Source organism: Streptomyces virginiae (assembly GCF_000720455.1).
In the GTDB taxonomy this organism is placed as follows: Bacteria; Actinomycetota; Actinomycetes; order Streptomycetales; family Streptomycetaceae; genus Streptomyces; species Streptomyces virginiae.
In genome coordinates this window covers 1-55,188 of sequence record NZ_JOAK01000027.1, presented here as the reverse complement: position 1 = coordinate 55,188, position 55,188 = coordinate 1, and the positions used below count along the sequence as shown (strand labels likewise).

The following is a 55,188-nucleotide window of genomic DNA, read 5'->3' as shown; positions in this document are numbered from 1 at the left end:
TGCGCCCACGGCGCCGTCACCGGCTCCTTCGCCACGCGCATCCCCTGGATCCAGGACAACGCCCAGCTCAGCGCGGGCACCCTGGGGCTCGCGCTCGCCTTCCCCGCCCTGGGTGCCGCGCTGGCGATGCCGCTGGCCGGGCGGATCAACCACCGCTTCGGCGCGCGGGCCGCGCTGCGGGGGCTGCTGGCGATGTGGACCCTCTCGCTGATCCTGCCGAGCCTCGCGCCGAACCTGCCCGTCCTGTGCCTCGCGCTCCTCGTGTACGGGGCCACCGCGGGCATGTCGGACGTGGCGATGAACGCACTGGGAGTGGAGACCGAGAACCGGCTGGGCCGCTCGATCATGTCCTCCCTGCACGGCATGTGGAGCGTGGGCGCGCTGCTGGGGTCCGCCGCCGGTACGGTCGCCGCGCACACCGGCACCGACGCCCGGCTGCACCACCTGGTCGCCGCGCTCGTCCTGACCGCGGGCGGGCTGGTCGCCGTACAGGGCGTGCTGGACCTGCGCAGCGACGAAGGGGCTCAGGCGCCGCCGCACTTCGCGCTGCCGCCCAGGTCCGCGCTGCTGATCGGCGCGATCGGGTTCTGCGCGGTGTTCGCCGAGGGCGCGAGCCTGGACTGGTCGGCGGTCTACCTGCGGGACGTCCTGCACACGGACGCGGGCCTGGCGGCCGCCTCCACCACCGCCTTCGCGCTGACCATGGCCGTGGCCCGGCTCGTCGGCGACCGGGTGGTGGACCGCTTCGGGCCGGTGCGCACGGTCCGCGCGGGCGGCGTCCTGGCGACCGCGGGCGGTCTGCTCGTGGTCGGCGTCCAGCACCCGGCGGGTGCGCTGGCCGGCTTCGGGATGATCGGTCTCGGCATCGCGGTGGTGGTCCCGCTGGCCTTCGCCGCGGCGGGGCGCAGCGGGCCGGCTCCGGCGCAGGCGATCGCCGGTGTCGCGACGATCACGTACACCTCGGGGCTGATCGCGCCGTCGGCGATCGGCGCGGTGGCCGACGCGACCTCGCTGGTGGTGTCGTTCGGGCTGGTGACCGTGCTGGCGTTCGCGCTGGTGGTGGGTGCCGCGGTACTGCGCCCGAAGCCCCCGGTGGGGCAGTCTGGGGGCGGGTTCGCCGGGAAGGCCGGTCCGGCCGAGCGGGACGAACCTGCCGATATCCGGCCGTAATATGTCGACTGGCCGCAGCGGCACCCCGTGCGCTGCGGCCTCGATGTGTGCGCGGCCGCGGCCGTGCTCGTCCGGAGGACCGGGAGAACCGGGAAAGAGGAGTGGAACATGGGCCTCGGCGTGGGCTGGACCCTGCACGGTGACGGGCGGACCCCCGCCCCCGGCGCGGTGGTCCGGCCGGAGGAGCGGCTGTCGTGGCCGCGGACCGCCGGGCTGGGTGCCCAGCACGTCGTGGCGATGTTCGGCGCGAGTTTCGTCGCGCCGGTCCTGATGGGCCTGGATCCGAACCTGGCCATCATGATGTCCGGCGTCGCGACGGTGATCTTCCTGCTCGCGACGCGCGGGCGGGTGCCCTCGTACCTGGGCTGCTCGCTGTCCTTCGTCGGTGTCGCGGCGGCGATCCGGGCGTCGGGCGGGGACAGCGCGGTCGTCACGGGTGCCGTGTTCGTCGTCGGTGTGGCGCTGTTCCTGGCCGGTCTCGCCGTACGGCGCTTCGGCGCCCGCATCATCCACACGGCGATGCCGCCGATCGTGACGGGCGCGGTGGTGATGCTGATCGGCTTCAACCTGGCGCCGGTGACGGCGTCGACGTACTGGCCGCAGGACCAGTGGACGGCGCTGCTGACCATGCTGTTCACCGGATTCGCCGTGGTCTGCCTGCGCGGTTTCTGGTCGCGCATCGCGATCTTCCTGGGGCTGGTCTTCGGGTACGCGCTCTCCTGGATCTCCGACCTGCTGTTCGGGCAGATCCACTCGACGGTGGGCGGGGAAGCGGCCGTCGACCACTGGCGCCTGGACCTCTCCGCGGTCGCGAAGGCCGACTGGATCGGGCTGCCGTCCTTCCACGGCCCGTCCTTCGAGTGGTCGGCGATCCTCATCGCCCTTCCCGTGGTGATCGCGCTGATCGCGGAGAACGCGGGCCACATCAAGGCCGTCGGCGAGATGACCGGCGACCCCCTCGACGACGAACTGGGCACGGCCATCGCGGCGGACGGCGCCGCGTCGATGCTGTCCACGGCGGTCGGCGGCCCGCCCAACACCACGTACTCCGAGAACATCGGCGTCATGGCGGCCACCCGGGTCTACTCCACGGCGGCCTACTGGGCGGCGGCGGGCTTCGCGCTGCTCTTCGGCCTGTGCCCCAAGTTCGGCGCGGTCGTCGCCGCGATCCCGGGCGGCGTCCTCGGCGGCATCACCGTCATCCTCTACGGCATGATCGGCCTGCTCGGCGCCCAGATCTGGATCAACGGCCGGGTGGACCTGCGCAATCCGCTGAACCTGGTGCCGGCCGCGGCGGGCATCATCATCGGCGTCGGCGGTGTGAAGCTGCAGATCACCGACAGCTTCGAGCTGGGCGGCATCGCGCTGGGCACGATCGTGGTGATCGGCGGCTACCACGCGCTGCGGCGCTTCGCCCCCGCACACCTGAAGCCGCAGGGGCCGCTGCTCGACGCGGGCACGTCCGCCTACGACGACGGCGGGGAGGCTGAGGACAAGCCCCGTTGACGGGGTTTCGCCCGAACCGGGGAAGCGTACGGCCAAGTTCCCCGGATCCGCGCCGGCGCCTGCGACTCTGCCTCCCATGGAAGCGGTGCTGGCGCGGATGCGCGCCCTGGAGGAGCGGCTCCCGCCGCAGGACGGTGTCGCCGTCTTCAACCGGGTCTACCTGACGGTGACGGAGACCCTGCACCATCGGATCGCCCACGGGGCGTTCCCGGCACCCCGGCGGGCGGCGACCCTCAGCGTGCGGTTCGCGGAGCGGTACCTGACGGCGGTGGAGGCCGACCGGGCCCCGGCCTGCTGGCGCCCGCTGCTGCAGTACCGCCGCCACCCCGGGATCCGGCCGCTGCAGCACGCGCTGGCCGGGATCAACGCGCACATCGGCCATGACCTGGCGCTCGCGGTGGTCGCCACCTGCGGTGAGCTGGACTGCGAACCACGGGCCCTGGAGGCTGACTTCGACCGGGTCGGCGACACGCTGGTCTCGCTGGAGGAGCACATCCGGGAGGACCTGATGCCGGGCCCGGACCTGCTGGAGATCGCCGATCCGCTGACCCACCTGGTCGGCTCCTGGAGCCTGGAGCGCGCCCGCGCCGGAGCCTGGTCGGCGGCCCGGCTGCTGTGGACGCTGCGCCGGGCGCCGGAGCTGGCCGAGGAGTTCACCGACTCCCTCGACGCGGGCGTGGGGCTGGTCGGCCGCTGCCTGCTGACCCCGCGGGGCTGAGGCGCCGTACGGGCCGGCCGGGACCGCTGCCGGGGCGGCTGCCCGGGCCGCTGCCGGGGCCGCTGTCAGGGCCGGCGGATAGGTTCCGGCCATGACGACACTTCTCCTCGACGGCGGACCGGTGGCCCCGGACGCCCCGGTCAGCCGGACCGGTGGCGTGCCGCTGGGCCCCGCCGGAACGCTCTGGCCCGTCTGCCGCGCGTGCGCGGGCCCGCTGCAGTTCCTCGCCCAGATCGTGCTCGACGCTGGTGTGCTGGCCCTGTTCATGTGTGCGCACCGGCCGGGACGGTGCGAGCAGTGGAGCCCCTCCGCGGGCGGGAACCTGGCCCTGCTGCTGCCCGCCGGGGGCCTGGTGCCCGTACCGGTGCCGCGCGGTGCGGATCCGCAGGTGCTGGGGCTGGGCGCCGTACGGGCGGCCGTGTCCGCGGCGGACGTGTCCTCGGCGGCCGCGCCCGAGGGGCGGGCGGTGCTGGGCTCGCTCGGCGGCGAGCCCGACTGGCTGCAGTACGACGAGACCCCCGACTGCCCTGCCTGCGCCCGGCCGATGGGGTTCGCGGTGGGCCTGCGGGAAGGGCCGGACCCGGTCACGGCCATGAACTTCGGCTCGGGGCGGGCGTACGCCCACGTGTGCGGCGGGTGCGGGGCGGCGACGCTGCTGTGGCAGTGCTGAGCGGGCCGGCCGCCCGCGGTTCGCGGATGCGGGCATGAGAACGGGCCGCCGGCCCGCGTGCTGACGGCGCGGGGCGGCGGCCCGTGATCATGGGGCCCTGTCGGAGGGCCGGGAGGGTCAGTCCTCCGGGAGTTCGACCGGGGCGATCTCGTCGTAGACGTCGCCCGGGCCGGGGTTGGTGGAGTCGGTGGAGCCACCGAGGTGGTGCATGACGCCCCAGACGGCGTTGAGGGCGGTCTGGACCGCGCCCTCGGCCCAGCCGGCCGTCCAGGAGATGTCGTCGCCCGCGAGGAAGATGCCGCGCTTGTCCTCGGGGAGGCGGTCCTGCATGAAGTGGGTGAACAGGCGGCGCTGGTAGCGGTAGTGGCCGGGGAGGTTGGCCTTGAACGCGCCCATGAAGTAGGGCTCGTCCTCCCAGGAGACGGTGACCGGGTTGCCGATGATGTGGCGGCGGATGTCGACCTTGGGGTAGATCTCGCCGAGGGACTTCAGCATGACCTCCATCCGCTCGTTCGCGGACAGCGGCAGCCACTTGAGGCTGTCGTCGCACCAGGTGTACGAGAGGCAGATGACGGCGGGCTTGTCCGGGCCGTTGTCCAGCAGGTAGGTGCCGCGGGTCATGCGGTCGGTCAGCGTCATCGACATGACGTCGCGGCCGGTCTCCTCGTCCTTGTCCAGCCAGAACGGCCGGTCGACGGGGACGAAAAGCTTGGACGACTCCATGTAGTGGGTGCGCTCGATCGCCGTCCAGTGGTCGATCGGGAACAGCGTGTCGTCGCACTCGATCTTCGACAGGAGCATCCAGGACTGCGCCGTGAAGATCGCGGCGCGGTACGTGCGGATGTCGCCGGAGGAGTCGGTGACGGTGATGCGGTTGCCGGCGGTGCGGTGCAGGCGGGTCACGGCGGGGCGCGGGGCGCCGTCGTGGAGGGAGGACAGGGAGGTGCCCTGGGCCCAGTGGACGATCTTCTCGGGCTCGCGCTCCCACAGGCGCAGCGGCAGCTGCTGGGAGCCGCCGACGATGCCGCGGTGGTGGTCGTCGGCCTCGGTGTAGACGACGCGCAGGATCTCCAGGATGGAGTTCGGGAAGTCGGTGTCCCAGCCGCCGGTGCCGAAGCCGACCTGGCCGAAGATCTCGCGCTTGCGGAAGGACTTGAAGGCCTCCGACTTGCAGAGGAAGCCGTAGAAGGTCTCGTCGTCGAGCTTCTCGACGAGCTTGGCCCAGATCTCCCGGATGCGCGGGACGTCCCGCTCGCGCATCGCGGTGTTCATGTCGGAGAAGTCGGCGCCCTCGTCGAGGCAGGCGTTCCAGGCCTCGGCGACGTCGCGGTAGATCTGCGGGAGGTCGGCGATCGTCTCGGCGTAGTGCGTCTCGCCCTTGAGGTCGACGACCGTGGAGGGGGTGGACTCGGCGAGCGGGTTCGGGAAGGGCTCGGTGACCAGGCCGACGAGGTCGATGTAGTGCTGCAGGGCCGTGGAGGAGGGCGGGAAGCGCATGGCGCCCATCTCGGCGGTGAGGCCCTCGGTCTCGGCGCCCTCGAAGCCGACGGTGCGCAGGCGGCCGCCGATCTGGTCGGCCTCGTAGACGACGGGCTTGAGGCCCATCTTCATGAGCTCGTAGGCCGAGATGATGCCGGAGAGTCCGCCGCCGATGACGGCGACCTCGGTGCCGAGCTCGGTCGCGGGTATCTGGCCGAGGCCCGCCGGGTGGGCGAGGAAGTCGTCGTAGGCGTACGGGAAGTCCGGACCGAACATGGTGATCGGCGGCTGTCCGTCGCTGTGCGGGACGGCGGTGGTGGGCACCGTGGACGTCATGGGGTACGACTCCTTGCGGGCAGGGCTCGGGGGGTGGAGCGGTGGGGGCGGGGGGCTGGTGCGGGTCAGACGAGCGAGGCGTAGAGCCCGGGCCGGCGGTCGCGCAGGTAGGGGTTGTTCTCGCGCGAGGCGCTGAGCAGCTCGGGGTCGACCTCGCCGAGCACCATTTCCTCGCCGCGGCCGGCGCGGGTGCGGGTGGTGCCGTCGGGGCTCGCCAGGCAGCTGAGGCCGACGAAATCGAACTCGCCCTCGGGTCCGGTGCGGTTGACGTACGCGACGTACATCTGGTTCTCGAAGGCCCGGACGGGGACGAGGTGCTCGGCGACGAACTGGAAGGGGTGCATCTGGGCGGTCGGCACCAGGAGGAGGTCGGTGCCGGCGAGCGCGTGGGCGCGGACGTTCTCGGGGAACTCCACGTCGTAGCAGATCATGATGCCGATGCGGAGGCCGCCGAGTTCGGCCTGGACGACGGGGGTGTCGCCGGGGGTGAAGGCGTCCTGCTCGAAGCAGCCGAAGAGGTGGGTCTTGCGGTAGTTCGCGAGACGGGCGCCGTCGGGGCCGATGAGCTGGGCGGAGTTGTAGACCGTCTCGCCGTCGCGCTCGGGGTAGCCGTAGAGGACCGCGAGTCCGTGGCGCCGGGCGATCTCGCCGATGGCCCGGGCGGAGTCGCCGTCGTGGGTCTCGGCGAGTCCGGGGACGGCGTCGAGGTCGAGCGCGTAGCCGGTCAGGAACATCTCGGAGGTGACCAGCAGCCCGGCCCCCGCCCGTGCGGCGCGCTCGGCGGCCTCGTCGAGAGCCTTGAGGTTCTCGGCGACGTCGCCGAGGACTCCGGAGCTCTGGAGGAGGGCGGTGCGCAGCGGGGGCATGGGCGTACCTCTGTGGCAGGAGGGGTGGGTGCGGTCCTATAGACGGTACGTTTCGCCCTCCCGGCGCAACAAGGCGCCGATGTTGCGCGCTGGTGTGCGATTCGTTGCGCGTTACGGGGCTCTGGCGGCGATTCGTTGCGCGACGCGCCGGGGAGGGCGGTCCGTCGGCGGTCCGGCGCGGCCGGGGGGCGGCGAAGCCGCAGGTGGGGCGGTGTCGGCGGGGCCGTCGGGCCCGGTGGCCGAATGCTGCGCGGAGGGTTTCGGCGCGGTGCCGGCGGCCGGGGTCCCAGGTGACCGTACACCGGGGTCCGGCCCGGGTTTCGCCGCGACCCCGGGAAGAGGATCGTGGAGGGTGCACCGTCCGGCGTCAGCACCGGCGGACACCGTTCCGGGAGGTTCGTCATGCGCAAGGTCATGGACTGCAGGGACTACCCGAGCGAGATGAACTGCACGCTCGCGATCTCGGGCGAGGAGGAAGAGGTCATTGCTGCGGCCGCCCAGCACGCCGTGGCCGTGCACGGCCACGAGGACACTCCGGAGTTCCGGACGTCCCTGCGCGGCCTGCTGAAGGACGAGGCGCCGCAGCACGCCTGAAGCCGTCGTGGCGCGGGCTCACCGGGGTGCGGGGCCGGCAGTGCGCCCGGGTGCGGGGCGGGCGCGGCCTTACGCCGGGGCGCCCGAGGTGAAGCGGCGCAGGAGCGGGGACAGGACGAGGACGGACTTCGTGCGTTCGACGAAGGGCTCGCCCGCGATGCGCTCCAGGACCCGCTCGAAGTGGCGCATGTCGGAGGCGAAGATCTGGACGAGGGCGTCCGCGTCGCCGGTGACGGTCGACGCGGACACCACCTCGGGGTATCGCTCCAGTCCTCGCCGGATGTCGTCCGGCGAGGTGTTGTGGCGACAGTAGATCTCGATGAAGCCCTCGGTCTCCCAGCCCATGGCGGCGGGGTCGACGCGGACGGTGAAGCCGGTGATGGCGCCTTCGGCGCGCAGCCGGTCCACGCGCCGCTTGACGGCGGGCGCGGAGAGCCCGACCTCGGAGCCGATGTCCGCGTAGGAGCGGCGGGCGTCCTCGGCGAGGGCGTGCACGATGCGTTCGTCGAGATCGTTCAGTCGCACGGGGGGTGAATCACTTCTGTTCAGCGACCTCCGCGGCCGGAGCGGCCACGTCGGCCACAGTGGCCAGGCTGGAGCGGCGCATGCCGTAGAAGAAGTAGATCACGAGCCCGACCGCCATCCAGCCACCGAAGCACAGCCACGTGGCCATCGGCAGCTCGATCATGAGGTACGCGCAGAAGAGGAAGCCCAGGATCGGGGTGACCGGGAAGAGGGCGACCCTGAAGGTGCGGTTCATCTCGGGGCGGGTGTAGCGCAGGATGACGACGGCCACGTTGACCAGGCCGAAGGCGAAGAGCGTGCCGATGCTGGTGGCGTTGGCCAGCTCACCCAGCGGGATGAACGCGGCGAGCAGTCCGCAGAAGAGGCAGACGATGATCGTGTTGATCTTCGGGGTGCCGGTCTTCTCGTCGACCTTGGCGAAGGCCTTGGGCATCAGGCCGTCGCGGGACATGGCGAAGAGGATGCGGGTCTGGCCGTAGAGCACGGCGAAGACGACGCTGGCGATGGCGACGACCGCGCCGGCGGCCAGGATGACGCTCCAGAAGGAGTGGCCGGTGACGTTCTCCATGATCTGGGCCAGGGCGGCCTCGCTGCCCTCGAACTCCTGCCACGGCATGGCGCCGACGGCGACCAGGGCGACGAGGCAGTAGATCGCGGTGACGATCACCAGCGAGAGCATGATCGCGCGGGGCAGGTCCTTCTTCGGGTTCTTGGCTTCCTCACCGGCGGTGGAGGCCGCGTCGAAGCCGATGTACGAGAAGAAGAGCATGGAGGCGGCGGTGCTGATGGCGGTGATGCCGAGCGGGGCCAGCGGGGTGTAGTTGCCGGCCTTGATGCCCATGAAGCCGATGACGATGAAGAGCGCCAGCGTGACCATCTTGACGGCGACCATGATCGTGTTGATCCGGGCGCTCTCGCGGGCCCCGCGGAGCAGGAAGACCATGCACAGGAGCACCACGACGAGGGCGGGGAGGTTGATGTAGCCGCCCTCGCCCAGCGGGGCGGAGAAGCCCTCGGGGATGGTGAAGCCGAGCGTGCCGTCGAGCAGCTCGTTGAGGTACTGGCCCCAGCCGACGGCGACGGCCGCGACCGAGACGCCGTACTCCAGGACCAGGCACCAGCCGCAGACCCAGGCTATGAGCTCGCCCATGGTGGCGTAGGCGTAGGAGTACGAGGAGCCCGAGACCGGGATGGAGCCCGCCAGCTCGGCGTAGGAGAGCGCCGAGAACAGCGCGGTCAGGCCCGCGACGATGAAGGCGATGAAGACGGCCGGGCCGGCGACCGGGGTGGCTTCGCCGAGGACGACGAAGATGCCGGTGCCCAGGGTCGCACCGATGCTGATCATGGTCAGCTGCCACATGGTGAGCGAACGCTTGAGCGCGCCGCCCTCACCCTGGCCGCCTTCGGCGACCAGCTGCTCGACCGGCTTGCGGCGGAGCAGCGGGTTGGCGGGCCTGCGGGGCTCGGAAGCGAGCGGTGGCGCCTGGCCGTGGTCGAGCACGAGGGGACTCCTTGTCACTGCGGATCGACAGAGGTCGGGGATGAGGCGTCGACCGCGACGGTCCGGAGCAGGACAGGGCCCCACGGGGGGAAGGGCCTGGCATGGGGGACCGCCGAGCAGGCGATCCGCGCCACTCCACGTACAGCGAGTGAGCCTACGAGCTGAGTGATACCGCCCGTAATGGACCATCCTTGCACATTGGCGCACGATCGTTGCGCGGATCGGTCACTGACAGTCGTTTGTTGCGTGTGGATGATCGATCGCTGCGCAGGCCGCCGGAGACCCCCTTCCTTGACACCTCGTCAGATCTGCCGCAGTGTGCCGCCCTGGCTCCGGGGGCGCGCCACCGGAGCGGTGCGCCCCCGGCGGTGGAAACCGGGTCCGCGCGGGGTACGGGTGAACGCGGTGGCATCGGGGTGACGGGGCAGGCGCCCGGGTGGACGGCGGGGTCGGCGTGGAGTTCCCGTGTCCGACGATCGGAGGCGAAGGATGAGCGCACCGGTGCACGACGAGGGCAGACCCGGACCCTGGCAGGAGGTGGGCCGGGGCGGGGTTCCGGGCACCCGGCGGGGAGCGGGGCAGGACACCTGGCAGGATCCGCAGCCCTTCCTGCGCGGGGTCGCCTGGCTGGACAAGGGCCGGCCGGTGCGCGCCGACCCGGCGGACACCATGCGGCTGCCCTGGGACACCGGCGAGCGGGCCACCCTGCCCATCGGGGTCCGGTTGGAATTCACCACCGAGACCGCGCGGGCCGTCGAGATCCGCTACCGGGCCACCGTGCCCGGCCCCACGGACGCCCTGCGCGACCTCGCGCACGGCTTCGCCCTGTGGGACCGCCACGGGGTGGTCAGCGAGGTGTTCACCGAACCGGCCGCGGAGGCCGTCGTACGCATCGAACTCGGGGCCGGCGACGGCCCCTTCCACGGCCCCTTCACCATCCACCCGCCCGAGAACCAGTCCCCGCTCGTACTCGGCCTGCGCGGGATCGGCGGCGCCCTCTCCCCCGCGCCGCCCGCGCCGCGCTGGGTGGTGCACGGCGACTCCATCACCGAGGGCTGGTGGTCCACCCGCCCCGCCCACGGCTGGCCCGCCGTCGCCGGCCGGGCCCTCGGCTGGGACGCCGTCAACCTCGGCTACGCGGGCGCCGCGCGCGGCGAACTGGCCACCGCCGAACAGCTCGCGGGCCTGCCCGCGGACGTCCTCACCCTCGCCTTCGGCACCAACTGCTGGTCCCGGGTTCCCTTCTCGGCACCGCTGCTGTACGAGACCACGCGCGCCTTCCTCGAACTGGTCCGCCAGGGGCACCCGCGGACCCCCCTGCTGCTGGTCTCCCCCGTCCTGCGGCCCGACGCCGAACGCACCCCGAACAAGCTCGGCGCCACCCTGGGTGCCCTGCGCGACGCCATGGAGCGCGCCACCCGGGACCGGATCGCCGCCGGAGACGACCGGCTGGCCGTCCTCCCGGGCCGTGACCTGCTCGGACCCGAGCACCTCGCGGACGGGCTGCACCCCAACGACTCCGGACACCAGGTGCTCGGCCTCGCTGTGGCCACGGCCCTGCGGCGCGCCGGGTTCGGCGGGGGGTGAGTGAAACAGCCCACACCGGACGCGGTGAACAGATCCCGCCCACCGGGGCGTGTCCTGTGCACAGTTGCCGCCGCTGGGGGCGGCGGTACGACAGACACGATGTGGGAGAGATCAACATGGGCATGAAGCGCGCAACCACCCTCGCCGCGGCCGCCGTCGCCGTCGTCCTGGCGGCCAGCGCCTGCGGCCCGTCGGACTACAGCGCCTCGGACACGGCCCAGCCCGCCGGCGCCGCCGCCCCGGCGGCGGGCGGCCCGGGCAACCAGCCCGGCGGACAGCTCGCGGCGTCCACCACCGAGCAGCTCGGCCCCGTCCTCACCGACAGCGCGGGCCTGACGCTCTACCGCTTCGACAAGGACACCGCGAAGCCCCCGAAGTCGAACTGCGAGGGGGACTGCGCGAAGACCTGGCCGGTGGTCGCGGCCGGTGACGTCACCGCCGCCGCGGGCATGGACCCCTCCCTCCTCGGTGAGGTGGTGCGCAGCGACGGCACGAAGCAGCTGACGGTGGCGGGCTGGCCCGCGTACCGCTTCAACAAGGACGCCAAGCCCGGCGACCTGAAGGGGCAGGGCGTCGGCGGGGTGTGGTTCGCGTTCGGCCCGGACGGCAAGAAGGCGGCCAAGGGGGCCCCGGCCGAGGCCGCCCCCGCCGCTTCTGCCGCCCCGGCGGAGGCGCCCCCGGCGGGGGCCGCCCCGGCCCAGGCGGCGGACGGCCTGTCCGTCGCGAAGGACCCGAAGCTGGGCGACCACATCGTCGACGGCAAGGGGATGACCGTCTACCGCTTCAAGAAGGACTCCGCGTGGCCGATGGTCTCCAACTGCGTGGGCGACTGCGTGGCCAAGTGGCCGGTCGTGCCCCCGGTGGACAAGGCCAACGCCAAGGGCATCACGGAGAAGAACTACCTCGTCCTGGACCGCCCGGACGGCAAGAAGCAGCAGACCATCGACTGCTGGCCCGTCTACACCTTCTCGGGCGACAAGAAGCCCGGTGACATCAACGGGCAGGGCGTGGGCGGCACCTGGTACGCCGTCTCCCCCGACGGCAAGCTGATCACCGTCCAGTAGCCGGTCCGGTCCCCCGGCCCCCCACCACGGTCCGCGCGGCCCCTGCCCCACCTCCCCCCGGGCAGGGGCCGCGCTCCGTCCCGGCCTTGATCCGCCCGACTAGACTCGGCGGCATGCTGCGAGTGCTCGCTGTCGACGACGAGAAGCCGCTCCTGGAGGAACTCCTCTACCTGCTGCGCTCGGACCCCCGGGTGCGCAGCGCCGAGGGCGCCTCGGACGCCACCGAGGCGCTGCGCCGGGTCACGCGGGCCCTGGAGTCCGGTCCGGACGGGCCCGACGGCATCGACGTGGTGTTCCTCGACATCCACATGGCCGGTCTGACCGGGCTGGACATCGCCAGGCTGCTGGCCGGGTTCGCGCGGCCGCCGCTGATCGTGTTCGTCACCGCCCACGAGGGTTTCGCCGTACAGGCCTTCGACCTGAAGGCCGTGGACTACGTGCTCAAGCCGGTGCGCCCGGAGCGGCTGGCGGAGGCCGTCCGGCGGACCTGCGCGCAGCTGGGCCGGGCCGAGGAGGTGCCGGTGGCCGCCGCGGCGCCGGCGGGCCCGCCGGCCGTGGTCGCACCGCGCCGCCCGGCCCCGGAGGCCGCCGTCGCCGACCGGGGCCCGGAACAGATCGCGGTCGAACTGGGCGGTGTCACCCGCTTCGTGGCGATCGCCGACATCGCCTACGTCGAGGCGCAGGGCGACTACGCCCGCCTGCACACCGACGAGGGCAGCCATCTGGTGCGGATCCCGCTGTCCACGCTGGAGGAGCGGTGGGGGGCGCGCGGGTTCGTGCGGATCCACCGCCGTCATCTGGTGGCGCTGGCCCGGATCGACGAGCTCCGGCTGGACTCGGGCACCACCACCGTCCGGGTGGGGGCGGCCGAACTCCAGGTGAGCCGCAGGCATTCACGGGAGTTGCGCGACCTGTTGATGCGGCACGCGACCGGCTGAAACCGGTCGCCCGACGGGCCCGTTCGGCCACGTCGGACGACCGCCGGGCGCGCGCGGATGCCGTTCACCGCACCGGGAGGGGCGTACGGCGATCCACGGGAGCCGCCTGCCGCACCGGTGGCGGGAACGGGCCGCCGATGCCGTCACCGCTGCGTATCGTGGATCTTCCCGGCGCGGGAGGAGCGAGATGTCCGAGGTCCAGGCGCTGGTCGACGCCCTGAGCGGACTGCCGCGGAGGCGGCCGGCGGGGCCCGCCGAGGCCGAGGTGCTCCTCGCCCTGCTGCGCAGCGCGGCCGCCCGCTGGGCGGACATCCTGTACGAGGCCGGCGAGGGCGTCCGCGATCAGGTCCCGCCGCGCGCGGAGGCGGCGCTGACGCTGGCCTTCCGGCGGGCGGAGGAGTCGTACGTGGAGCTGGAGATCGCGCTGCGCGACTGCGCCGACCACCGCGACCCGGCCATCTGAACGCGGCGGACCCGCACGGTCCGAATCGAGCCTGTCGCCCTGGTCGCAGGCGTGCGTAGACTCCGGTCACCCGCCCCCCGGCCGAAGGACCGCCCCGGTGAACCAGACGTACGCGCTGACCGCGGTCGCCGTCGTCGTCCTGGTCACGCTGCTGCTCGGCGCCCTGGGCCTGCGGATATCCCGGACCACCTCCGACTTCTACGTGGCCTCGCGCACGGTGGGGCCGCGGCTGAACGCGGCGGCCATCAGCGGGGAGTACCTCTCCGCGGCGTCCTTCCTCGGGGTGGCGGGGCTGGTGCTGCTCCAGGGGCCGGGGATGCTCTGGTACCCGGTGGGCTACACCGCCGGGTACGTGGTGCTGCTGGTGCTGGTGGCGGCCCCGCTGCGGCGCTCCGGGGCGTACACCCTGCCCGACTTCGCGGAGGCGCGGCTGGAGTCCCGGGCGGTGCGCCGGATCGCGGTGCTGTTCGTGGTCGGGGTCGGCTGGCTGTACCTGCTGCCGCAGTTGCAGGGGGCCGGGCTGACCCTGGAGATCCTCACCGGGGCCCCGCACTGGGTCGGCGGGCTGGTCGTCGCCTGTGTCGTGAGCGTCGCGGTGGCCGCCGGGGGGATGCGCAGCATCACCTTCGTACAGGCCTTCCAGTACTGGCTCAAGCTCACCGCCCTTCTGGTTCCGGCGTTCTTCCTGATCGCCGCGTGGGCCGGGGACGGTGCGCCGCGGGCCACCTTCGACGCCCCGGCGGTCTTCCGGGAGCGCACGTCGGTGACGCTCGCGCAGGACGTGCGGCTGTCGGTGAAGGAGCCGCTCGCGGTGACGGTGACCGGGCAGGTGGACGGGCGCAGCCTCGTGTCGGAGCCGCTGGTGCTGGCCGCCGGTGAGCACTCCGTACGGGCCCACGCGCGGCTGGAGTTCGCCCCGGACACGCCGGTGCCGGATGCCCGGGAGGAGCCGGGTGCGGGGGTGGGTACCTGGTCGGAGCCGCCGTCCGGGGAGCTGCGGGAGTACCGGCTGTACGCCACGTACGGGCTGATCCTGGCCACGTTCCTCGGGACGATGGGGCTGCCGCACGTCGCGGTGCGGTTCTACACCAGCCCCAACGGGCGGGCGGCGCGGCGCACGACGCTGGTGGTGCTGGGGCTGGTCGGTGTCTTCTACCTGCTGCCGCCGGTGTACGGGGCGCTGGGCCGGATCTACGCCCCCGAGTTGGCGCTGACGGGTGACGCGGACGCGGCGGTGCTGGTGCTGCCCGAGCGGATGCTGGGCGGGCTGCTGGGCGAGTTGCTGGGGGCGCTGCTGGCCGGGGGTGCCTTCGCGGCGTTCCTGTCGACGGCGTCGGGGCTGACCATGGCGGTGGCCGGGGTGCTGCACCAGGACGTGCTGCCGAAGTGCGGGGCGCGCAGTTTCCGCTTCGCGGCGCTGGTGGCGATCCTGGTGCCGCTGGGCGGGAGCGTGGCGGTCGCGGAGGTGCCCGTGGCGGATGCGGTGGGGCTGGCGTTCGCCGTGTCGGCGTCGTCGTTCTGCCCGCTGCTGGTGCTCGGGATCTGGTGGCGCGGGCTGACCCCGCCGGGTGCGGTGGCCGGGCTGGTCACGGGCGGCGGGGCGGCGCTGGGCGCGGTGCTGGCGACGCGGGCCGGGCTGGCTCCGTCGGGCTGGACGCACACGATGCTGGCCTGGCCGGCGGCGTGGTCGGTGCCGCTCGGGTTCCTGACGATGGTGGCGGTGTCGCTGGCCACCCGGTCCCGGATACCGGCCGGGACGGCGGCCACGCTGGCCCGGCTGCACCTGCCGGAGGTCGTGGCCGGGGACCGTGCGGGGGGCCGGCGGTGACCGGGGCGGGGCAGGCCCTGCTCGCGGTGCTGGCGGTGGTGGGTGCGGTCCTGATGCTGGGCGCCGGCTGGGCGGCGGGACGCTGGCACGCGCGCCGCGGGGAACGCCTGGCGGGCCTGGACCTGGGGACTCCGGTGGAGCGGGCCACCTTCCACACGCTGCACACGGCTTCGCTGGCCGCTCCCCCGCTGCGCGCCGGGCTGACCGAGGACGCGGCCCGCAAGGCCGCCCGGCGGCTGCGGTCGCTGCTGGGGACGGAGGCGTTGTGCCTGACGGACCGGGAGGCCGTGCTGGCGTGGGACGGCCCGGGCGCCGACCACCATCAGCGGCGGGCGATGGCCCGGGTGGCGGTGATGCTGGAGTCGGGGCGCAGCCAGAGCGTGCGGACCGAGTGCCAGCGGCCCGACTGTCCGCTGAAGTGGGCCGTGTTCGCGCCGCTGACCGGCGAGGACGGGGTGCTGGGCGCGCTGGTGGCGTACGGGTCGCGGGAGTCGGCGGTGCTGGTGCGGGCGGCGACGGAGGTGGCGCGGTGGGTGTCGGTGCAGCTGGAGCTGTCCGAGCTGGACCGCTCACGGACCCGGCTGATGGAAGCGGAGATCAAGGCGCTGCGGGCGCAGATCTCCCCGCACTTCATCTTCAACTCGCTGGCCGCGATCGCCTCGTTCGTGCGGACGGATCCGGAGCGGGCGCGGGAACTGCTGCTGGAGTTCGCGGACTTCACGCGGTATTCCTTCCGGCGGCACGGGGACTTCACCACGCTGGCCGAGGAGTTGCGTTCCATCCAGCAGTATCTGGCGCTGGCCGGGGCCCGGTTCGGTGACCGGTTGAAAGTGACGTTGCAGGTGGCACCGGAGGTGCTGCCGGTCGCGCTGCCGTTCCTGTGCCTGCAGCCGCTGGTGGAGAACGCCGTCAAGCACGGGCTGGAGGACTCCACCCAGGAGTGCCGGATCACGATCACGGCGCAGGACGCGGGCCCCGACGCGGTGATCACCGTCGAGGACAACGGGGTCGGGATGGATCCGGCCCTGCTGCGCCGGATCCTGGCCGGGGAGCGCGGGGCGTCCTCGTCCGGGGTCGGGCTGCCCAATGTCGACGAGCGGATCCGGCAGGTGTACGGGGACGCGTACGGCCCGGTGATGGAGACGGGGGTCGGCGCCGGCATGAAGGTGACCGTCCGGATCCCCAAGTACCGGGCGGGCGTCCACAGTTCGCCGTCGGAGCCGGTCCCGCCGCACCGGGCCTGAACGCCCGTGGCCCCCGGGCCCGTCCGTGGACGGGCCCGGGGGCCACGGGGAGGTGCGGGAGGCGCGGGGTCTAGCTCCAGCTGGCGTGCAGCGGCTTGCCCTCGGCGTAGCCGGCGGCGGACTGGATGCCGACCACGGCCTTCTCCTCGAACTCCGCGAGGGAGCCGGCACCGGCGTAGGTGCAGGAGGAGCGGACGCCCGCGATGATCGAGTCGATCAGGTCCTCGACGCCCGGGCGGGCCGGGTCGAGGAACATGCGCGAGGTGGAGATGCCCTCCTCGAACAGGCCCTTGCGGGCGCGGTCGTACGCCGACTCCTCGCTCGTGCGGTTCTGCACGGCGCGGGCGGAGGCCATGCCGAAGGACTCCTTGTAGAGGCGGCCCTCGGCGGACTGCTGGAGGTCGCCCGGGGACTCGTACGTACCGGCGAACCAGGAGCCGATCATGACGTTGGAGGCGCCGGCGGCCAGCGCCATCGCCACGTCGCGCGGGTGACGGACGCCGCCGTCGGCCCAGACGTGCTTGCCGTACTTCTTGGCCTCGGCGGCGCACTCCAGGACCGCGGAGAACTGCGGGCGGCCGACGCCGGTCATCATGCGGGTGGTGCACATGGCGCCGGGGCCCACGCCGACCTTGATGATGTCGGCGCCGGCGTCGATGAGGTCCTTGACGCCCTCGGCGGCGACGATGTTGCCGGCCACGATCGGGACCTGCGGGTCCAGGGCGCGGACGGCCTTGATCGCGTTGATCATCGACTCCTGGTGGCCGTGCGCCGTGTCGATGACGAGCGTGTCCACGCCCGCGTCGAGCAGCTGCTTGGCCTTGGCCACGAAGTCGCCGTTGATGCCGACGGCGGCCGCGATGCGCAGCTTGCCGTTCGCGTCGGTGGCCGGGGTGTAGAGGGTCGCGCGCAGGGCGCCCTTGCGGGTGAGGATGCCGACGAGCCTGCCGTCCTCGTCGACGGCCGGGGCCAGCTTGCGGTGGCCGGCGTCGAGCTTGTTGAAGGCCTCGCGGGGGTCGATGTCGGCGTCGATGAGCAGCAGCTCCTTCGACATGACCTCGGAGAGCTGGGTGAAGCGGTCGACGCCGGACAGGTCGTGCTCGGTGACGACGCCGACCGGGCGGCCCTCGCCGTCGACGACGACGCCGGCGCCGTGGGCGCGCTTGGGCAGCAGGGACAGTGCGTCGGCGACGGTCTGGGTGGGCGCCAGCGTGATCGGGGTGTCGAGTACGAGGTGGCGGGTCTTCACCCAGGAGATGACGTCGGTGACGACCTCGATGGGGATGTCCTGCGGGATGACCACGATGCCGCCGCGGCGGGCGACGGTCTCGGCCATCCGGCGGCCGGCGATCGCGGTCATGTTCGCCACGACCAGGGGAATGGTGGTGCCGGTCCCGTCGGGCGAGGAGAGGTCGACGCCCTGGCGGGAGCCGACCGCGGAGCGGCTCGGCACCATGAACACATCGTCGTACGTCAGGTCGTACGGCGGCTTCAGGTCATTGAGGAAACGCACGTGCTGAACATCCCAGTCAATCGGAGGTGCCTCGACAGGGTGCAGCCGAGGAAACGCACGTACTTCATTCTCCCACGACCTGGCGTTCATGCCGCCCGGGCCGAACGTCCAAGGCGGTCGGGGCCGGGTGGTGGTTTCCTACGGGACCTTGGTCCCGCGGGGTGTGCGCCGGGCGGTTCCCGCAGGGGCAGGATGCACCGGTCCGGGTCACAGTGGAAGGGTCCGTACGGGTCCCGGAGTGTCCGGGCCGAGCAGCGGTGGAGGATCGATGGTGGCGACGACGCGGGACGAGGCACCCATCGCGGTGGAGGGCGGCGGCCTGGAGGTGCGGGTGCAGGAGATCGGCGGCGACCTCAGCGTCGGCTTCTTCCGGCTCCCGAAGGGCACCGATTTCACCGAGGCGCTCAAGGGGCTTCCCGGCGACATGTGCCCGTGCCCGCACTGGGGCTACCTCCTCAAGGGCAGGCTTCTGATGCGGACCGGGGACGGGGAGCAGGTGTACGAGGAGGGGCAGGCCTTCTACTGGGGTCCGGGGCACGTCCCCGTGGCGCTCGCCGACACGGAGTACGTCGATTTCTCCCCGACGGCCGAGTTCCACCGCGTCGTGGAGCACGTCAGGGGCGGGGCGGGCTGAGGGCGGCCGTGTGACGGGGCACGGGGGCCGCCGCCGGTCTTCGGTGGATGGGAGCGGCGCCGCCGGTGAGCGGGAGCGCCGAGCCGCCGTGCCGGAAGGCCGTGAACTCGGCGGCGATGGCCAGGGCGGTCTCCTCTGGGGTGGCGCCGCCGAGGTCGAGGCCGATGGGTGAGCGCAGCCGGACCAGGGCGGCGTCCGTCACCCCTTCCTCGCGCAGCCGTCTGTCGCGTTCGGCGTGGGTGCGGCGTGATCCCATGGCGCCCACGTAGCCCAGCGGCAGCCGCAGGGCCAGCTCCAGCAGCGGTACGTCGAACTTCGCGTCGTGGGTGAGGACGCAGACGGCGGTACGGGAGTCCAGCCTGCCCGCCTCCCACTGCGCGGCCAGGTGCCGGTGCGGCCAGTCGACGACGACCTCGTCGGCGTCGGGGAAGCGCTCCGGGGTCGCGAAGACGGGCCGGGCGTCGCACACGGTGACCCGGTGGCCGAGGAAGGCGCCGATCCGGGCGAGGGCTGCGGCGAAGTCGATGGCCCCGTAGACGATCAGCCGGGGCGGTTCGGCGGCGGACTCGACGAGCAGTGTCAGGGGCTCCCCGCACAGGCCGCCCGCGGTGCCGAGTTCGGTGGTGCCGGTGCGCCCGGCGAGCAGCAGGGCGCGGGCCCGGCCGGCGGCGGCCCGGTCGAGGGCGGGGCCGCCGGCGAGGCCGCCCTCGTAGGAGCCGTCGGCGTGGACGGCGAGGGCCCGGCCGAGCTGGCGCGGCGGGCCGGAGACCACGCGGGCGAGCGCGGCCCGGGTCCCGTCGGCGGCGGCGGCGAGGACCGAGCCGAGGACGGGCCGGACCGGGTCGCGGCCGCGCACCGGGGTGACCAGGACGTCGAGGACTCCGCCGCAGGTCAGGCCGACGGCGAAGGCGTCGTCGTCGCTGTAGCCGAAGCGGTGCAGGCCGCCCCGGCCTGAGGCGATCGCGTCGAGGCACAGCTCGTGGACGGCGGACTCCACGCAGCCTCCGGAGATGGAGCCGAGCGCGGTGCCGCGGTCGTCGACGGCGAGCGAGGCGCCGGGGCCGCGTGGTGCGCTGCCGCTGACGGCGACCACGGTGGCCAGGGCGAATTCCCGGCGCGCGGCGCACCACGCGCGTAGCTCTTCGGCGATGTCGAGCATCAGCGGATGTATTCGCGGCGGGGGGTCTGGCCGGGCACGTGCGGGTGCGGCGGCAGCACTGCCGGGGTGGCCGGGCGGGCTGCGGCGGAGCGGGGTGCGACGGTGGCCGGCCGGGTGAGGGCGGCGGGGCGCGCGGGGCCGGGGTAGCGGTCGTGGGCGTGCGGGCGCGCTCCGAGGAGTTTCGCGGCGTGGGCGACGCTCGCCAGGGTGGCGTGGTGGTGCCAGCCGCGGAAGGAGCGGCCTTCGAAGTCGCGGATGCCGACCGGTTCGCAGGTCTCGGTGAAGTCCAGGGAGACCCGGTCGGTGAGTTTGGCGAGCAGGAAGAGCTGGGCGAGCGGCCGGTCCCCGATGTTGGTGATCCAGAACTCTGAGGGCAGCAGGGCCGCTTCGGTCCAGGCTCCGACGAGCAGCAGCGGGGTGGGCGAGACGGGCGCGGGGCGGTCCTCGCAGGGGGTGGCGAAGATGGGGGCCGAGGTCAGCAGGGTCACCGCTCCTTCGGCCCGGCCGTGCCGGGTCCATTCGACGACGCGGCGCTGGGAGCGCAGGGAGTCGATGAGTTCGCGTGCGGGGGCGGTGTGCGGGCCGGGTTTGTGGCGGCCCGCACCGCCGAAGGAGACGGGCAGTGATCCGTCGACCTTGAAGACGAAGGGGATGTCCTGGAGGGCGAACGAGTCGATGCTCTGCGGCAGATCGCAGTTGGCGACCTCCATCACCACGGGCCGGCGCTGGAGTTGCCAGGTGGCGGCCATCCGCTGGACGGCGTGTACGGCGTCCTGGGCGGGGGTGAGGGAGCGGGCGGTGTCCGGGATGCCGGCCCGCCGGCGGCGCATGAGTTCGCTGGTCCAGGGTCCGGGAAGGGTGAGGGTCCACTCGACCGGGAAGCTGGCTTCGCTGGAGGCGAGCCAGATCCCGCTGGCCTGCTGGCAGTTGGCGGTGCGGCCGAGCTGGGGGACGAACTGCCGGCCGACGCCGACCGAGCGGTCGCCGGCCTTCTCTATGACCATGGGCTGGAGCACCCAGGCCAGGGGGCGCTGTGCGGTGCGTTCGAGGTGCTGGGCGAGTGAGCGCCGTACGGGCGTCCAGTCCCAGGGGGACTTGCTGATGAACTGCTGCAGGCTCTGCTCGACGGAACTCGCTCCGGTTCCGGCGATGTTACGGATTGTTTTCTTCCCGTTGGTCCGCACGAGGCCGTTCAGATAAACGCGGGCCCAGTTTCGCTGGTCCCGCCGGGGTAAGGACTCAAAGAGAAGAGAGATCATGACATCGATCAATTCGGAGACTTCCTTGACGGAATCCTCCGGCAGGACTGCGCGAGCCATCTGGGCCTCCCCCGCGACCAGCTAGATCCAATACCCTACTTGACCGCGGAGAACGGCCGTAGGCCCCTGCGGCTACTTCCTGAGGTCGCTGGCAGATTCGAGCCGCTCTTCCTCTACCACGAGGGGGATGGGGATCTGGTTCGCCGCATAGTAGATCGCGATCAGGAAGTGTGCGACAAGCGTGAGCGGTGCGGAGAAGAAGGCCAGGAGGACCGTGCAGGGGTAGGCGATGGCCCCGAGGCCGAAACGCACCCTGGTGGCCCGTGCGCCGTCCTTGTCCACCTGTTCGTGGAAGAGGTGCCCGACCCGGGTGACGTACCACCAGAACAGCAGGAACGCCAAGGCGTAGGCCACGGTCACGAGGCTGTAGAGGACGGCCGCCGGGTTGGCGGAGCCGCCTTCGGTGAGGTGCTCGGCGAGCACGTTGGTCGTGTACGGGATCACCGAGACCACCATCAGCACCATCAGGTTCAGGAACAACAGCGGACGGTCGACCCGCTTGAGGTGACTGAAGATGGTGTGGTGGTTCACCCACATCACGCCGATGATGAGGAAGCTCACCACATAGGCGGCGTAATGCGGCCATTGTTCACGGACTCCGTGCCAGAAGGCCGAGCCGGTTTCTTCCGGAACCTTTAGTTCCAGGACGAGGATCGTAATGATGATGGCGAATACGCCGTCACTGAATGCCTCGACCCGCCCGGTTTCATTTTCCATGACCTCCCCTTTACCGTTTTCCTGCACGCGCGCCGTGGACCGCACATACGGGGAGGGCGCGTTCACCCGCCCTCCCCGCACACGCTACCCAGATTTCCGGTCTCAGCCGCCGAAGCCGGCCGTCTGGCGCCAGATTCGGCCATCGCGGACCACAAGTGTCCCGAACGCGTGCTCCGGTTCACCGTTCAGGTTCATGATCGCCCGGTAGAAGATGGTGTCCTCGGTCTCGATGTACTCCTGCAGTTCCACCAGCGTGGGCTTCACCGTGAGATAGCCGGTGAACGTCTCGCGAACCGCTTCGATGCCCACCGAGACGCCCTCGAAGCGCAGCAGCACGGCGTCGTCGGTGTAGTTCTTCATCACCGCCTCGATGTCCAGGGCGGCCAGGGCCTCCATCTGGCGGACGAACACGGGGTGCAGCTTGGAGATGTCGTACGTGGCCATGTCGACTCCGTTTCAGCGGGGAGAGGGGCCCGGGGCGGGTGTGGCTCCAGGGCCGGTATCGGGTGTTTGCGCAGGTGAGGCGCAGGACTGGGTGCTTCCGGCGAAGGGCAGTCGGACGACCATCCGGGTCTCGCCGGGCCGCGAACGGGCGGTGAGCGACCCGTGGTGGCGCTGGGTCACGATGCGGTAGCTGAGGTGCAGCCCCAGGCCCGTGCCCTTGCCCACGTCCTTGGTCGTGTAGAAGGGTTCGAAGATCCGCGGCAGGACGTCCGCGGGGATGCCGCGGCCGGTGTCGGTGACCTCCACGACCATGCAGACGCCCTCGGACCGGACACTCAGCGTCAGCACGCCGGCGCCCTCCATGGCCTCGACGGCGTTGTCGACCAGGTTGGTCCACACCTGGTTCAACTCGCCCGGATAGCCCGTCAGTTCGGGCAGGTCCGGTTCGTACGCACGCACGATGCTGATGCCGTCGAGCTTGGCACGCAGCACGACCAGCGTGTTCTCCAGTCCCTCGGTCACCGGGAAGCGCTGCTCGGGCGCCCGGTCGAGATTGGCGTAATCCCGGGTGGCGGAGACGAGTTGGGAGATCCTGGGACCCGCGGCCCGCAGCTCGGCGGCGAGCGAGCGGATCTCCAGCAGCGCCGCCAGGTGGTCGAGCGCGCAGGCGAGGGACTCCTTGCCGACGCCCTCCGTCCGCCGCAGCAGCCAGTCCAGTTCCAGTCCGAGGTCGGAGACGCCCGAGCCGAGCAGACCGGACCGTTCGGCGCCGGCGTCTTCGGCCCAGTCGGCGATCTCCTCCTCGGCGTCGGCCTGGGCCAGCGGGTCGGTGGTGACGGGTGGCGGCAGCGTGTCCAGTTCCGCGGTGAGCCGGTCGAGGACCGAGCGCTCGGCGGGGGTGGCGGCCGCGCCCCAGTCCTGCGCGGTCCGGGTGAGCCGGTCCAGGGCGGGGGCCAGTTCCTGCGCGGCCCGGGCGACGGCGGCCGCCGGGTTGTTCAGCTCGTGCGCGAGCCCGGCGGCGAGGGTTCCGAGCGCCTCCACGGTGGCCCGTTTGCGGGCCTGCACCTCGGAGGACTTGATGCGCCAGGCCAGGACGGGGATCAGTACGGCGGCCACCCCGTGGCAGCGCGTGAGCATCTCGAAGAAGACCGCCTTGGGGTACGCCACGACCGTGGTCGACGGTCCGCTCGCGGCGGCCGTGGCCACGTAGGCGCCGTCCGTCAGGAGCGGCAGCTCGCCGGTGAACCGGTGGGCGGCCGGGGGCTTGCCGTCGTGGTCCTCGGCGGCGGCGCTGTCCTCCTCGGTGGAGTGCCGGGTGAGGACCTCCTCCCGGCCGTCGACGACCTTGGTGACGACGAGCCCGCCCGAGAGCAGCACGTGGAATCCGGTGGCCTCCTCGCCGTCCCGGAAGAGGACCTCCCCGTCGGAGAGGACCTGCGGCCGGGAGACCGAGACCAGCCAGTCCAGCTGTTCCTCGGTGATCCCGGCGAAGACCTCCAGCCCGCGCAGGGCGGCGCGCAGCTCCGGCGCGGTCATGCCCGGTGTGTTCATGCGGTGCTCCCCTCGGCCTTGGTACGGGCGGACAGGCGCAGGGTGGCCAGCAGGGCCACCGCGCACACCGCGGCGACGGCGGCCATGAAGCCGACCGAGGTGCGGTGCAGGCCGTGGACGTTGGTCAGCATCCCCGCGAGTACGGCCGGCACGCTCATCGCGAGGTACGCGAAGACGTACACGGCGGCGGTCAGTTCACCCCGGTGGGCCGGTTCGGCGAGCCCGCTCAGCGCCCGGAAGGCACCGAGGAAGGCGGCTCCCCAGCCGCTGCCGAGGACGGCCGTGGCCACCAGGAACACGGTGGCCGAGCCGAGGCCCAGCGCGAGCAGCACCAGCGCGAGTCCGGCGAGCAGGCCGATCAGTCCGAGCACGGCGGTGCGCAGCGCCCCGGTGCGGCCCAGCATGAGCTGGGCGGCGGTGGCGGCGCCGGCGAGCAGTGCGACCGTGGCCCCGCCGACGAGGTAGTTGGTGGACTGCAGCAGGGACAGGGCCAGGTGCGGGCCGAGCGAGAGGTAGAAGCCGCCCACGGACCAGACGGCGACGATGGTCAGGACGAGGACGGCGAAGCGGCCCCGGGCGCCCTGCGGGACGTGGATCCGGTGCGGGACCACCCGCAGCCGGCCGCCGGCGCCGGGAGCGCTCTCTCGCATGCGCACGACGCCCACCAGGGTGACGGCGAAGGCCCCGATGAGCAGCAGGTAGCTGAGGACGGTCGGTGCGGGCGCGTACTGGACGAGCAGTCCGGCCCCGATCCCGCCGAGCCCGATGCCCACGGTCGGCCCGGCGCTGTTGACCTGGGCGCCGAGTGCGGGCCGTCGGGCGGGGCTGAGTTCCAGCAGGGCCGCGCCCATCGCGCCGGTGGCGAGGCCCACGGCGAGACCCTGCACGGCGCGGGCGGCGAGGAGCAGTGCGAGCCCCTGGGCTCCGGCGAAGAGGACCATGGAGACGATCGCCAGGACCAGGCCGACGCCCAGGACCGGGCGCCGGCCCAGGGTGTCGGAGAGGGAGCCGAAGAGCAGGAGCCCCGCCAGCACGGTGACCGCGTACAGGGCGAAGACCACCGTGATCGTGCCGGAGGACAGGCCCCACTTCTGCTGGTAGAGCACGTAGAGGGCGGAGGGCACGGAGGAGGAGAGCATCAGCAGCACGAGGACGGCGCCCACCACCCAGAAGCCGGAGCCTCTGGGCGCACTGGCCGCGTGGGCGGCTGGGTGCACGGTTACCCCCGTGGTCGTTTTGGACGGTTCGGCCACTGCTTCACTCAACTCCCCCGTGATGGACCCCTGGTCGGGCCCCGTGGTCGGACGGTCAGGAGAGGGCCCGCTCGGCCCTCTGCAGTGCTCGGGCGGTGAGGACCCCCGCGAGGTGGCCGAGGTATTCGGCCGAGGTGCCGCGCCCGGGGACGAACAGCTCGCGGGGTTCGGCGCGGAAGGCGGCGAGGACGGCTTCCGTGCTGTACGGGCCCCCGCGCAGCCGGTCCTCCACCCCGCGCAGGCGCAGGGGCCGGGGGGTGGCGCCGGTGACGGCGATGCGCGGCCCGTCGGGGGTGATCCGTACGGCGGTGGCGCAGAGCGGGTAGCGGGTGGCGCGGTCGGCGGACTTCTCGAAGGCGGCGGCCGCGCCGGCGGCGGGCACCAGCAGGGCGGTGAGGACCTCGCCGGCGGGTGCGGTGCCGGCGGCGAACTCCTCGGCCGGGAGTGTGCTGCGGCCGCCGGTGCCTGCCAGTTCGACGAGGGCGTCGGCGGCGATGGCGGCGACCGGCAGGTCGGTGGGCCGGCCGGCGGCGGCCAGGTTGCCGCCGAGGGTGCCGAGGTTGCGGACCTGCGGGTCGCCGTTGGAACGGGCCGCGGCGGCCAGTTCCGGCGCCTCGGCGAGGACCAGCGGGTCGGCGGCGAGGTCGGCGAGCGTGGTGAGGGCCCCGATGCGCAAGCGCCGGCCGTCCGGGGTGCGGGTGGTGCCGCGCAGCTCGGCGAGCCGGCGGATGTCGACGAGCAGCCGGGCGCTGTCGGCTCCGGTGCGCAGGTCGGGCAGCAGGCTCTGGCCGCCGGCGAGCACCCGGGCGCCGCGGGTCCCGGACAGCAGGGCCAGGGCCTCGTCGAGGCCGGTGGGGCGGGCGTAGTCGAACTCGGTGAGGATCACTGGGATTCCCCTCTCAGGCGGCGCCAGACCTTCTCGGGGGTGAGCGGCATGTCGATGTGCCGGACGCCCAGGTCGGAGAGGGCGTCGACGACGGCGTTGACGACGGCGGCGGCGGGCGGGACGGTGGCGATCTCGCCCGCGCCCTTGGCTCCGAGCGGGTTGTGCGGGCTGGGCGTGACGGTCTTGTCGAGGGCGAAGAACGGCACGTCGGCGGCGCGCGGCAGGGCGTAGTGGCCGAGGTCGGCGCTGATGAGGCGGCCGTTCTCGTCGTATTCGGCGACTTCCATGAGGGCCTGGCCGAGGCCGTGCACGATGCTGCCCTCGATCTGCCCCTGGACGATCTTCGGGTTGCCGATGTTCCCGGCGTCGTCGACGGCGGTGTAGGCGACCACTTCGGTCTCGCCGGTCAGTTCGTCGATCTCGACGACGGCGACGTGCGTGCCGAAGGGGTAGTTGAAGTCCGGCGGGTCGAAGTGGGTGGTCTCGTCCAGGGCGGGCTCGATCTCCGGGGGCAGTCCCCAGCCGTACCACATGGCCATGGCCAGTTCGGCGAGGGTCTTGGCGTTCTCCGGGTTGCCCTCCTCGTGGATCCCGCCGTTCTCGTAGACGACCTTGTCCTCGGGCACGCCCAGGAAGACGGCGCCGGCCCGGACCAGTTTGGCCTTGAGCTTGCGGGCGGTGAGGGCGACGGCGGGCGCCGCCATGCTGTAGGAGCGGGAGCCGTAGGTGCCCTGCCCGTACGGGGCCTTCTGCGTGTCGCCCTCGTGGACCTGGACGGTGTCGGGGTCGATGCCGAGTTCGTCGGCGGCGACCTGCGCGAAGACCGTTCCGTGGCTCTGGCCGGTGGAGGCGGAGCCGACGGTGACGGTGACCTCGCCGGTGGGGTGGACGCGGATGTTCGCGCTCTCCCAGGTCCCGCCGAGCATGCCCTCCTGCGACATCCGGGTGGAGGGGCCGACGCCGCAGATCGCGACGTAGGTGGCGATGCCGACGCCGAGGCGCTTGCCGCGGGTGCGGGCCTCGGTCTTGCGGGCGGGCATGTCGGCGTAGCCGGCCAGCTCGATGGCCTTGTCGAAGTTCAGCTGGTAGTCCCCGGAGTCGTAGGTCCAGCCGAGACCGTTGTCGTACGGGAACTTCTCCTTCGGCACCAGGTTCTTGCGCCGCACCACCGCCGGGTCCATGCCGATCTCGCCGGCGTACCGGTCGACGAGCCGCTCCATGAGGAAGGCGGCCTCGGCGCGTCCGCTGCCCCGCTGGGCGCCGAGGGAGACGGTGTTGGTGAAGGCGGCGTACACCTCGCAGAAGGCGGCGTCGATGTCGTACATGCCGCTGATGGAGCGGCCCATCAGGGCGGTGGCGACGCCGGGGCCGATCGTCGAGGGGTACGCGCCGAGGTTGGCGTAGCTGGTGCAGCGCACGGCGGTGATGCGGCCGTCGCGGGTGCCGGCGAGGGTGACGTGCTGGCGGTGGTCGCGGCCCTGGACGGTGGAGTTCATCAGCCCGGTGCGGGTGTCCACCCATTTCACGGGCCGGCCGAGCGCCTTGGAGAGCAGCAGGACCAGGGGCATGTCGGGGTACAGGTAGCCCTTGGTGCCGAAGCTGCCGCCGACGGTCGGGGCGATCACCCGGAGCTTGTTGAAGGGGATGCCGAGGACCAGGGCGGCGAGCAGGAAGCGGTGGTTGTGCGGGCCCTGGGTGGAGGCGTAGAGGGTGTACTCGCCGGTGGCCGGGTTGTAGTCGCCGACCGCTCCGCGCGGCTCGATGGGGCTGTTGATGGTGCGCTGGTTGACCAGGTCGAGTTCGACGGTGACCTCGGCCGCGGCGATGGCCGCGTCGGTGCGGTCCTTGTCGCCGCAGGTCCAGTACGCGTTGAGGTTGCCCGGCACGGCCTCGTGGAGCTGGGGCGCGCCGTCGGCGAGGGCCTCGTCGGCGCGGGTGACGACGGGCAGCGGCTCGTACTCGACGTGGATGGCGGCCAGCGCCGCGGCGGCCTGCCGCGGGGTCTCGGCGACGACCACGGCGACGGGGTCTCCGACGTGGCGGACGGTGTCGCCGGTCAGGACCGGGCGGGCGCCGGGAAGTCCGTAGGGGTGCGGCGGAAAGTGGCTCTCGACCCCGCCGGGGATCCAGATGCAGGGCAGCGGCATGACGTCGGTGAAGTCGGCCGCGGTGGCCACCTTCAGCACGCCGGGCAGCTGCTCGGCCGCCTTGGTCTCGATGGACAGGATCCTCGCGTGGGCCACCGGGCTGCCCAGGATGGCCATGTGCGCGGTGCCCGGCAGGTCGATGTCCGCCACGTACGTGGCCTCGCCGCGCAGGAGCTGCGGGTCCTCGCGGCTGTCGAGCGGCTGCCCGAGCACGCCGCCCCGGTCGGCCGGGGCCTCCCCCGTCACTGTGGTCATGTCCCTCACACCTCCGGTGCGGCTGCGGTGGATGCGGTGGAGCCGGCGGGCACCTCGTCGCGGGTGGCGGCGCAGGCACGCTGCACCCCTCGTACGACGCTGTGGTAGCCGGTGCAGCGGCACAGGTTGCCGGTGAGCCACTCGCGGATCTCGGGCTCGGTGGGGGCCGGGCCGTCGGCGGTGGCGTCGACGAGCTCCCCGAGGGCCATGACCATGCCCGGGGTGCAGAAGCCGCACTGGGTGCCGTGCTCCTGGCGCAGGGCCTCCTGGAGGCCGGACAGTTCCCCGCCCCGGGTGGTGACGCCCTCGATGGTGGCCACCTCGGCGCCGGCGGCGGATGCGGTGAGGACCAGGCAGCTCTTGACGGACCGGCCGTCGAGGCGGACCACGCAGGTGCCGCACTGGCCGGTGTCGCAGCCGACCTTGGTGCCGGTCAGGCCGAGGCCGTCGCGGAGCCGTTCGACGAGCAGTTCGTTCGGCTGCGCCGAGAACTGCTCGGGTCTTCCGTTCACGTTCAGTGTGATATCCATGCCAGCGCCTGCGCTTCCGTGAGCGGCCGGTTGAAGAGGGGCCCGCCGGGCTGCTGGAGAATTCCCCCGGAGTGCAGCGGGCCGGTGTCGACGGGGGCGAATCCGAGATCCGTGATGATTCCCGCGACGATTTCCTTCGATTTCACGTCGTCGCCCGCGGTGAAATGTGCCAGGCGCTCTCCGGGTGCGGTTCCGGCGACGGCGAGGGTTTCGAAATGCATGGTGTTCAGTGATTTCACGACCTGGGCGGCCGGATACCACTCGGCGACCAGGTCGCTGGAGCCGCGCCCGCCGAGGTCGGCGGGGGCGCCGGGGCCGCCGAACGCGTTCGTCGCGTCCACCAGCACCTTGTCCTGCACGGCGTGTGGCGGGAGCAGTCCGCGGACGCGTTCGAACGGCACCATCAGCACCAGGAGTTCGGCCTGGGCGGCGGCCTCGGCGGGGTGCGCCGCCGAGGCCGCCGGTCCCAGCTCGGCCACGAGCGGGCCGAGGGTCTGCGGGCCCCGGGCGTTGGCGAGGACCACCTGGTGGCCCGCCGCCACGAGGATCCTCGCGAGGACCGTGCCGATACGCCCGGTGCCGATGATGCCTGTACGCATTGACGCTCCTCGGAAAGGGGGTGTCTCAGTCCATGCCGATCCAGACCGACTTGGTCTGGGTGTAGCTCTCCAGGGATTCGGGCCCGCATTCGCGGCCGAATCCGGAGGCCTTGTAGCCGCCGTAGGGCACCGAGGGGTCGTACTGGTTGTAGCAGTTGACCCAGACCGTGCCGGCCTTGATCTGCGAGGCGACGCGGTGTGCGCGGCGCAGGTCCTTGGTGTGGACGCCGGCGGCGAGGCCGTACGCGCTGTCGTTGGCGATGCGTACGGCGTCCTCCTCGGTGTCGAAGGGGATGATCGACAGGACCGGGCCGAAGATCTCCTCCTGGGCGATGCGCATGCCGTTGTCGACGCCGGTGAACACGGTCGGGAGGAAGTACAGGCCTTCGGCGGAGGCCCCTTCGGGGGTCCACCCGGTGCCGCCGGTCCGCAGGACCGCGCCCTCCTTCTCGCCGACCTCGATGTAGGAGCTGACCTTGTCGAACTGTGTGCGGTGCGCCAGGGGCCCGAAGAGGGTGGCCGGGTCGCGCGGGTCGCCGGGCTTGAGGGCGGCGGCGCGGCGCACGAGGCGTTCCACCAGCTCGTCGTGGATGGGGCGCTGGAGGAGCAGCCGGGATCCGGCGGTGCAGATCTCGCCCTTGTTGTAGTAGATGCCGAAGAAGGCGAGTTCCTCGGCGGCGTCGAGGTCGGCGTCGGCGAAGACGATGTTGGCGGACTTGCCGCCGAGCTCCATCGTCACCTTCTTCAGGGTGCCGGCCGCCTTGCGGATGATCGACTGGCCGACCACGGTGGACCCGGTGAAGGCGATCTTGTCGATGTCGGGGTGGCCGGTGAGGGTCTCGCCCAGCTCCACGCCGGGGCCGGTGACCACGTTCAGCACCCCGTCGGGGATCTCCGCCTCCTGGAACAGCTCGGCGATCTTCAGCGCGGTGAGCGGGGTGGCCGGGGAGGGCTTGTGGACGACGGTGTTGCCCGCGGCCAGGGCCGGTGCGATCTTCGTCATCGACAGCAGCAGCGGGAAGTTGAACGGGGTGATCGCGCAGACCACGCCCAGCGGTTCGCGCAGGGTGTAGGCGAGCTGACCGCCGGCCGGGGCGCGCGAGGAACCGTCGACGCGGGTCACGGCCCCGGCGTAGTAGTGCATGAGCTGGGCGGCCATGGGGGCGTCGACCGTGCTGGAGAAGGCGAACGGCTTGCCCATGTCCACGGTCTCCAGCAGGGCGATCTCCTCCAGGTCGCGCTCGATGAGCTCACCGACCCGGTTCAGCCGCAGCGCCCGCTCCTGGGCGGACAGTCTGCTCCACGGACCTTCCTCGTACGCCGTGCGGGCGGCGGCGACGGCCGCGTCCGCGTCGGCCGCGGCGGCCTGGGCGACCGGCACGATCTCCTGGCCGTCCACCGGGCTGATGTCCGGCTCGGTACGGCCGTCCCGGGCCGGGACCCATTTGCCGCCGATGAACAGTTTCCCGGGGTTGGCGAGGGGCGGGCCGCTCAGCTCACGCTTGGTCATGGCTGCCTTCCGGTGTCGGATGCGGGGCGGGGGTGGGGTGTCCCCTCAGCCCTTCGCGAGCTGGCTCAAGAACGTCTCCGCGAGGGCCTTGGAGGAGTACGGGTTCTGGCCGGTCGTCAGCTTGCGGTCGACGACCACGTGCGAGTCCCAGATCGCGGCGGCCTTCTCGTAGCGGGCGCCGAGCCGGGTGAGTTCGACCTCGAGGATCAGGGGGAGCCGGCCGGCCATGTTGGTGACCAGTTCCTCGTCGTGCGAGAAGGCCGTCATCCGGTAGCCCTCGAAGGGCCAGCGGCCTTCGCCGTCGCGCAGTGCGAGCAGCGAGGTGTGGCCGTGGCAGACCGTGGCGAGGGGCTTGTCCTGGGCGATGACCCAGCGCAGGATCTGGGCGAGTTCATCGGATTTGGGCAGGTCGCCGATCGCGCCGTGGCCGCCGCTGACGTAGACGCCGTCGTAGTCGGCGACGTCCTTCTCGGTGAGGGACTCCAGGGCGAGCGGAGCCTTCAGCTGGGGGGTGTTCTCGATGACCCGGACGTACTCGGCCGCGTTGGCCGCGTCCTCGTCGGGTGAACCCTGGGGCCGGACCCACTGGAGGAACTGGGGGTCGATGCTCGTCAGGTCGACCGTGGGCGGGCGGCCCGCGATGGTCGCCACGTCCACGTCGTGGCCGGCGGCCTTGAAGAGCGAAAAGGGAACGACGAATTCCTCTGCCCAGAATCCCGAGGGATGCTGTTCGCCGTCCAGCAGGTGCAGGGTCGCCTTGGCCGTCATGACGACGAGAATCTTCATGATTCTCTCCTTGTTCTGGATTCGCTGCCGATTCAACACGCCCCCCGCAGGGGGCGTAAGGGGGTGACGTCAGGCCCGCGATACTTCGTCACGTGCGTCCAACGCCGAGATGATGGTGCGGAATTCACCGACCAGGGGGTGGTCGGGATGGGCTTCTGCAAATATGCGCTCCCCGTACAGGGAGGCCATTTCCGGCGAGTAGGGAAGGATTCCGGCCACGGGTGCGCCGTAGACCTCCTCGGAGCGCCGCCGGGCCGCGTCCCGGTCCATGCCCGCGGGTGCCATGCTCAGCACCAGCGTCCGCCGGCAGGCCAGGCGGCCGGCGAGGGCGATGGTCTCCTCGACCCCGGAGAGGTCGATCCGGTCGGCCCGGGCCATGATCATCAGTACGTCGGCGCTCGCCATCGCGGTCACCGACTCGTTGTTGAGCCCGGCGTGCGTGTCGAGCAGCAGTACGTCCAGGGCGTAGTGCTCGGCCAGCCGGTCGAAGCCCTCGGGCAGCAGGCCCACGTCGTAGCCGCCGGCCATGAGCTCCCGCAGCGCCGCCGTCCCGGTCCGGGCCGGTACGACGTACAGCCCGGGCACGCCGGCCGGCTGGGCGGCGGCCTCGATCTCGCAGCGGCCGAGCAGGTAGTCGGCCAGGGAGGGTCCGGGGCCGAGCCGGAACAGCAGGTCCAGGGTGGGTGACTGGATGTCGGTGTCCACCACCCCCACCCGGCGCCCCCCGGCCGCGATGAGCAGCGCGAGGTTGGCCAGTACCGAGGACTTCCCGGTACCGCCGCGGTGCGAGTGCACCACGATGGTGCGGGTCATCTAGGCCACCACCTGATGGCCGGTGCCGTCCGCGTACGGCCCCCGCGCCGTACGTGGCCGGTGCAGCGCGAGCATGGTGACGTCGTCGTGCTGTTCGGCCGTGCCGGTGTGCTCGCGCACCGCCAGGTCCATCCGGTCGACGACGTCCTTGCCGCTCACCGGCGGGCCGGCGAGCAGTTCCAGCATCCGTTCGTCGCCGAGGAAGCTGCCGTTCGGACAGCGGGCCTCGGGGACTCCGTCGGTGAACACGAAGAGGGTGTCGCCCGGGTCCAGCTGGGCGTATCCGAGCGTGTAGACGCAGTCGGGCAGGACCCCGACGGCCGGTCCGGTGATGTCCAGAGCGGCGGGCGGGCTGCCGTCGGCGGGCAGCAGCAGGGGCGGGTTGTGGCCGCCGTTGATGTAGACGAGGCTGCCGGTGAGCGGGTCCAGGACCCCGAAGAACAGGGTGGCGAAGTAGCCCTGCCGCAGGTGGTTCCTCGTGAGGTAGCCGTTGGTGGCGGTGACCGCGTTGAGCAGCGGGGTGGCGCCGACGACCGGGATCCGCCGGCTGCCGCCGGCCCGTCCGGCGGCGACCAGGTGCTGGAGTCCGCTGTTCTGCGCGGTGTGCCGGAGCAGGGAGCGGATGAGCGCCATGAAGAGCGCCGCGCCGACCCCCTTGTCGCAGACGTCGGCGACGACGAAGGCCAGCCGGCGGCCGCGGGAGATCTCGAAGACGTCGTAGAAGTCCCCGGCGACCTGCCGGGCGGGCCGGAAGCGTACGTCGATCTCCCAGCCGTCGGGGACGGGCAGTGATTCGGGCAGGAAGCCCGCCTGGATCTCCCGGCCGATCTCCAGTTCCTTCTCGTAGCCCATGAGTTCGGCGCGGGCGTCGGCCTCCCGCAGGGTGCGGCCGAGTCCGGCGCGCTCCGAGCAGCTGTGCAGCCGTGCCCCGACGAGGGCGGGGAGGAAGGGTGGTACGAGGTAGTCGTGCCCGATCCGGACGTGTTCCTCCAGGGCGGCGAACTCCGTCACGGTCCAGACGACCACGATGGGCGCCCCGGCCCAGCGGCGCAGCCGGCGCACGGCCATCCGTACGGCGTCCCCGTCGGACTCGGCCGGGGCGAGCAGCACGTCCGCGACGGGCAGCAGTTCCAGCGGTCCTTCGCGCAGCTCCGTCAGTGTGCGGGTGACGAGGGACGCGTCCATCGTCCGCAGGGCGTCGAGCAGTTCGGGCGGTGGTGCCGGGTCCGCGTCGAGGATGATCACGGTCGTGGAGGGCATGGGTCCGTCCCCTCAGCCTTCACAGTCAGCGTGCTGATGTTGCGGCCGTCCCTGTACGCATAGGCGAACTCGTCCACGCTGGTCAGGGCCAGGTGGATGCCGAGGCCGCCGATCCGCCGGTCCTGTGGGGGAACCCCGGGGCAGGGCGGCAGGCGGCCCGCGACGGGGTCGAAGGCGGGGGCGGAGTCCTCGATGGTGATCTGCACCCCGCCGGGGCCGGAGCGGCCGCGGACGGTGATCCGTCCGTCGCCGCCCCGGTACCCGTGCATCACGATGTTCGTGGCCAGTTCGTCGACGGCCAGCCGGAGCCGGTAGGAGGCGCGTTTGCCGAGCCCCGCCCGTCCGGCCAGCCGCAGGACGAACGCGGCGATGTCGCCCAGCGCCCCGACCGTCGCGGGCACCTCCAGTACGACGGGCGTTCTCGCCAGCTCGACCATGTCACTCACGGTCGTCACTCATCGGAGATGACGATGCTGCGGTCGAGGCCGGCCGTCCGGATGGTCCGGGAGACGGGCTCGATGGCACCGACCACCTTGATGGTGACGTTGTCGGCGATCTTCTGCTGGGCGAAGACCAGGGAGCGCAGTCCGGCGCTGGCCATGTAGCCGACGCCGGCCATCCTGATCTCGATGGTGGTGGTGCCGTGGCCGGCGGCCTTCTCGATGGTCTGGTGGAAGTCCGGTGCGGTCTCGGCGTCCAGCTCGCCCGACAGGTCGATCACGGTGGTGTCGCCCTCGATGCTCAGGGACACGGAAAGCGGCATGTCAGGTCTCCTTCGGTCAGGGCGTGTCGGATTCGTCGGGGTCGTTGGTGCGGCCCACCAGGATGACCACGGAACGCGGGCCGATCAGGTACTTGCCGGCGTTGTCCAGCTCCGGCTCGGTGCCCGGGGTGGTGATGTCGTGCGGTGCCTCGGCCCCGGTGTCGGCGAACAGGTGCCAGCTGCGCCCGCCGGGCAGGGCGGGCAGTTCCAGGTCGTGCGACTCCCAGTGCGAGTTCATGGCCACGTACACCACGTCGTCGTCCCCGGCGCCGCAGCGGGCGACCGCCACCAGCCTGCTCTCCCCCGACCAGTCGGGCTGCCAGGCCCGCTCGCCGTGCCAGCTGATGTCGGGCAGGCCCAGGTGCTCGCGGACCCGCCCGGTGGGGTGGGAGGTGGAGCGCAGCTCGCGGTGGTGCTTGCGGAAGGCGATCATCTCGCGTGTGAAGCGGAGCAGTTCGGCGTTGTCGTCGACCTGGTCCCAGTCGAACCAGGACAGTTCGTTGTCCTGGCAGTACGTGTTGTTGTTGCCCTGCTGGGTCCTGCCGACCTCGTCGCCGGAGAGGATCATCGGGATGCCCTGGCTGGTGAGGAGGATGGCGAGGGCGTTCTTCATCTGCCGGGCGCGCAGGGCGTTGACCGCCGGGTCGTCGGTGGGGCCTTCGGCGCCGCAGTTCCAGCTGTTGTTGTCGTTGGCGCCGTCGTTGTTGCCCTCGCCGTTGGCCTCGTTGTGCTTGTCGTTGTAGGAGACCAGGTCGGCGAGGGAGAAGCCGTCGTGCGCGGTCAGGAAGTTGACCGAGGCGGCGGTACCGCGGCTGGAGTAGAGGTCGGGCGAGCCGGCGATGCGGGTGGCCAGTTCACCGGTGACTCCGGGATCGCCCTTCAGGAAGCGGCGCACGGTGTCGCGGTACTTGCCGTTCCACTCCGCCCAGCGGCCGTACGCCGGGAAGTTGCCGACCTCGTAGAGGCCGCCGGCGTCCCAGGCCTCGGCGATGAGCTTGGTGTGCCGCAGGACCGGGTCGTAGGCGAGCAGTTCCAGGAGCGGCGGGTTGGGCAGCGGGGTGCCGTCCAGGGACCGGCCGAGGATGGCGGCGAGGTCGAAGCGGAACCCGTCGATGTGGTAGTCGGCGACCCAGTGGCGCAGGCAGTCGAGGACGAAGTTGCGTACGACGGGGTGGTTGCAGTTGACGGTGTTGCCGGTGCCGCTGAAGTTGAAGTAGTAGCCCTCGGGCGTGAGCATGTAGTAGGTGGCGTTGTCGAGCCCCTTGAAGGAGATCGTCGGCCCCTGCTCGTTGCCCTCGGCGGTGTGGTTGAAGACGACGTCGAGGATGACCTCGATGCCGGCCGCGTGCAGGTCCTTGATCAGTGTGCGGAACTCGTCGCCCTGCATTCCGTAGCGTCCGGTGGCCGCGTAGCCGGCCTTGGGCGCGAAGAAGGAGACCGTGTTGTAGCCCCAGTAGTCGAAGAGCTTCTCGCCCGTCTCCGGGTTGGAGCGCGGGTTGTCGCTCTCGTCGAACTCGAACACGGGCAGCAGTTCTATGCAGTTGATCCCGAGTTCCTTCAGGTACGGGATCTTCTCGCGCAGTCCCGCGAACGTGCCGGGTGCGGTGACCTGGGAGTTGGGGTGCCGGGTGAAGCCGCGTACGTGGGCCTCGTAGACGACGAGGTCCTCGGCGGGGATGCCCAGCGGGGTGTCGTCGCCCCAGTCGAAGTCCTGGAGGCAGACGCGGGAGCGGTACTGGTAGCCGCGGCTGTAGTCCGGCTCCACGCCCCACACGTCACGGCCCGCGATCAGCCGGGCGTAGGGGTCGGAGAGGACCTGGCGGGCGTCGAAGCGGTGGCCGGTGACCGGATCGTAGGGGCCGTCGGCCCGGTAGCCGTACTCGATGTTCTCGTGGTCGAGGCCGAAGACGGTCATGGCGAACACGCTGCCGGTGCGGAATTCCTCGGGGAACTCCAGTTCGGCCATGGGTTCGGGCTCTCCGCGCTTGTAGATGACCAGGGTCATGGAGGTCGCCTGGTCGGAGAAGACGGAGAAGCTGACCCCGCCGGGGACCACGTTGGCCCCGAAGGGGAACGGTTTGCCGGCGCGGACGCGGTACCCGCCCACCTCGTGGGTCGGGTACGCGTCGACGCGCAGGACCTGCTCGGACCGGGTCTCGCTCATCGCGCGGCCTTGGCCTTGGCGGCGGCCGCGGCGGCCTCGCCGGTCTCGAAGAAGTCGAGGAAGCCGGTGGCCGACATGACGAACCGGACTTCCTCGCTCACCCCGTAGAGGGTGACGGCCACACCGGCGTGCTGGGCCTCGCGGTAGACGACGAGCAGGGTGCGCAGGCCCGCGCTGGAGACGTAGGTCACCGCCGTGAGGTCGATCCGCAGCGGCTTGCCCTCGCGGACCAGCGGCAGCAGGGACTGGAGCAGCGTGCCGGACGTCTCGCTGTTGATCTCACCGGTGGCGACGAGCACGGTGCCCGTCTTGTTCCGGCGTTCTTTGACGTTGAGAGTCATTGCATTCCCCTCTGGTTGGGGCGCCCCCCGTTGAGCGCTACTTCTTGGCCGTCGGCCGCAGCCGGACCTTCACCTTGACGCGGCTCTGGACGTCGGGCAGGCGCACGGTGAGCGCCTCCGCGTCGAAGTCGGTGTAGGGCTTCTCGTCGATCTCCACGGACGCGATCCGCACCGAGCCGGCGGGCAGCAGGTCGGGCGAGACGCGCAGGATGCGGTCGGGCAGGCCGGTCGGGTCGGGCTGGAAGTGGAAGTCCATCTCCCGGCCGTTGATGAGCAGGTTGTTGTAGACGGCGGCGAGGTAGCAGAGCTCCGCCGAGTGGTACATGGACATCGAGTGGCTGCCCTTGAGCCGCTCGGTGCCGAGCAGGTACGGAGTACCGCTGGCGAGGACGTTGAAGTAGACGGCGCCCTCGTCGTGGTCGAGGAAGAAGGTGTTGTAGAAGGCCTGCGCCTGCCGGGCCTCGCGCAGGTTCGCGTCGCCGCCGACGGTGCCGTTCAGGATGAGGTAGGCGAGGATCGCCTGCTCCTGCTGCCACCAGGCCTTGCGGTCATGCCAGGCGAAACGATACGTCTCCTGGTCCCCCTGCTTCACGCGCTCCACGACGTCGTACCAGCCGCCGCGCTGCACGTCGCTGCCGACGGCCGGCATGATCTCGCCGATCTTCCTGGCGAGCTCCTCGTACTCCGGCTTGGCCTTCAGCGAGTTCATCCGCATCAGGTTCCAGGCGATCTTCAGGTTGTGGCCGACGACCGCGCGGTCCTGCTGCCAGCTGTGCGCCTTGTCGTGGGACCAGTCGCGGTTGAAGCGCTCCTGGACGAAGGGGCTGTTCTTGTAGTCCGGGAACTTGTCCGCGATCGTGTCGAAGGTGTACTCGAGGAAGTCGGCGTACTTCTGGTCGCCCGTCGCCAGGTACAGGTTGATCAGGTAGGCGGGGGCGTGGTCGCCGACGGAGTTCCAGTTCTTGCGCTCGGCGTTCTCGCCGAGGGACTCGTGGTCCGCGCTGAAGAGGATCGGGTCGATGTGGGAGTAGTAGCCGCCCTGCTCCGGGTCGAAGAAGAACTTGTCGAACAGCCGGATGGTGGCGTCCGCGTCGTTCTTGATCCGGACGTCGCCGGTGACCCGGTAGGTCTGGATGGGACCGGCCAGCGCGTAGATCTGCTCGTACATCGGGATCGCGTCGTAGTCGTCGGAGAACTCCGAGGTGAACAGCTTGCGCTCGCTGTCCCCGTCGACGCTGATGCCGTGGTACCAGAAGACCACGTCCTCCTCGCCGTCCACGACCCGCATGTGCTTGCGCAGGTACTCGGTGCCGCGCTCGGCGACCTCCAGGTACTCGTCCTTGCCGGTCAGCAGGTAGGCCGAGGCCATGCCGTAGACCAGGCGGGAGATGGTGTCGGTCTCCTGGACGTGGCTGGCGGTCTTGTCACCGCCGAGCCGGATCTCGGTGCGGTACTCGGTGAAGTCCACCGGCCCGTCGCCGAACTGCGCCCGCCTGTAGAAGTCGGCCAGCGACTCGATCTGCTTGATCCACCAGCTGCCCTCCTCGAAGCGGTAGTCCTCGGCGCCGCGGCCCAGGAACACCAGGCGCTTGGCGTCGAAGCGGCCGCCGTGCTCGGGGTAGTGCACGCCGTAGACGAAGAGGAACCGGCCCGGCGAGAGCATCTCGTCGATGTGCCCGGAGGCGTCGATGTAGGGCTCGTCCAGGTTGCGGACCAGCTCGGCGCTGGGGTCGCCGGCGAGGGAGATGTCGAACTCCCGGCCGTCCGAGGTCTTCAGCCGCAGCAGGCGCGTACCGGAGTCGAAGCGGACGACGTAGCCCGCGATGGTGTCGGAGAAGGAGAAGCTCACGGCGTCCGCCATGTCATGCACCGTCCTTGTCGTGAGTGCTGTCGTCCTCGTATCCCTGGCTCACTTCGACGATCACCCCGTCCGGGTCGCGGACCCACACGGTCCGCCAGCCGCAGATGAAGTCGTCGAAGTCCAGCGGCCCCAGGGTCACTTCCGCCGCGTCGCCCAGGTCGGCCAGGAACGCGTCCACGCTGTCGGTCTGGAACGCCAGGTGGCGCAACCTGCCCGGGGCCTGCGGCCCGTCGTCGTGCGCCGGCCGGGCCGGGTCGGTGCCGGCCGCGAAGAGCTCCAGGTACGCGTCCCCCTTGCGCAGGAACACGATCCGGGACTCCCCGAGGTCGACCACCCGGGCCCGGGAGAAGCCGAAGTAGCGGGTGTAGAAGTCCTCGGTGGTCTTCTGGTCCACGCAGTTCAGACCCACGTGCGACCAGACCATCGGCCGGTCCCCGGAGCCCGGCATCAGCCGGCCCCCCGGCCCCGCCCGGCCGCGATCAGCTCGATGATCCGGCGGGCGAACAGGTGGTGGTGGGCGCCGGTGCGGCCGGTGACCAGGTCCCCGTCGACCACCACGTCCTCGTCGACGTACTCCCCGCCCATGTTGCGGACGTCGCCGATCAGGTTGTTGTGGCAGACCACCTTGCGGCCGCGGATCTTCCCCGGGATCGAGGACGCCAGCCACATGCCGTGACAGATGATCCCCTTCAGGACCGACGGCTCCTCGAAGGCCCGGCGCAGCAGCTCGGTCGCCGGGGCGAGGACGTCCACGTCCTCGGTGTAGCGCAGCCGGTCGGCCACCATGCCGGAGGGCACGATGATCGCCGCGTACCGGCGCAGCTCCTCATCGGTCAGCCCCTCCAGGGACCGGTTCACGGTGAACGGCGCCCGGTACTCGTGCCCGGTGAAGGTGATGGAGTCGTTGCCCCACAGCCGGGTCAGGAAGTCGACCTCGGCGCCCTCCTCCGCGAACCGGTGCTGGTAGTAGAAGATCTCCGGCTCGTAGTAGTCGCTTTCGACCAGGACCGCGATCCGGGTTCCGGACAGCGGGCCCTCGCGCAGGACGGCATCAGGCACGGCGGGTCCCCCTCAGGAAGTCCGCCGCGCGCTCGGCGATCATCGCGATGGCGGTGTGGCAGTTGCCCGACGGGACCGCGGGCATCACGCTGGCGTCCACGACGCGCAGGTTGCGCACGCCGTGCACTCGCAGCTCGGGGTCGACGACGGCGAGGTCGTCGATGCCCATGCGGCAGGAGCCGGCCTGGTGGTGGTAGCTCTCCGACTTCTGCTTCACGAACGTGCGCAGTTCGTCGTCACCGGCGTAGCCGGGGCCGGGCTGCAGCTCCTGCTTGTACCAGGGCGAGAACGCCGAGGTCGCGAAGATCTCCCGGGCGATCTTGACGCCCTGCACCATCCGTTCCAGGTCCCACCGGTCGCCCAGGTAGTTCGGGTTGATCAGCGGGTGGGCCAGTGGATCGGCGCTCGCCAGCCTGATCCAGCCGCGCGAGACCGGGCGTACGACGCCGGGCAGGATGGACACCGTGTTCGGGTGGTCCTTGCCGACGATCACGTCGAAGGGGACGTGGACGAAGGCGATCTGCAGGTCGGGGGCGGGCAGCCCCGGCTGCGAGGACAGGAACAGAGCGCTCTCCGACAGGTTCTGCGCCGGCGGCGGGAGCTCCTGGGTGACCTCGGCCATCAGCCCGGTCAGGACGTGGTTGTGGAAGTTCTCGCCGACCCCGGGCAGGGCCGCGGTGACCTCGATGCCGTGTTCGCGCAGCTGCTCGGGGTGGCCGATGCCGGAGAGCAGCAGCAGCTTCGGCGACTCGATCGCCCCGGCCGCCACGACCACCTCGCGCCGGGCCCGTACGGTGTGCAGCCCGGGCGCCGCGACGCTGCTGTGGCCGTCCCGGACGGTCCGGCCGGGGGCGTCGCTGTCCGAGAGCGGCGCGGGCGCCTTGAGCTGGACGTACTCCACACCCGTGCAGGTGTCCCCGTCGAAGAGCAGCCGGGTGCTCTGCGCGTTGGTGCGCAGCGTCAGGTTGGGCCGGCCGAGCGCGGGCTCCAGATAGGCGGCCAGGGCGCCCTGGCGGCGGCCGTCGGCCACGTCGATGTGGTGCCAGCCGGTGCCGAAGAGTCCGCGCCGGGGCCCGTCGGTGTTGAAGTCGGCGATCTCCTCGTGCCCCAGCTCGACGGCCGCGTCGATGAAGGCCCGGGAGACCGGGTTGGGGCCGTGCAGCCCGGCGTTGGTGATCCGCTGCGGGCCGCGGGTGCCGGTGGTGGGGGCGGTGACGTCCTCCTGCCCCTCCAGCAGGGCGAAGTACGGGAGCACGTCCTCGTACGCCCAGCCGGCCGCGCCCTGGTAGGCCCAGTTGTCGAAGTCCGAGGCGTGGCCGCGGATGTGCATCATGATGTAGAGGTTGCTGCTGCCGCCGGGGGCCTTGCCGCGCGGCTCGTACGTACGGCGGCCGTCGAGCCCGGGCTGCGGTGTGCTGGTGTAGCCCCAGTCGACGGGGCCGCCGAGGAGCTTGTACCAGGAGGACGGGTCGTCCACCTCGGCCGGGATCCGGGAGCCTCCCGCCTCCAGGACGAGGACGGTGACGTCCGGGTCCTCGGAGAGCCGGCCCGCCAGGACACTGCCCGCGGTGCCGGATCCCACGACGATGTAGTCGTACTCTTCCACGCTCACCGGTCCCCCCTCAGTCCTGGCTCAGCACCTGGAAGGGAACCGTGTCGTGGTAGTTCGCCATGTAGGCGATCTTTCCGTCCACGATCCGGAAGAAGTTCATGACCTCGGCCTCGATGGGCTCGCCGGAGGCGCTGACCGCGGTCAGGTGGGAGACGGCCGCGGCCTTCTCACCGTCGACGAGGAAGTGCACGGGCTCGTTGCGGAAGACGCGGTACATCGTCCCCATGCCCTTCATCATCGAGCGGAGCACCTCCAGGCCCTCGATGTGGCCGGCGAGCTGCTCGTCCATGACCTGGTCGTCGGCGAACAGGTCGCACCAGCGGTCCCAGTCCCCGGCGTTGGCGTACTCGTAGTACTTCTGCAGGATCTGTCGTGCGTCCATCGCGCTCATCCCCCTATCGGTCCCTGCGGGTTCCGTCCGGCGCGAACGGCGCCCAGAACTGGCTGAAGGCGGTCGCCGAGTCCCCGAAGAGCCCGTCGCGGCCCTCGACGATCCGGCCGTCCCGCCAGCGCATGAAGTGGAAGACGGGGTAGTCCATCCGCTCGTACGGGGACCCGCTCGCCTCGGCCGCGCCGGCCCGCAGGGCGACGTTGCGGCACACGTCCGCCGAGCAGTCCTCGCCGACCAGCACCGCTTCCAGGTCCATCCGGAAGGTGCCGCCCGTCAGCTTGTGGGTCTGCCCCATCAGCTCCAGGAAGGCGTCCAGGCTCTCGTACCAGCCGGCCAGGGGGTGGTTGCCCGGCACCAGCCAGCGCAGGTCCTCCGAGTAGAACTCCAGAATCCGCGCCCGGTCGCCGGAACCGAGGGCGGCGTAGGCCGCCCGGACCCGCTCCCGTGTCACTTCGGTCATCGTCGCTTCTCCTTCACCGCGGTCACGGTCACGGTCACAGGGAGCCGGAACCGGGCATCGGGGCCAGGTCGTTGACGGTGTACTGCTTGATCAGCGGCCCGTCGGGGCCGGCGACCACGGTCCAGGTCTGGTCGGCGTCGAAGCCGAGCCACTGGCTGCGGGCGGCCGGCGGGTCCCAGATCTTGGCCTGCCAGTTGACGAGGACCCGGACGACCGCCCGGTCGCCCTCGATGACGGGCTCCACCTTGGTGACCGTGTGCACCTCGTCGAAGAAGCGGTGGGTGACGGCCTCGTACCAGCGGCCGAAGCCCTCGTGTCCGAGGAAGGTGTCCTCGGGGACCTTGAACTCCAGGTCCTCGGTGATCAGGGCGAGCACATCAGCCAGGCCCACGTGCTGGTCCAGCGCCACGTACCAGTTCTCGGCGAAACTGCGGATCGCGTCCTCGGTCAGCTGCCGCTCGGCGGGCATGCGGTCTCCTCCTGTTCCGTGTCGTGCTGGGTGACTGGTCGGGTCAGGTCGGGTCAGGTCGGATCGGATCCGGTCTGCCGTCAGATCTGGACGTCGACGAGGAACGGGCCGGGGTGGGACAGCATCCGGCCCACCGCGGCGACCGCCTCGTCCGGCTTCTCCACCCGCATCCCGTCGGCGCCGAGCGAACGCGCCAGCCCGGCGAAGTCGATCTCGGGGTGCGAGAGGTCGAAGGAGCCCGGGAAGCCGTGCTCCGGGATGTCCCGCTCCCGCCAGTACTGGGCGATGTTGTCGTCCAGCAGCCGGTACTTGCGGTTGTTGCAGACGACGAACTTGGCGTCGATGCCGTGCCGGGCGGCGGTCCACAGCGCCTGGTAGGTGTACATGGACCCGCCGTCGCCCGCGAAGCCCACGACGAGCCGGTCCGGGCGGGCCAGCTTGGCGCCGACCGCCCCGGGGAAACCCACACCGAGCGATCCGCCCCGGGTGAGGTGGTAGTCGCCGGGGCGCTCCGCCGGCAGGTACCGGGTGACCAGCGGCGACGTGGTCAGCGCCTCGTCGAAGACGATCAGGTCCCCGCCGGTGCGCTCGGCCAGGGTCCGCAGGAAGACGGCCATCGGCGTGCCGTCGTCCTCGGCCGCCGCGCCCGCGGCCCGGGCCCGCTCCCGGGTCCGTACGTCGAGCCGGGCGGCCGCGGCGGCCCGGCGCTGCGGGGTCAGCTGCCGCTCCAGTACGCCGGCGAGCGCGTGCAGCGCCTGCCGGGGATCCGCGGCGAGGCCCAGGTCCACCGGGTGGTTCTTGGCGATCTCGTAGGCGTTGAGGTCGATGTGGACGACCTTCGCGCCGGCCCGGAAGGGGCTCTCCAGCTCGGGGAACACCTCCGGGAAGACGTAGGTGCCGACGATCAGCACCCCGTCGGCGTCGCCGATCAGCTCCTTGCTGTGCGGGCCGAACATGTGGCCCGTCTGGCCGCGCCGCAGCGGGTGCGAGGCGGCGATGTTCACCTCGGAGGAGTCGACCTCGTACACGTCGGCGCCCAGCAGCTCGGCGACGGCGACGAGCTCGCGCTGCGCCCCGGAGAGCGCCACCCCGTCCCCGACCAGTACGACCGGGCGCTCGGCGGAGGCCAGCAGCTCGGCCGCCCGGCCCACCGACGCAGGCGAGGGGGCCACGTCCGTGAGCGGGACGGTGGCCGGCAGCACGGGCTCGGAGTTGAGCTCGTCCAGCACGTCCATCGGCAGCGCGACGAACACGGGCCCGCGCGGCGGGGTGAGCGCGATCTTCACGGCCCGCCGGACGGTGCGCAGGACGGACCGCGGATCGGTGACGCGGGTCGCGTACTTGGTCACGGGCCTGGCCATCGCCACCAGGTCGGACGCCATCTGCGCGTCCATGGCGTCGTAGCGCACCCCGGCGTCGCCGGCGACGACGACGAGCGGGGTGTGGCCGCGCAGCGACTGGTAGAGCATCCCGATGCCGTTGCCCAGGCCCACTCCGGAATGCAGCTGGAGCAGGGCCGCGCCGCCGGTCGCCCGGGCGTACCCGTCGGCGATGCCGGCGGCCACGGTCTCCTGGAGGGCCAGTACGTACCGGAAGTCCTCCGCCGCGTCGACCGCGTCGAGGAATCCCTGTTCCACCGTCCCCGGATTTCCGAACATCACATTCAGGCCGTCGGCCTTGAACTGCTCGATCAGCCTTTCCCGTCCGGGAGTGGCTTCCATGAATTCCCCCTCGACCATCCGATTTCCCAGTGGTTTCCGGTCTCCGGTTTCCGGGATTACCAGCCGTATCGGGTGAGCCCGTCCTCCAGGACTTCCACGATCTTCTGCCCCGTCAGATAGGAGTCGGGGGTGGAACGTCCGGTGACGAAGGGATAGTCCACGATCACGGAGACCGGTTTGCCGAAGTTCCCGTGGTACGCGCCGCGCGGTCCGGTCGCGTCGCGCAGGATGTACTCCAGCGGATACGGCGGCGGCCCCATGTTGAAGTCGGTACCGAGGAATCCGGTGCCGTCCTTGTAGTCGTACTCCTTGCAGTGGCCGGTCACGTGCTTGCCCCAGATGATGCTCTTGCGGTCGTCCCAGTCCCGGGCGAAGGCCAGGCAGGCGACCCCGTAGCACTCGGCGGCCACGACCTTGCCGGCCTTCCGGAAGCCCAGGATCAGGGCGTGCACGCGCTCGTTGTTGGCGAGGTCGGCGATCGGGCCGCTTCCCCCGACGATGAGGATCGCGTCGTATCCGGCGATGTCGGCGTCGAGTTTGTCGAGATCGCGGTGGTACTGCTCCAGCTTGGGCAGGTAGGCCGCGTCGCTCGTGTACGGACGCTCGGGCACCCACGCCTCGATGTCGAGCGGCGAGTCCAGCCGGCTCGACTGCTCGAACTCCCGCCCCAGCCGGGCGTTCTCCTCGGTGGTCACCGAGCGTCCGAGCGGCGGGTCGACGTACTTCGCGTCGAGGCTCGGCGGGAGAGCGTGCGCACGCTTTCCGGTCGGCGTCGCGAATATGACCTCGTAGCCCCGCTCGTCGAACTTCGAGACGGGGCCTATCAGTTCCTCGGCCCAGTAACCGTGTTCGGAGACAATGACCAGAATCTTTCTGCTCACGTATTCCTCCAGGCGCCGCCTGTTGTCGTTGGCATCCCCCACACTGGCCGGGCCCAGAGCCCTCGTCAAAGCGCTGGCATGCGACTTCGTGAGGTAGCCGGACAGGTGACCGCGGCACTTCAGGTAGTCGTTCGCGGACGTCATGAAGTAGCTCCAGGACTACGTGACTTCGGCCGAATCGGTGAACCATTTCACGGGGCCCGTCCTAAGGTCTGGACGCGCCGTGAATCGCGGGCGCGCGAAGCACGAGGAGAGGGACGGCGACGATGACGACGGACTTGTTGTGCACACACATCGATCAGATACGTCCGGTGAGGCCCACCGCGGTGGGCTGCGAGGAGTGCCTCATCGCCGGCGATACCTGGGTGCACCTGAGGTTGTGCCTCAGCTGCGGACACGTCGGGTGCTGCGACTCGTCGAAGAACCGTCACGCCACCCGGCACTACCGGACCACCGAGCACCCGATCGCGGCCTCCCACGAGCCGGGCGAGGACTGGGCCTGGTGCTACGCCGACAAGCTGATGCTGGACCCGGCATGAGTACGGCCCGGGAGAGCTCCCCCGCCTCCACCGCCGCCGCCTCGACCACCCCCGCCGCCGCCTCCGCCGCGGCCGAGCGCGTGGAGAGCCGCAAGCCGGTGATCCTGGCCGTCGACGACGACCCGCAGGTGCTGCGCGCCGTCCGCCGCGACCTGCGCAGCGCCTACGGCGACCGCTACCGGGTCCTCGGCGCCTCCTCGGCGGCCGACGCCCTGAAGATCCTGGACTCCCTCGACGAGCGGGGCCACGACCCGGCGCTGTTCCTCGTGGACCAGCGCATGCCGGACGTGACCGGCGTCGAGTTCCTCCTGGAGGCCGTCAGCCGCTTCCCCGACGCCCGCCGGGTGCTGCTGACCGCGTACGCCGAGACCGACGCGGCGATCACCGCCATCAACCGGGTGCGCCTGGACTACTACCTGCTCAAGCCGTGGGACCCGCCCCACGAGCGGCTCTTCCCCGTCCTGGACGACCTGCTGTCGGACTGGCTGGCGACCTACCGCCCCGCCTACGACGGGATCATCGTCGCCGGCCACCTCGTCTCCCCCGGCACCCACGCCGTACGGGACTTCTTCACCCGCAACGGCCAGCCGTTCCGCTTCCTCAACGTCGAGCGGGACCCCGAGGCGCTGACCCTGATCGCCGCCCAGCCGGACGTGGCCCTGCCCTTGGTCCGCTTCCCCGACGGGGCGGTGCTCTCGGCACCGACCGACACGCAGCTCGCCCAGCACCTGGGGCTGGCCACCACCGCCTCGCGCCCCCACTACGAGTGCGTCATCGTCGGCGCGGGCCCCGCGGGGCTGGCGGCGGGCGTCTACTCGGCCTCCGAGGGCCTGTCCACGCTGATGCTGGACTCCCGGGCCCCGGGCGGCCAGGCCGGCACCTCCAGCCTGATCGAGAACTACCTCGGCTTCCCCTCGGGCCTCTCCGGCGGTGACCTGACCCGCCGGGCGACCATCCAGGCGTCCCGGTTCGGCGCCGAAATCCTGCACCCGGTGGAGGTGGTGTCGCTGACCCGGGACGACCCGGCGAAGATCCTCACCCTCGCCGACGGCACGGAGATCTCCGCCGAGACGGTCCTGCTCGCGACCGGGGTCTCCTACAACCGGCTCGACGCCCCGGGCGCCGACCGCTTCGAGGGCGCCGGCCTCTACTACGGCGCCGCGACCACGGAGAGCTCGGCCTGCATCTCCCAGCACGTGTTCATCGTCGGCGGGGCCAACTCGGCGGGGCAGGCCGCCGTGCACTTCGCCAAGTACGCCGCGCGCGTGACGATCCTGGTCCGCGCGTCCTCCCTGGACGCGAGCATGTCCCGCTACCTGATCGACGAGATCGAACGCACCCCGAACATCGAGGTCAAGGTACGCACCACGGTGGTGCGGCTGGACGGCGAGGAGCACCTGGAGCGCCTGACCCTCCACGACGCCGACACCGGCAAGGACACCGAGGTCGCCGCCCGCTTCATGTTCACCTTCATCGGGGCCCGCCCGCACACCGACTGGCTCGCCGGCGTCGTCGAGCGGGACGAGTACGGCTTCGTCCTCACCGGCTCGGACCTGATCTCGAACGGCGGCGAGCTCCCGGCCGAATGGAGCCTGGAGCGCGCGCCCTACCCCCTGGAGACGAGCGTGCCCGGCGTCTTCGCGGCGGGCGACGTCCGCGCCCACTCGGTCAAACGGGTGGCGTCGGGCGTCGGCGAGGGGGCGATGGCCGTCTCGCTGATCCACCGCTACCGCTCGATGGGCTGAGAGCGAACACTCCGGGGCTTGTGATCAAGGGCGCACCGGACGCAACGTTGATTACATGATTACAGCCGAACAGAGCGAACAGCTCCGCGCGTGGTTCGCCGAACGCCTGCCGGTGGACGCCTACGAGTCCCTCGACTCGGTCACCGCCGACCGCGAGGAGATCACGGTCGTCGGCACCATCCCGGCGACCGAGTCGGTCCGGGAGTTCCGCGAACGCACCCGCGAACAGCGCATCGAAGTGGCCCGCGAGGCCGAAGAGCTCTACCGCCGCAAGGTCGCCTGGGGCGTACGGGTGGGTGACGAGACGACCCTCTTCACCCACCTCGCCGTCCCCGTCATGACCCGCCTGCGCCAGTCCGAGCGCCAGGTCCTGGACACCCTGGTCGCCGGCGGGGTGGCCCGCAGCCGGGCCGACGCACTGGCCTGGTGCGTCCGCCTGGTCGGGCGCAACACCGACAGCTGGCTGACGGACCTGCGCGACTCCCTGGACCAGGTCGGCCGGGTCCGCGCGCAGGGTCCCGACGTCGCCGGCACGACGGACTCCATGAAGTCCGGGTCCGAATGACGAATCCGCCCCATGGAGCCGTGTGATCGCGTAAGGCTGGCCGAGACCTACACCCAGGGAGAGGTACGCACCATGACGACCACCGTCGAATACATCCGCTACCGGATCGCATTGGACGACCAGCAGGCCTTCGAGGACGCGTACGCCCGGGCGGCCGAGTCCCTGGCCGCCTCGCCCGAGTGCATCGACTACGAACTGGCCCGGTGCGAGGAGGAGAAGGAGCGCTACATCCTCCGGATCCGCTGGACCTCGATCGAGGCCCACCTGGGCGGGTTCCGCAAGGGGGAGCACTTCCCGGCGTTCTTCAGCGCGATCCGTCCGTACGTGACGGCCATCGAGGAGATGCAGCACTACCTCGTGACGGGCGTCGTGGGCACGGGAAAGGGCGCCGGACAGCGATGAGCACCACACCCACCATCTACGAGTGGATGGGCGGGGCGGAGGCGATGAACCGCCTCACCGACGCCTTCTACGCCCACGCCCTCCAGGACGAGATCCTGGCCCCGGTCTTCGCGGGCATGGACTCGGAGCACCCGCAGCACGTCGCGGTATGGCTGTCGGAGGTCTTCGGCGGCCCGGCGGAGTACACCGCCCACCACGGCGGCCACCAGCACATGGCCACGAAGCACCTGGGCCGGGCGATCACCGAGAGGCAGCGCCGCCGCTGGGTGGACCTGCTCATGGACACGGCCGACGAGGTCGGCCTCCCGACGGACCCCGAGTTCCGCGGGGTGTTCGCCTACTACATCGAGTGGGGCACCCGCATGGCCCTCATCTACTCGGGCCCCAACCCCCCACCGGTGGACGCGGCCAAGATCCCGGTCTGGTCCTGGGGCCAAACCCCACCGTGGATCCCCAAGACGGACTGACCCGACCCCGAACCGGGCGGCCCCGGCCGCCCGGTTCCCCTCTCCAGCCCCGCCGCACCCTTCAGCCCCGCCGCACCCTTCAGCCCCGCCGGCGTTTGAGGCGCGGGCCCCGGGGCGGAGCCCCGATCTTCAGCCCCGCCGGCGTTTGAGGCGCGGGGTCCGGGGCGGAGCCCCGGCAGCCGACCGGCGCCCGGACTCCGGCTCAGGCCCGCCCTCGGGCTCCGGCTCCGGCTCCGGCTCCGGCTCGGCCAGCAGCACCGCCAGCCCCGGCTCCCGCCCCCGCCAGAAGTCCACGGCCTCCTCCAGCACCTCCACGAACGTCTCCCACTCCGCGGGCCGCGCCCCCGCGTACCCCCGCCACCCCGTCACGGCGACCAGCCGCCCCGCCGCCGCGGCCGGCAACCAGGACAGGTCCCGCAGCGCGTCCGCCAGCGCGTCCCAGTTCCCGCCGACCCACTCCGGCAGCCGCAAGGCGTCCCCGCACCGCCGCATCAGGTCGGCCTTGCCCCCTACGCCGTCCAGGTCCAGCCGTACGGTCGTGCGGCCCGCGGCCTCGGCGGCTGCGAGCGCCGGGGCGAGCGGCTGCGGGTGCAGGGTCATCGCAGAACCGCCTTGAACGTCTCGTAGTGGTCGTCCGTGTAGTAGAACTCCCCACCCTCGCCCGTCACGATCCGCCGGGCCCCGCGGTCCCGCTCCCCCGGCGTGCGCACCGTGAACTCGTGGTAGTAGCCGCGCTTCTGGCGCGGCAGGACCTTCTCGAAGTTGCCGAAGACGGTGCCGTCCTGCCGGTACGGGTACGGGCCGCCCTTGTCGATGAGCGCGAGGACGTCCCGCGCCTGTCTCGGCAGCGCGTCGGCCCGTACGACGGCCATCCCCCGCGCCCAGCCGGGATCACCACCGGGGGACACCGCGCTGGGAGCCGCACTCGGCTCGGCACTGCCGCCGACCACGGCGGGGCCGGGTTTCTGCGCACCACAGCCCGCCGCTGCGACGAGCGCGACACAGAGGAACACGGCCCCCAGCGAACGCCAGAGCCATCGGGGCACGCTCCGGAAGATCATGCGCCGATCGTGCCAAATATCCGATTCGCCCGCGAATCGTTCGGTCGCGTCAGAGCGCGGCCATCTTGCTGTAGGGACTCAGGATGCGCTTCTGGACCGAACCGAAATCGACGAGAACGGCGATCCCCTCCTCAATTCCGACGACACGGCCGAGGCCGTGCTCGTCGTGAGTGACCCGGTCGCCGACGTTGAACTGCCGGATGGGCTGCTCCACGGGGGCTTTGAACGGGCTGGACGGCAAGTGGCGGCGAGGAACTGCTGATTTTGTCATCGGAACCAGTATGCGCCCCGCGAGCCGTCGCGCGGTGGCCCTTCGCATCTCGATCCGGGCACCATCCGCACCACCAGCGCCCCGGAAGCGCCCGTACGAGGGCAATGCGGAGGCACACGGAGGCGGCGCAGCCCAGCACCCCGCGGGCCCCGCTGCGCTGGCGGCGCTCCCGCCGCCCTCCCGCCCTACAGGTCGTCGGGGTCGGCCCGGTCCAGCGCCGGCCGCAGCCCCGGAGCCGATTCCGTCAGCAGGTAGTCGGCGACCGCCGTGTCCGTGACGAGGCTCGTGACCAGCCCCGACCGCAGCACCGCGCCGATCGCGGAGGCCTTGCGCAGCCCGCCCGCGATCGCCACGACCTCCGGGATCCGCCGCAGCCGGTCCGCCTCGACCGTGATGCACCTCTCGCCGAGGTCCCGGCCGACCCGCCGGCCCTCGGCGTCGAAGAGGTGGGCGGACATCTCGGCCGCGACGCCGAGGGAGGCGTAGTGGGCCCGCTCCTCGTCCGTCAGCATGTCGTGGACGGTCGAGATGCCCGGCTCCCACGAACCGATGGAGACGGCCGCGACCGTCACCTTGTCGAAGTAGTCGAAGGCGCGCGCGATCCCGGTCTGGCTGCGCAGCGCGGCCGCCGTCGCCGGGTCGGGCAGCAGCATGGGCGCGTAGATCGGGTGCGCGTCGCCGCCCGAGACCTGCGCGGCCCTGCGTACGGCCTCCACGGAGCCGCGCTCCGCGGTGCCCGCGTCGTACACCCCGGTCAGCTGCACCACCGTGCACTGCGGCAGGCGGTGCAGGGAGGCGGCCATGTGGATCGTCGACCGGCCCCACGCGAGGCCCAGTACGTCGCCCTCGTTGACCAGTTCGCCCAGCAGGTCGGCGGCGACCGCGCCCAGGTTCTCCGGGTCCGGGGCGTCCTCGGTGGCGTCGGCCGGGGACTCCACCACGACGGCGTGCCGGAGCCCGTACCGGGCCCGGAGCGCGTCCGAGCGCTCCGCGTCGAGCTCGGCCGGAACCCGGATCTCGATGCGCACGAGGTCGCGTTCGAGGGCGGTCTCCAGCACCCGGGCCACCTTGAAGCGGCTCACGCCGAACTCCTCGGCGATCTGGATCTTGGACTTGCCCTCCAGGTAGAAGCGGCGGGCCATGGCCGCCGCCTGCACCAGCTCCGCGGGTCCCATCCGCAGGGCTGACCGTCCCGCCGACATTGCAGACACCGCGTTCTCCTCACTGCTGTTCACACTCTCGTGTTCACACTCTCGACTCGCCGTTCATCCTGTCAGATCCGACGGCCGTTGATCAGCCTGGACAGCTCCCGTTCACCGAGCTGTTCACCAACGCTCGACTCAGTGGTCGCAAGCCCACGGCGCCGCCGCGATCGCCGCGCCCGCCTGGTCACGCAGCGTGCGGACGGCGGCCGCCGGATCGACCGCCCCGTAGACCGCGCTGCCCGCCACGAAGACGTCCGCGCCTGCCTCGGCGCAGCGCTCGATGGTCGAGGCCGAGACCCCGCCGTCGACCTGCAGCCACAGCTCCAGACCGTGCTTGGCGATCAGCTCCCGGGTACGGCGGATCTTGGGGAGCATGATGTCGAGAAAGGGCTGGCCGCCGAAGCCGGGCTCGACCGTCATGATCAGCAGCATGTCGAGCTCGGGGAGGATGTCCTCGTACTGTTCGATCGGCGTCGCGGGCTTGAGCGCCATGGAGGCCCGCGCCCCCTTCGCCCGGATCTCGCGCGCGAGGCGGACGGGCGCCGCCGCGGCCTCGGCGTGGAAGGTGACCGAGCCCGCGCCGGCCTCCACGTACTGCGGCGCCCAGCGGTCCGGGTTCTCGATCATCAGGTGCAGGTCCAGCGGGATGTCCGTGGCGCGGCTCAATGACTCCACGACCGGCATGCCGAGGGTGAGGTTCGGGACGAAATGGTTGTCCATGACGTCGACATGCAGCCAGTCGGCCCCCTCGACGGCCTTCGCCTCCTCGGCGAGACGGGCGAAGTCGGCGGACAGGATGCTGGGATAAATCTGAGCGGCCATGCCCCAAGCCTGCCATGCCTGGGGCCGGTTCCGGCCACGACCCCGCAAGTCAGGAGCTGCGTAGCGATCCTTAAGCGATCACGGAGAACATTTAAATTGTCCTTAGAGATCGCCTTCGGCACGGTTCTGTCCATGACAGCCTCCCCGCGCCGGCGCCCGGAGCGCCGCCCCCGGACGGTCCGCACGACGCCCGAACACTCCCCGGGAACACCCGCCACCCCCTCCGCCGCCCGCTCCCCCTGGCGCAATCAGGACTTCCGCACCCTCTTCGGCGCCGCCACCCTCAACCAGCTCGGCACCAACACGGGCTACGTGGCCGTCCCCCTGCTCGCCCTCACGGCCCTCGACGCCGGCCCCGCCCAGGTGGGCGTCCTCGCTGCGCTCTCCACGCTCGCCTTCCTCCTGATCGGCCTGCCGGCCGGAGCCTGGGTCGACCGCCTGCGCACCCGCGGCGTCCTCATCACCGCCGACCTCGCCCGGGCGGCGCTCTTCGCCTCCTTACCTCTCGCCTGGTGGCTGGACGCCCTCACGCTGGGGCAGCTGTACGCCGTGGTCCTGCTGGCCGGCTGCGCCACCGTCTTCTCCGACGTCGGCTCGCAGAGCGTCCTGCCCCAGCTCGTCGGCCGGAAGGGCCTGATCCGGGCCAACACCGCGATGGTGACCCTCATGGCCGCCGCCAACATCGCCGGCCGCGGAGCCGGCGGCGCCCTGGTCGCAGCACTGACCGCCCCCGCGGCACTGGCCTGCTCCGCTGCGGCGTACCTCGCCTCCGCCGTCCGCCTCACCGGGATCCGGGCCGCACCCGCCCCGCCGGCCACCGTCCGGAGCCCGCTCACGACGCAGATCCGGGAAGGACTCCAGCACGTACTGGGCCACCCCGAGCTGCGCGCCCTGGCCCTGGCCGCCACCCTGAACAACCTGGGCGGCGCGGTCCTGGGCACCATGCTCCCCGTCCTCTTCGTCCGCGAACTGGACCTGTCCCCCGCCTCGCTCGGCCTCTTCTGGGCGACCGGCGGCGCGGGCCTGCTCCTGGGAGCCCGCCTGGCCCGGCCCTTCGCGGCCCGCGTGGGTTACGGGCGCGCCTTGCTGCTGACCCTGACCCCGGCGGCCCTGCTGGTACCGCTGCTCGACCACGGCCCGTGGCTCTGGCTCGCGGGCGGCGCCTGGCTGCTGACCATGATGAAGATCGGCTCGGACAACGTCCTGGCGGTCAGCCTCCGCCAGCACCTCACCCCGGACCCCCTCATGGGCCGCATGAACGCCACTTTCCGCTTCACCCTGACCGGCGCCGTGGCTCTGGGCTCCGCCACCTCGGGCCTCCTGACGGAACTCACCACCCTCCACACCACCCTCTGGACGGGAGCCGCCGTCCTGTCCCTGTCCTGGACCCCGGTGGCCTTCTCGCCGCTCCCGCGGCGACGGGGCGTGACGGGGTAGGGGTCACCGCAGGCGCGGGAGCGGCTCAGCAAGCCAGAAGCCGCAGGCACGGGCCGGCGCGGGCGAAAAGCCGCCGGGGCGGGGAGTCGCGTCGCTACGCGATGGCCTTCGGCCACCCTTGACCGCCCGTCCCGCCACGGAAATCCGAAAGACTGCCGGGAAGCCCCCAAAGGAACGGGCCGGTCTCAGCTTTTCAGGGACGGGGCGTCGGGCATGCGCGGCGGCGGCCGGGGGGCGCATCAAATCGCTACACGCTCCCGCGAGACGGCGCCTGCGAGCGGGCATAGGCCGCCATCGATCACCACACACGCCCCCATCACGCGTCCGCGAGATGTCCGGGGCTGGGCATAGGCCGCAGAAACCTTCCTCCACCCCTCACGGACGGCGTCTGGCCCCTGAGTGGGGAGGAAAAGCGTCAGATGACGGCTGGAGCGATGCCCATCCATGTCTGCGTGAGTGCGCGCCCAAAAGACCCTTCAATACGCCCCAGTTGCTCCCGTTTGCGCCTAAGGGTGGGATCGCACCGTGGTCTTGGTAGGGGTTGGCATCGGCTGAGCCGATGGATCACCCTCCCGCCCCCCGGTATCGCCCCTCTCAGCCCCAGACGAGGGCCGGACGCCCTCGTGCAGGAGCGCGTAGCGATTAGTGGCGGCCTATGCCCAGCCCAAGGGACTCGCACACGCCATCCGTCAGGAGCGCGTAGCGATTAGTGGCGGCCTATGCCCAGCCCAAGGGACTCGCAGACGCCGTCTCACAGGAGCGCGTAGCGATTGGTGGCGGCCTATGCCCAGCCCAAGGGGCTCGCAGACGCCACCGGGCAGGAGCGCGTAGCGATTGGTGGCGGCCTATGCCCAGCCCAAGGGACTCGCAGGCGCCGTCTCGCAGGAGCGCGTAGCGATTGGTGGCGGCTTATGCCCAGCCCAAGGGGCTCGCAGACGCCACCGGGCAGGAGCGCGTAGCGATTAGACGCGCCCCCGACCGCCGCCGGGCATCTCCGACGCCCCGTCCCTGAAATCTGGAACCGGCCCGTTCCTTTGGGGGCTTCCCGGCAGTCTTTCGGATTTCCGTGGCGGGACGGGCGGTCAAG

At 71.6% G+C, this 55,188-nt stretch carries 55 protein-coding genes (1 of these 55 only partly in view); 18 read left to right on the top strand and 37 right to left on the bottom strand.

Translation table 11 applies throughout. The features are described from left to right. The 4 genes from IG86_RS0130920 to IG86_RS0130905 all read left to right on the top strand — a co-directional run. A protein-coding gene (locus IG86_RS0130920; RefSeq protein WP_030830406.1) for an MFS transporter crosses the window boundary here: on the top strand, positions 1 to 1,170 show its 3' portion. 69 nt of this gene lie to the left of the window's left edge; only the last 1,170 of its 1,239 coding nucleotides appear in the window; its start codon lies off the left edge, out of view; its stop codon occupies positions 1,168 to 1,170. Between the two features lie 108 nt (positions 1,171 to 1,278). Continuing rightward, positions 1,279 to 2,676, top strand: a complete 1,398-nt coding sequence (locus IG86_RS0130915; protein ID WP_030830403.1) for a uracil-xanthine permease family protein — start codon at positions 1,279 to 1,281, stop codon at positions 2,674 to 2,676. A 76-nt stretch (positions 2,677 to 2,752) separates the two neighbouring features. Further along, a complete protein-coding gene (locus tag IG86_RS0130910; protein WP_030830400.1) occupies positions 2,753 to 3,394 on the top strand; it encodes a DUF5995 family protein in 642 nt (213 codons plus the stop codon). A 91-nt stretch (positions 3,395 to 3,485) separates the two neighbouring features. Continuing rightward, entirely contained in the window at positions 3,486 to 4,064 is a 579-nt protein-coding gene (locus IG86_RS0130905; protein WP_030901328.1) for a hypothetical protein, read from the top strand. 117 nt (positions 4,065 to 4,181) lie between these two features. On the opposite strand, the gene IG86_RS0130900 is transcribed toward IG86_RS0130905, so the two are convergent. Beyond that, positions 4,182 to 5,879, bottom strand: a complete 1,698-nt coding sequence (locus IG86_RS0130900) for a flavin monoamine oxidase family protein (protein ID WP_030830396.1) — start codon at positions 5,877 to 5,879, stop codon at positions 4,182 to 4,184. 65 nt (positions 5,880 to 5,944) lie between these two features. Further along, positions 5,945 to 6,745 carry a carbon-nitrogen hydrolase family protein gene (locus tag IG86_RS0130895; RefSeq protein ID WP_030901325.1) on the bottom strand — a complete coding sequence of 267 codons (801 nt, stop codon included), beginning with the start codon at positions 6,743 to 6,745 and terminating at the stop codon, positions 5,945 to 5,947. Positions 6,746 to 7,147: 402 nt separating this feature from the next. Between IG86_RS0130895 and IG86_RS0130890 the strand changes: the two genes are divergently transcribed. Beyond that, positions 7,148 to 7,339, top strand: a complete 192-nt coding sequence (locus tag IG86_RS0130890; RefSeq protein WP_030830392.1) for a DUF1059 domain-containing protein — start codon at positions 7,148 to 7,150, stop codon at positions 7,337 to 7,339. A 69-nt stretch (positions 7,340 to 7,408) separates the two neighbouring features. Here the strand turns inward: IG86_RS0130890 and IG86_RS0130885 are convergent, their stop codons facing one another. Together IG86_RS0130885 and IG86_RS0130880 are read right to left on the bottom strand one after the other, a co-directional pair. After that, positions 7,409 to 7,864: an Lrp/AsnC family transcriptional regulator gene (locus tag IG86_RS0130885; RefSeq protein WP_030027017.1), complete on the bottom strand. Its 456-nt coding sequence runs from the start codon at positions 7,862 to 7,864 to the stop codon at positions 7,409 to 7,411. A gap of 10 nt (positions 7,865 to 7,874) precedes the next feature. After that, entirely contained in the window at positions 7,875 to 9,365 is a 1,491-nt protein-coding gene (locus IG86_RS0130880; RefSeq protein ID WP_030830388.1) for an amino acid permease, read from the bottom strand. A 489-nt stretch (positions 9,366 to 9,854) separates the two neighbouring features. Between IG86_RS0130880 and IG86_RS0130875 the strand changes: the two genes are divergently transcribed. The 6 genes from IG86_RS0130875 (at position 9,855) to IG86_RS0130850 (ending at position 16,489) form a co-directional block, all read left to right on the top strand. Further along, positions 9,855 to 10,952: a GDSL-type esterase/lipase family protein gene (locus tag IG86_RS0130875; protein WP_078906093.1), complete on the top strand. Its 1,098-nt coding sequence runs from the start codon at positions 9,855 to 9,857 to the stop codon at positions 10,950 to 10,952. Positions 10,953 to 11,068: 116 nt separating this feature from the next. Further along, positions 11,069 to 12,016 carry an SCO0930 family lipoprotein gene (locus IG86_RS0130870; RefSeq protein WP_030830383.1) on the top strand — a complete coding sequence of 316 codons (948 nt, stop codon included), beginning with the start codon at positions 11,069 to 11,071 and terminating at the stop codon, positions 12,014 to 12,016. Between the two features lie 113 nt (positions 12,017 to 12,129). Continuing rightward, positions 12,130 to 12,954 (top strand): LytR/AlgR family response regulator transcription factor, encoded by an 825-nt coding sequence (locus IG86_RS0130865; RefSeq protein WP_030830380.1) that lies wholly within the window; start codon positions 12,130 to 12,132, stop codon positions 12,952 to 12,954. A 187-nt stretch (positions 12,955 to 13,141) separates the two neighbouring features. After that, entirely contained in the window at positions 13,142 to 13,417 is a 276-nt protein-coding gene (locus IG86_RS0130860) for a hypothetical protein (protein WP_030830377.1), read from the top strand. A gap of 97 nt (positions 13,418 to 13,514) precedes the next feature. Next, positions 13,515 to 15,245 (top strand): sodium/solute symporter, encoded by a 1,731-nt coding sequence (locus tag IG86_RS0130855; protein WP_030830374.1) that lies wholly within the window; start codon positions 13,515 to 13,517, stop codon positions 15,243 to 15,245. After that, positions 15,242 to 16,489, top strand: a complete 1,248-nt coding sequence (locus IG86_RS0130850) for a sensor histidine kinase (protein ID WP_030830371.1) — start codon at positions 15,242 to 15,244, stop codon at positions 16,487 to 16,489. Before IG86_RS0130855 ends, IG86_RS0130850 begins: the two co-directional genes overlap by 4 nt. Positions 16,490 to 16,559: 70 nt before the next feature. Here IG86_RS0130850 and IG86_RS0130845 read toward each other — a convergent pair whose 3' ends face one another. Beyond that, positions 16,560 to 18,002 (bottom strand): GuaB1 family IMP dehydrogenase-related protein, encoded by a 1,443-nt coding sequence (locus IG86_RS0130845; RefSeq protein WP_030656338.1) that lies wholly within the window; start codon positions 18,000 to 18,002, stop codon positions 16,560 to 16,562. Positions 18,003 to 18,270: 268 nt separating this feature from the next. Here IG86_RS0130845 and IG86_RS0130840 point away from each other — a divergent pair, with 268 nt between their 5' ends. Beyond that, positions 18,271 to 18,636, top strand: coding sequence for a cupin domain-containing protein (locus IG86_RS0130840; protein ID WP_030830368.1), 366 nt, complete (start codon positions 18,271 to 18,273; stop codon positions 18,634 to 18,636). On the opposite strand, the gene IG86_RS0130835 is transcribed toward IG86_RS0130840, so the two are convergent. The 27 genes from IG86_RS0130835 to IG86_RS0130705 form a co-directional block, all read right to left on the bottom strand. After that, complete coding sequence (locus IG86_RS0130835) at positions 18,617 to 19,795, bottom strand: XdhC family protein (protein WP_030901318.1); 1,179 nt, start codon at positions 19,793 to 19,795, stop codon at positions 18,617 to 18,619. The genes IG86_RS0130840 and IG86_RS0130835 overlap by 20 nt on opposite strands. After that, the gene (locus tag IG86_RS0130830; protein WP_078848266.1) at positions 19,795 to 21,114 is read right to left on the bottom strand and encodes an IS701 family transposase; all 1,320 of its coding nucleotides are present in this window, start codon (positions 21,112 to 21,114) and stop codon (positions 19,795 to 19,797) included. The genes IG86_RS0130835 and IG86_RS0130830 overlap by 1 nt, the downstream gene beginning before the upstream one ends. A 72-nt stretch (positions 21,115 to 21,186) precedes the next feature. Next, positions 21,187 to 21,897 (bottom strand): TMEM175 family protein, encoded by a 711-nt coding sequence (locus IG86_RS0130825; protein WP_244306162.1) that lies wholly within the window; start codon positions 21,895 to 21,897, stop codon positions 21,187 to 21,189. Between the two features lie 36 nt (positions 21,898 to 21,933). Beyond that, positions 21,934 to 22,275 carry a nuclear transport factor 2 family protein gene (locus IG86_RS0130820; protein ID WP_030830361.1) on the bottom strand — a complete coding sequence of 114 codons (342 nt, stop codon included), beginning with the start codon at positions 22,273 to 22,275 and terminating at the stop codon, positions 21,934 to 21,936. A gap of 12 nt (positions 22,276 to 22,287) precedes the next feature. Further along, on the bottom strand, positions 22,288 to 23,826 hold the full coding sequence (locus tag IG86_RS0130815) for an ATP-binding protein (protein WP_052714474.1): 1,539 nt from the start codon (positions 23,824 to 23,826) through the stop codon (positions 22,288 to 22,290). Next, on the bottom strand, positions 23,823 to 25,043 hold the full coding sequence (locus tag IG86_RS0130810; RefSeq protein WP_030901312.1) for an MFS transporter: 1,221 nt from the start codon (positions 25,041 to 25,043) through the stop codon (positions 23,823 to 23,825). The genes IG86_RS0130815 and IG86_RS0130810 overlap by 4 nt, the downstream gene beginning before the upstream one ends. 91 nt (positions 25,044 to 25,134) lie before the next feature. Beyond that, on the bottom strand, positions 25,135 to 25,965 hold the full coding sequence (locus IG86_RS43775) for an FAD binding domain-containing protein (protein ID WP_030901307.1): 831 nt from the start codon (positions 25,963 to 25,965) through the stop codon (positions 25,135 to 25,137). Beyond that, positions 25,962 to 28,367, bottom strand: coding sequence for a xanthine dehydrogenase family protein molybdopterin-binding subunit (locus IG86_RS0130800; RefSeq protein ID WP_030901305.1), 2,406 nt, complete (start codon positions 28,365 to 28,367; stop codon positions 25,962 to 25,964). Before IG86_RS0130800 ends, IG86_RS43775 begins: the two co-directional genes overlap by 4 nt. A 5-nt stretch (positions 28,368 to 28,372) precedes the next feature. Beyond that, complete coding sequence (locus IG86_RS0130795) at positions 28,373 to 28,885, bottom strand: (2Fe-2S)-binding protein (RefSeq protein ID WP_234348875.1); 513 nt, start codon at positions 28,883 to 28,885, stop codon at positions 28,373 to 28,375. Further along, a complete protein-coding gene (locus IG86_RS0130790) occupies positions 28,882 to 29,496 on the bottom strand; it encodes an NADPH-dependent F420 reductase (protein WP_030830345.1) in 615 nt (204 codons plus the stop codon). Before IG86_RS0130790 ends, IG86_RS0130795 begins: the two co-directional genes overlap by 4 nt. Before the next feature lie 25 nt (positions 29,497 to 29,521). Continuing rightward, entirely contained in the window at positions 29,522 to 31,006 is a 1,485-nt protein-coding gene (locus IG86_RS0130785) for an aldehyde dehydrogenase family protein (RefSeq protein WP_030901303.1), read from the bottom strand. A gap of 45 nt (positions 31,007 to 31,051) precedes the next feature. Further along, entirely contained in the window at positions 31,052 to 31,792 is a 741-nt protein-coding gene (locus IG86_RS0130780) for a type 1 glutamine amidotransferase domain-containing protein (RefSeq protein ID WP_051785514.1), read from the bottom strand. A gap of 69 nt (positions 31,793 to 31,861) precedes the next feature. Then, positions 31,862 to 32,605: a MinD/ParA family ATP-binding protein gene (locus tag IG86_RS0130775; protein WP_030830338.1), complete on the bottom strand. Its 744-nt coding sequence runs from the start codon at positions 32,603 to 32,605 to the stop codon at positions 31,862 to 31,864. Next, a complete protein-coding gene (locus IG86_RS0130770) occupies positions 32,606 to 33,865 on the bottom strand; it encodes a PP2C family protein-serine/threonine phosphatase (RefSeq protein WP_051785513.1) in 1,260 nt (419 codons plus the stop codon). Then, positions 33,847 to 34,302, bottom strand: a complete 456-nt coding sequence (locus IG86_RS0130765) for an ATP-binding protein (protein ID WP_030901301.1) — start codon at positions 34,300 to 34,302, stop codon at positions 33,847 to 33,849. Before IG86_RS0130765 ends, IG86_RS0130770 begins: the two co-directional genes overlap by 19 nt. Positions 34,303 to 34,316: 14 nt before the next feature. Then, the gene (locus tag IG86_RS0130760; RefSeq protein ID WP_030830330.1) at positions 34,317 to 34,628 is read right to left on the bottom strand and encodes an STAS domain-containing protein; all 312 of its coding nucleotides are present in this window, start codon (positions 34,626 to 34,628) and stop codon (positions 34,317 to 34,319) included. Positions 34,629 to 34,644: 16 nt separating this feature from the next. Continuing rightward, positions 34,645 to 36,792, bottom strand: a complete 2,148-nt coding sequence (gene glgX, locus IG86_RS0130755; protein WP_030901299.1) for a glycogen debranching protein GlgX — start codon at positions 36,790 to 36,792, stop codon at positions 34,645 to 34,647. Beyond that, entirely contained in the window at positions 36,789 to 37,133 is a 345-nt protein-coding gene (locus IG86_RS0130750; protein ID WP_030656304.1) for an STAS domain-containing protein, read from the bottom strand. The genes glgX and IG86_RS0130750 overlap by 4 nt, the downstream gene beginning before the upstream one ends. Positions 37,134 to 37,170: 37 nt before the next feature. Next, entirely contained in the window at positions 37,171 to 38,994 is a 1,824-nt protein-coding gene (locus tag IG86_RS0130745) for an AGE family epimerase/isomerase (protein WP_030830323.1), read from the bottom strand. A 1-nt stretch (position 38,995) separates the two neighbouring features. After that, positions 38,996 to 39,442, bottom strand: coding sequence for a VOC family protein (locus IG86_RS0130740; RefSeq protein ID WP_078848267.1), 447 nt, complete (start codon positions 39,440 to 39,442; stop codon positions 38,996 to 38,998). Continuing rightward, positions 39,442 to 40,053, bottom strand: coding sequence for a DJ-1/PfpI family protein (locus IG86_RS0130735; RefSeq protein WP_030901297.1), 612 nt, complete (start codon positions 40,051 to 40,053; stop codon positions 39,442 to 39,444). Before IG86_RS0130735 ends, IG86_RS0130740 begins: the two co-directional genes overlap by 1 nt. Next, positions 40,046 to 41,665, bottom strand: a complete 1,620-nt coding sequence (locus tag IG86_RS0130730) for a GMC family oxidoreductase (protein ID WP_030901295.1) — start codon at positions 41,663 to 41,665, stop codon at positions 40,046 to 40,048. Before IG86_RS0130730 ends, IG86_RS0130735 begins: the two co-directional genes overlap by 8 nt. 10 nt (positions 41,666 to 41,675) lie before the next feature. Further along, entirely contained in the window at positions 41,676 to 42,047 is a 372-nt protein-coding gene (locus IG86_RS0130725; protein WP_030656295.1) for a nuclear transport factor 2 family protein, read from the bottom strand. A gap of 13 nt (positions 42,048 to 42,060) precedes the next feature. After that, positions 42,061 to 42,516, bottom strand: a complete 456-nt coding sequence (locus tag IG86_RS0130720) for a nuclear transport factor 2 family protein (protein ID WP_030830310.1) — start codon at positions 42,514 to 42,516, stop codon at positions 42,061 to 42,063. Positions 42,517 to 42,550: 34 nt separating this feature from the next. Beyond that, positions 42,551 to 42,985 (bottom strand): nuclear transport factor 2 family protein, encoded by a 435-nt coding sequence (locus IG86_RS0130715; RefSeq protein ID WP_030830307.1) that lies wholly within the window; start codon positions 42,983 to 42,985, stop codon positions 42,551 to 42,553. Positions 42,986 to 43,065: 80 nt separating this feature from the next. Continuing rightward, positions 43,066 to 44,706, bottom strand: coding sequence for a thiamine pyrophosphate-binding protein (locus tag IG86_RS0130710; protein WP_030901293.1), 1,641 nt, complete (start codon positions 44,704 to 44,706; stop codon positions 43,066 to 43,068). Between the two features lie 56 nt (positions 44,707 to 44,762). Then, positions 44,763 to 45,587, bottom strand: a complete 825-nt coding sequence (locus tag IG86_RS0130705) for a type 1 glutamine amidotransferase domain-containing protein (RefSeq protein ID WP_030830302.1) — start codon at positions 45,585 to 45,587, stop codon at positions 44,763 to 44,765. A gap of 266 nt (positions 45,588 to 45,853) precedes the next feature. Here IG86_RS0130705 and IG86_RS0130700 point away from each other — a divergent pair, with 266 nt between their 5' ends. From IG86_RS0130700 to IG86_RS45425, 5 genes are all read left to right on the top strand, one after another. Then, positions 45,854 to 46,126, top strand: a complete 273-nt coding sequence (locus IG86_RS0130700; RefSeq protein ID WP_030830299.1) for a UBP-type zinc finger domain-containing protein — start codon at positions 45,854 to 45,856, stop codon at positions 46,124 to 46,126. After that, on the top strand, positions 46,123 to 47,871 hold the full coding sequence (locus IG86_RS0130695) for an FAD-dependent oxidoreductase (RefSeq protein ID WP_078848268.1): 1,749 nt from the start codon (positions 46,123 to 46,125) through the stop codon (positions 47,869 to 47,871). The genes IG86_RS0130700 and IG86_RS0130695 overlap by 4 nt, the downstream gene beginning before the upstream one ends. 55 nt (positions 47,872 to 47,926) lie before the next feature. Further along, on the top strand, positions 47,927 to 48,436 hold the full coding sequence (locus IG86_RS0130690) for a hypothetical protein (protein WP_030656283.1): 510 nt from the start codon (positions 47,927 to 47,929) through the stop codon (positions 48,434 to 48,436). Between the two features lie 72 nt (positions 48,437 to 48,508). Beyond that, positions 48,509 to 48,838, top strand: coding sequence for a putative quinol monooxygenase (locus IG86_RS45430; RefSeq protein ID WP_030036642.1), 330 nt, complete (start codon positions 48,509 to 48,511; stop codon positions 48,836 to 48,838). Further along, on the top strand, positions 48,835 to 49,305 hold the full coding sequence (locus IG86_RS45425) for a group II truncated hemoglobin (protein WP_030830293.1): 471 nt from the start codon (positions 48,835 to 48,837) through the stop codon (positions 49,303 to 49,305). Before IG86_RS45430 ends, IG86_RS45425 begins: the two co-directional genes overlap by 4 nt. 129 nt (positions 49,306 to 49,434) lie before the next feature. Here the strand turns inward: IG86_RS45425 and IG86_RS0130675 are convergent, their stop codons facing one another. The 5 genes from IG86_RS0130675 to rpe all read right to left on the bottom strand — a co-directional run bounded on the left by IG86_RS0130675 (position 49,435) and on the right by rpe (position 52,664). Further along, entirely contained in the window at positions 49,435 to 49,905 is a 471-nt protein-coding gene (locus IG86_RS0130675) for a barstar family protein (RefSeq protein WP_063761583.1), read from the bottom strand. Beyond that, entirely contained in the window at positions 49,902 to 50,366 is a 465-nt protein-coding gene (locus IG86_RS0130670; protein WP_030901288.1) for a guanyl-specific ribonuclease, read from the bottom strand. Before IG86_RS0130670 ends, IG86_RS0130675 begins: the two co-directional genes overlap by 4 nt. A 49-nt stretch (positions 50,367 to 50,415) precedes the next feature. Then, the gene (locus IG86_RS0130665; protein WP_030036649.1) at positions 50,416 to 50,637 is read right to left on the bottom strand and encodes a CarD family transcriptional regulator; all 222 of its coding nucleotides are present in this window, start codon (positions 50,635 to 50,637) and stop codon (positions 50,416 to 50,418) included. Between the two features lie 185 nt (positions 50,638 to 50,822). Next, a complete protein-coding gene (locus IG86_RS0130660; protein ID WP_030656274.1) occupies positions 50,823 to 51,839 on the bottom strand; it encodes a sugar-binding transcriptional regulator in 1,017 nt (338 codons plus the stop codon). 138 nt (positions 51,840 to 51,977) lie between these two features. Beyond that, on the bottom strand, positions 51,978 to 52,664 hold the full coding sequence (gene rpe, locus IG86_RS0130655) for a ribulose-phosphate 3-epimerase (RefSeq protein ID WP_030036653.1): 687 nt from the start codon (positions 52,662 to 52,664) through the stop codon (positions 51,978 to 51,980). Positions 52,665 to 52,796: 132 nt separating this feature from the next. On the opposite strand from rpe, the gene IG86_RS0130650 reads away from it, so the two are divergent. Further along, a complete protein-coding gene (locus IG86_RS0130650; protein ID WP_078906092.1) occupies positions 52,797 to 54,101 on the top strand; it encodes an MFS transporter in 1,305 nt (434 codons plus the stop codon). Positions 54,102 to 55,188 lie beyond the last annotated feature (1,087 nt).

Coding starts and splice junctions, on each gene's coding strand:
- IG86_RS0130715 (WP_030830307.1), bottom strand. CDS start 42,985: ATGCCCGCCGAGCGGCAGCTGACCGAGGACGCGATCCGCAGTTTCGCC.
- IG86_RS0130675 (WP_063761583.1), bottom strand. CDS start 49,905: ATGACCCTGCACCCGCAGCCGCTCGCCCCGGCGCTCGCAGCCGCCGAG.
- IG86_RS0130665 (WP_030036649.1), bottom strand. CDS start 50,637: ATGACAAAATCAGCAGTTCCTCGCCGCCACTTGCCGTCCAGCCCGTTC.
- IG86_RS0130865 (WP_030830380.1), top strand. CDS start 12,130: ATGCTGCGAGTGCTCGCTGTCGACGACGAGAAGCCGCTCCTGGAGGAA.
- IG86_RS0130800 (WP_030901305.1), bottom strand. CDS start 28,367: ATGACCACAGTGACGGGGGAGGCCCCGGCCGACCGGGGCGGCGTGCTC.
- IG86_RS0130875 (WP_078906093.1), top strand. CDS start 9,855: ATGAGCGCACCGGTGCACGACGAGGGCAGACCCGGACCCTGGCAGGAG.
- IG86_RS0130770 (WP_051785513.1), bottom strand. CDS start 33,865: ATGCCCTCCACGACCGTGATCATCCTCGACGCGGACCCGGCACCACCG.
- IG86_RS0130690 (WP_030656283.1), top strand. CDS start 47,927: ATGATTACAGCCGAACAGAGCGAACAGCTCCGCGCGTGGTTCGCCGAA.
- IG86_RS0130870 (WP_030830383.1), top strand. CDS start 11,069: ATGGGCATGAAGCGCGCAACCACCCTCGCCGCGGCCGCCGTCGCCGTC.
- IG86_RS0130775 (WP_030830338.1), bottom strand. CDS start 32,605: ATGACCCGCACCATCGTGGTGCACTCGCACCGCGGCGGTACCGGGAAG.
- IG86_RS0130710 (WP_030901293.1), bottom strand. CDS start 44,706: ATGGAAGCCACTCCCGGACGGGAAAGGCTGATCGAGCAGTTCAAGGCC.
- rpe (WP_030036653.1), bottom strand. CDS start 52,664: ATGGCCGCTCAGATTTATCCCAGCATCCTGTCCGCCGACTTCGCCCGT.
- IG86_RS0130650 (WP_078906092.1), top strand. CDS start 52,797: ATGACAGCCTCCCCGCGCCGGCGCCCGGAGCGCCGCCCCCGGACGGTC.
- IG86_RS45430 (WP_030036642.1), top strand. CDS start 48,509: ATGACGACCACCGTCGAATACATCCGCTACCGGATCGCATTGGACGAC.
- IG86_RS0130860 (WP_030830377.1), top strand. CDS start 13,142: ATGTCCGAGGTCCAGGCGCTGGTCGACGCCCTGAGCGGACTGCCGCGG.
- IG86_RS0130820 (WP_030830361.1), bottom strand. CDS start 22,275: ATGGCCACGTACGACATCTCCAAGCTGCACCCCGTGTTCGTCCGCCAG.
- IG86_RS0130785 (WP_030901303.1), bottom strand. CDS start 31,006: ATGACCAAGCGTGAGCTGAGCGGCCCGCCCCTCGCCAACCCCGGGAAA.
- IG86_RS0130660 (WP_030656274.1), bottom strand. CDS start 51,839: ATGTCGGCGGGACGGTCAGCCCTGCGGATGGGACCCGCGGAGCTGGTG.
- IG86_RS0130830 (WP_078848266.1), bottom strand. CDS start 21,114: ATGGCTCGCGCAGTCCTGCCGGAGGATTCCGTCAAGGAAGTCTCCGAA.
- glgX (WP_030901299.1), bottom strand. CDS start 36,792: ATGAGCGAGACCCGGTCCGAGCAGGTCCTGCGCGTCGACGCGTACCCG.
- IG86_RS0130890 (WP_030830392.1), top strand. CDS start 7,148: ATGCGCAAGGTCATGGACTGCAGGGACTACCCGAGCGAGATGAACTGC.
- IG86_RS0130780 (WP_051785514.1), bottom strand. CDS start 31,792: ATGAAGATTCTCGTCGTCATGACGGCCAAGGCGACCCTGCACCTGCTG.
- IG86_RS45425 (WP_030830293.1), top strand. CDS start 48,835: ATGAGCACCACACCCACCATCTACGAGTGGATGGGCGGGGCGGAGGCG.
- IG86_RS0130835 (WP_030901318.1), bottom strand. CDS start 19,795: ATGCTCGACATCGCCGAAGAGCTACGCGCGTGGTGCGCCGCGCGCCGG.
- IG86_RS0130900 (WP_030830396.1), bottom strand. CDS start 5,879: ATGACGTCCACGGTGCCCACCACCGCCGTCCCGCACAGCGACGGACAG.
- IG86_RS0130790 (WP_030830345.1), bottom strand. CDS start 29,496: ATGCGTACAGGCATCATCGGCACCGGGCGTATCGGCACGGTCCTCGCG.
- IG86_RS0130840 (WP_030830368.1), top strand. CDS start 18,271: ATGGTGGCGACGACGCGGGACGAGGCACCCATCGCGGTGGAGGGCGGC.
- IG86_RS0130745 (WP_030830323.1), bottom strand. CDS start 38,994: ATGGCGGACGCCGTGAGCTTCTCCTTCTCCGACACCATCGCGGGCTAC.
- IG86_RS0130760 (WP_030830330.1), bottom strand. CDS start 34,628: ATGCCGCTTTCCGTGTCCCTGAGCATCGAGGGCGACACCACCGTGATC.
- IG86_RS0130895 (WP_030901325.1), bottom strand. CDS start 6,745: ATGCCCCCGCTGCGCACCGCCCTCCTCCAGAGCTCCGGAGTCCTCGGC.
- IG86_RS0130740 (WP_078848267.1), bottom strand. CDS start 39,442: ATGCCGGGCTCCGGGGACCGGCCGATGGTCTGGTCGCACGTGGGTCTG.
- IG86_RS0130815 (WP_052714474.1), bottom strand. CDS start 23,826: ATGAACACACCGGGCATGACCGCGCCGGAGCTGCGCGCCGCCCTGCGC.
- IG86_RS0130905 (WP_030901328.1), top strand. CDS start 3,486: ATGACGACACTTCTCCTCGACGGCGGACCGGTGGCCCCGGACGCCCCG.
- IG86_RS0130695 (WP_078848268.1), top strand. CDS start 46,123: ATGAGTACGGCCCGGGAGAGCTCCCCCGCCTCCACCGCCGCCGCCTCG.
- IG86_RS0130720 (WP_030830310.1), bottom strand. CDS start 42,516: ATGACCGAAGTGACACGGGAGCGGGTCCGGGCGGCCTACGCCGCCCTC.
- IG86_RS0130670 (WP_030901288.1), bottom strand. CDS start 50,366: ATGATCTTCCGGAGCGTGCCCCGATGGCTCTGGCGTTCGCTGGGGGCC.
- IG86_RS0130750 (WP_030656304.1), bottom strand. CDS start 37,133: ATGACTCTCAACGTCAAAGAACGCCGGAACAAGACGGGCACCGTGCTC.
- IG86_RS0130915 (WP_030830403.1), top strand. CDS start 1,279: ATGGGCCTCGGCGTGGGCTGGACCCTGCACGGTGACGGGCGGACCCCC.
- IG86_RS0130765 (WP_030901301.1), bottom strand. CDS start 34,302: ATGGTCGAGCTGGCGAGAACGCCCGTCGTACTGGAGGTGCCCGCGACG.
- IG86_RS0130725 (WP_030656295.1), bottom strand. CDS start 42,047: ATGGACGCACGACAGATCCTGCAGAAGTACTACGAGTACGCCAACGCC.
- IG86_RS0130700 (WP_030830299.1), top strand. CDS start 45,854: ATGACGACGGACTTGTTGTGCACACACATCGATCAGATACGTCCGGTG.
- IG86_RS0130910 (WP_030830400.1), top strand. CDS start 2,753: ATGGAAGCGGTGCTGGCGCGGATGCGCGCCCTGGAGGAGCGGCTCCCG.